At 72.4% G+C, this 57,671-nt stretch carries 44 protein-coding genes and 1 pseudogene (1 of these 45 running past the window's edge); 29 read left to right on the top strand and 16 right to left on the bottom strand.

Annotated elements, in window-relative coordinates:
• From ACWGE1_RS05870 to ACWGE1_RS05885, 4 genes are all read left to right on the top strand, one after another.
• On the top strand, positions 1 to 1,107 hold a 1,107-nt coding region (locus tag ACWGE1_RS05870), incomplete at its 5' end, for a S8 family peptidase (RefSeq protein WP_453419310.1).
• 217 nt (positions 1,108 to 1,324) lie between these two features.
• Positions 1,325 to 2,620, top strand: coding sequence for a hypothetical protein (locus ACWGE1_RS05875; protein ID WP_453419311.1), 1,296 nt, complete (start codon positions 1,325 to 1,327; stop codon positions 2,618 to 2,620).
• Positions 2,621 to 2,705: 85 nt separating this feature from the next.
• Positions 2,706 to 3,767, top strand: coding sequence for a WxL protein peptidoglycan domain-containing protein (locus ACWGE1_RS05880; protein ID WP_453419312.1), 1,062 nt, complete (start codon positions 2,706 to 2,708; stop codon positions 3,765 to 3,767).
• A 60-nt stretch (positions 3,768 to 3,827) separates the two neighbouring features.
• The gene (locus ACWGE1_RS05885) at positions 3,828 to 4,994 is read left to right on the top strand and encodes a hypothetical protein (protein ID WP_453419313.1); all 1,167 of its coding nucleotides are present in this window, start codon (positions 3,828 to 3,830) and stop codon (positions 4,992 to 4,994) included.
• A 78-nt stretch (positions 4,995 to 5,072) separates the two neighbouring features.
• On the opposite strand, the gene ACWGE1_RS05890 is transcribed toward ACWGE1_RS05885, so the two are convergent.
• Genes ACWGE1_RS05890 through iolC form a run of 4 tightly spaced genes read right to left on the bottom strand, consistent with a single transcriptional unit; the run spans position 5,073 to position 10,454 of the window.
• Positions 5,073 to 6,572 (bottom strand): CoA-acylating methylmalonate-semialdehyde dehydrogenase, encoded by a 1,500-nt coding sequence (locus tag ACWGE1_RS05890; protein ID WP_453419314.1) that lies wholly within the window; start codon positions 6,570 to 6,572, stop codon positions 5,073 to 5,075.
• Between the two features lie 12 nt (positions 6,573 to 6,584).
• On the bottom strand, positions 6,585 to 8,459 hold the full coding sequence (gene iolD, locus ACWGE1_RS05895; protein WP_453419315.1) for a 3D-(3,5/4)-trihydroxycyclohexane-1,2-dione acylhydrolase (decyclizing): 1,875 nt from the start codon (positions 8,457 to 8,459) through the stop codon (positions 6,585 to 6,587).
• The gene (gene iolB / locus ACWGE1_RS05900; RefSeq protein WP_453419368.1) at positions 8,456 to 9,466 is read right to left on the bottom strand and encodes a 5-deoxy-glucuronate isomerase; all 1,011 of its coding nucleotides are present in this window, start codon (positions 9,464 to 9,466) and stop codon (positions 8,456 to 8,458) included. The genes iolD and iolB overlap by 4 nt, the downstream gene beginning before the upstream one ends.
• Before the next feature lie 7 nt (positions 9,467 to 9,473).
• Positions 9,474 to 10,454, bottom strand: a complete 981-nt coding sequence (gene iolC / locus ACWGE1_RS05905; protein ID WP_453419316.1) for a 5-dehydro-2-deoxygluconokinase — start codon at positions 10,452 to 10,454, stop codon at positions 9,474 to 9,476.
• Between the two features lie 26 nt (positions 10,455 to 10,480).
• On the opposite strand from iolC, the gene ACWGE1_RS05910 reads away from it, so the two are divergent.
• The 3 genes from ACWGE1_RS05910 to ACWGE1_RS05920 all read left to right on the top strand — a co-directional run bounded on the left by ACWGE1_RS05910 (position 10,481) and on the right by ACWGE1_RS05920 (position 12,865).
• Entirely contained in the window at positions 10,481 to 11,395 is a 915-nt protein-coding gene (locus ACWGE1_RS05910) for a sugar phosphate isomerase/epimerase family protein (protein ID WP_453419317.1), read from the top strand.
• Positions 11,396 to 11,421: 26 nt separating this feature from the next.
• Complete coding sequence (locus tag ACWGE1_RS05915) at positions 11,422 to 12,432, top strand: Gfo/Idh/MocA family protein (protein WP_453419318.1); 1,011 nt, start codon at positions 11,422 to 11,424, stop codon at positions 12,430 to 12,432.
• 232 nt (positions 12,433 to 12,664) lie between these two features.
• Positions 12,665 to 12,865 carry a helix-turn-helix transcriptional regulator gene (locus ACWGE1_RS05920; protein ID WP_030716013.1) on the top strand — a complete coding sequence of 67 codons (201 nt, stop codon included), beginning with the start codon at positions 12,665 to 12,667 and terminating at the stop codon, positions 12,863 to 12,865.
• A gap of 84 nt (positions 12,866 to 12,949) precedes the next feature.
• Here ACWGE1_RS05920 and ACWGE1_RS05925 read toward each other — a convergent pair whose 3' ends face one another.
• Positions 12,950 to 15,184, bottom strand: coding sequence for an MMPL family transporter (locus ACWGE1_RS05925; protein ID WP_453419319.1), 2,235 nt, complete (start codon positions 15,182 to 15,184; stop codon positions 12,950 to 12,952).
• 146 nt (positions 15,185 to 15,330) lie between these two features.
• Here ACWGE1_RS05925 and ACWGE1_RS05930 point away from each other — a divergent pair, with 146 nt between their 5' ends.
• From ACWGE1_RS05930 to ACWGE1_RS05940, 3 genes are all read left to right on the top strand, one after another.
• On the top strand, positions 15,331 to 16,032 hold the full coding sequence (locus ACWGE1_RS05930) for a TetR/AcrR family transcriptional regulator (RefSeq protein WP_453419320.1): 702 nt from the start codon (positions 15,331 to 15,333) through the stop codon (positions 16,030 to 16,032).
• A gap of 268 nt (positions 16,033 to 16,300) precedes the next feature.
• Positions 16,301 to 16,534 (top strand): heavy-metal-associated domain-containing protein, encoded by a 234-nt coding sequence (locus tag ACWGE1_RS05935; RefSeq protein ID WP_030384770.1) that lies wholly within the window; start codon positions 16,301 to 16,303, stop codon positions 16,532 to 16,534.
• A 114-nt stretch (positions 16,535 to 16,648) separates the two neighbouring features.
• On the top strand, positions 16,649 to 18,931 hold the full coding sequence (locus tag ACWGE1_RS05940; RefSeq protein WP_453419321.1) for a heavy metal translocating P-type ATPase: 2,283 nt from the start codon (positions 16,649 to 16,651) through the stop codon (positions 18,929 to 18,931).
• A 393-nt stretch (positions 18,932 to 19,324) separates the two neighbouring features.
• Here the strand turns inward: ACWGE1_RS05940 and ACWGE1_RS05945 are convergent, their stop codons facing one another.
• Both ACWGE1_RS05945 and recD2 read right to left on the bottom strand, forming a co-directional pair.
• Positions 19,325 to 20,614, bottom strand: a complete 1,290-nt coding sequence (locus ACWGE1_RS05945) for a citrate synthase (protein ID WP_366479131.1) — start codon at positions 20,612 to 20,614, stop codon at positions 19,325 to 19,327.
• Positions 20,615 to 20,796: 182 nt separating this feature from the next.
• Entirely contained in the window at positions 20,797 to 23,052 is a 2,256-nt protein-coding gene (gene recD2, locus ACWGE1_RS05950; protein WP_453419322.1) for an SF1B family DNA helicase RecD2, read from the bottom strand.
• Positions 23,053 to 23,317: 265 nt separating this feature from the next.
• On the opposite strand from recD2, the gene ACWGE1_RS05955 reads away from it, so the two are divergent.
• Positions 23,318 to 23,860 carry a DUF937 domain-containing protein gene (locus ACWGE1_RS05955; protein WP_453419323.1) on the top strand — a complete coding sequence of 181 codons (543 nt, stop codon included), beginning with the start codon at positions 23,318 to 23,320 and terminating at the stop codon, positions 23,858 to 23,860.
• A 52-nt stretch (positions 23,861 to 23,912) separates the two neighbouring features.
• A pseudogene (locus ACWGE1_RS05960) lies at positions 23,913 to 24,416 on the top strand (GNAT family N-acetyltransferase); the annotation flags it as partial.
• Here ACWGE1_RS05960 and ACWGE1_RS05965 read toward each other — a convergent pair.
• Complete coding sequence (locus ACWGE1_RS05965) at positions 24,322 to 25,314, bottom strand: EamA family transporter (protein ID WP_453419324.1); 993 nt, start codon at positions 25,312 to 25,314, stop codon at positions 24,322 to 24,324. The pseudogene ACWGE1_RS05960 and the gene ACWGE1_RS05965 sit on opposite strands and share 95 nt — an antisense overlap.
• A 100-nt stretch (positions 25,315 to 25,414) precedes the next feature.
• Here ACWGE1_RS05965 and ACWGE1_RS05970 point away from each other — a divergent pair, with 100 nt between their 5' ends.
• Positions 25,415 to 26,347, top strand: coding sequence for a LysR substrate-binding domain-containing protein (locus ACWGE1_RS05970; RefSeq protein ID WP_453419325.1), 933 nt, complete (start codon positions 25,415 to 25,417; stop codon positions 26,345 to 26,347).
• Between the two features lie 277 nt (positions 26,348 to 26,624).
• On the top strand, positions 26,625 to 28,421 hold the full coding sequence (locus ACWGE1_RS05975) for a glycoside hydrolase family 3 N-terminal domain-containing protein (protein WP_453419326.1): 1,797 nt from the start codon (positions 26,625 to 26,627) through the stop codon (positions 28,419 to 28,421).
• Positions 28,422 to 28,522: 101 nt separating this feature from the next.
• Here ACWGE1_RS05975 and ACWGE1_RS05980 read toward each other — a convergent pair whose 3' ends face one another.
• Together ACWGE1_RS05980 and ACWGE1_RS05985 are read right to left on the bottom strand one after the other, a co-directional pair.
• Positions 28,523 to 29,956, bottom strand: a complete 1,434-nt coding sequence (locus tag ACWGE1_RS05980; protein ID WP_453419327.1) for an aminopeptidase — start codon at positions 29,954 to 29,956, stop codon at positions 28,523 to 28,525.
• A gap of 84 nt (positions 29,957 to 30,040) precedes the next feature.
• On the bottom strand, positions 30,041 to 30,394 hold the full coding sequence (locus tag ACWGE1_RS05985; protein ID WP_453419328.1) for a hypothetical protein: 354 nt from the start codon (positions 30,392 to 30,394) through the stop codon (positions 30,041 to 30,043).
• A 284-nt stretch (positions 30,395 to 30,678) separates the two neighbouring features.
• Here ACWGE1_RS05985 and ACWGE1_RS05990 point away from each other — a divergent pair, with 284 nt between their 5' ends.
• A complete protein-coding gene (locus ACWGE1_RS05990) occupies positions 30,679 to 31,233 on the top strand; it encodes an EF-hand domain-containing protein (RefSeq protein ID WP_453419329.1) in 555 nt (184 codons plus the stop codon).
• Between the two features lie 25 nt (positions 31,234 to 31,258).
• On the opposite strand, the gene ACWGE1_RS05995 is transcribed toward ACWGE1_RS05990, so the two are convergent.
• Positions 31,259 to 35,134, bottom strand: coding sequence for an ABC transporter ATP-binding protein (locus ACWGE1_RS05995; protein ID WP_453419330.1), 3,876 nt, complete (start codon positions 35,132 to 35,134; stop codon positions 31,259 to 31,261).
• A gap of 248 nt (positions 35,135 to 35,382) precedes the next feature.
• Between ACWGE1_RS05995 and ACWGE1_RS06000 the strand changes: the two genes are divergently transcribed.
• Entirely contained in the window at positions 35,383 to 35,625 is a 243-nt protein-coding gene (locus ACWGE1_RS06000) for a hypothetical protein (RefSeq protein ID WP_453419331.1), read from the top strand.
• Positions 35,626 to 35,640: 15 nt separating this feature from the next.
• On the opposite strand, the gene ACWGE1_RS06005 is transcribed toward ACWGE1_RS06000, so the two are convergent.
• Together ACWGE1_RS06005 and speB are read right to left on the bottom strand one after the other, a co-directional pair.
• On the bottom strand, positions 35,641 to 37,308 hold the full coding sequence (locus ACWGE1_RS06005) for a thiamine pyrophosphate-binding protein (RefSeq protein ID WP_453419332.1): 1,668 nt from the start codon (positions 37,306 to 37,308) through the stop codon (positions 35,641 to 35,643).
• 5 nt (positions 37,309 to 37,313) lie between these two features.
• The gene (gene speB / locus ACWGE1_RS06010) at positions 37,314 to 38,276 is read right to left on the bottom strand and encodes an agmatinase (protein ID WP_327262591.1); all 963 of its coding nucleotides are present in this window, start codon (positions 38,274 to 38,276) and stop codon (positions 37,314 to 37,316) included.
• Between the two features lie 116 nt (positions 38,277 to 38,392).
• Here speB and ACWGE1_RS06015 point away from each other — a divergent pair, with 116 nt between their 5' ends.
• The 3 genes from ACWGE1_RS06015 to tesB all read left to right on the top strand — a co-directional run bounded on the left by ACWGE1_RS06015 (position 38,393) and on the right by tesB (position 42,201).
• The gene (locus ACWGE1_RS06015; protein WP_453419333.1) at positions 38,393 to 39,865 is read left to right on the top strand and encodes a helix-turn-helix domain-containing protein; all 1,473 of its coding nucleotides are present in this window, start codon (positions 38,393 to 38,395) and stop codon (positions 39,863 to 39,865) included.
• Positions 39,866 to 40,138: 273 nt separating this feature from the next.
• A complete protein-coding gene (locus ACWGE1_RS06020; RefSeq protein ID WP_453419334.1) occupies positions 40,139 to 41,296 on the top strand; it encodes an acyl-CoA dehydrogenase family protein in 1,158 nt (385 codons plus the stop codon).
• Between the two features lie 26 nt (positions 41,297 to 41,322).
• Positions 41,323 to 42,201: an acyl-CoA thioesterase II gene (gene tesB, locus ACWGE1_RS06025; protein ID WP_453419335.1), complete on the top strand. Its 879-nt coding sequence runs from the start codon at positions 41,323 to 41,325 to the stop codon at positions 42,199 to 42,201.
• A gap of 40 nt (positions 42,202 to 42,241) precedes the next feature.
• Here tesB and ACWGE1_RS06030 read toward each other — a convergent pair whose 3' ends face one another.
• The 3 genes from ACWGE1_RS06030 to ACWGE1_RS06040 are packed head-to-tail and all read right to left on the bottom strand — an operon-like array spanning position 42,242 to position 44,585.
• Complete coding sequence (locus ACWGE1_RS06030) at positions 42,242 to 43,102, bottom strand: DUF4253 domain-containing protein (protein WP_453419336.1); 861 nt, start codon at positions 43,100 to 43,102, stop codon at positions 42,242 to 42,244.
• Between the two features lie 35 nt (positions 43,103 to 43,137).
• Complete coding sequence (locus tag ACWGE1_RS06035) at positions 43,138 to 43,950, bottom strand: phosphatase (protein ID WP_453419337.1); 813 nt, start codon at positions 43,948 to 43,950, stop codon at positions 43,138 to 43,140.
• Between the two features lie 56 nt (positions 43,951 to 44,006).
• The gene (locus ACWGE1_RS06040) at positions 44,007 to 44,585 is read right to left on the bottom strand and encodes an SACE_7040 family transcriptional regulator (RefSeq protein WP_453419338.1); all 579 of its coding nucleotides are present in this window, start codon (positions 44,583 to 44,585) and stop codon (positions 44,007 to 44,009) included.
• A gap of 112 nt (positions 44,586 to 44,697) precedes the next feature.
• Between ACWGE1_RS06040 and ACWGE1_RS06045 the strand changes: the two genes are divergently transcribed.
• The 10 genes from ACWGE1_RS06045 to ACWGE1_RS06090 form a co-directional block, all read left to right on the top strand.
• A complete protein-coding gene (locus ACWGE1_RS06045; protein WP_453419339.1) occupies positions 44,698 to 46,314 on the top strand; it encodes a carboxyl transferase domain-containing protein in 1,617 nt (538 codons plus the stop codon).
• Between the two features lie 16 nt (positions 46,315 to 46,330).
• Positions 46,331 to 48,358, top strand: coding sequence for an acetyl-CoA carboxylase biotin carboxylase subunit (locus ACWGE1_RS06050; protein WP_453419340.1), 2,028 nt, complete (start codon positions 46,331 to 46,333; stop codon positions 48,356 to 48,358).
• Positions 48,359 to 48,369: 11 nt separating this feature from the next.
• Positions 48,370 to 49,287, top strand: a complete 918-nt coding sequence (locus ACWGE1_RS06055; protein WP_453419369.1) for a hydroxymethylglutaryl-CoA lyase — start codon at positions 48,370 to 48,372, stop codon at positions 49,285 to 49,287.
• Positions 49,288 to 49,294: 7 nt separating this feature from the next.
• On the top strand, positions 49,295 to 50,455 hold the full coding sequence (locus ACWGE1_RS06060) for an acyl-CoA dehydrogenase family protein (RefSeq protein WP_453419341.1): 1,161 nt from the start codon (positions 49,295 to 49,297) through the stop codon (positions 50,453 to 50,455).
• Between the two features lie 362 nt (positions 50,456 to 50,817).
• Positions 50,818 to 51,855 (top strand): ABC transporter substrate-binding protein, encoded by a 1,038-nt coding sequence (locus ACWGE1_RS06065; protein ID WP_453419342.1) that lies wholly within the window; start codon positions 50,818 to 50,820, stop codon positions 51,853 to 51,855.
• 65 nt (positions 51,856 to 51,920) lie between these two features.
• Positions 51,921 to 52,826: a siderophore-interacting protein gene (locus tag ACWGE1_RS06070; protein WP_453419343.1), complete on the top strand. Its 906-nt coding sequence runs from the start codon at positions 51,921 to 51,923 to the stop codon at positions 52,824 to 52,826.
• Positions 52,827 to 52,977: 151 nt separating this feature from the next.
• On the top strand, positions 52,978 to 54,468 hold the full coding sequence (locus ACWGE1_RS06075; protein WP_453419344.1) for a pyridoxal phosphate-dependent decarboxylase family protein: 1,491 nt from the start codon (positions 52,978 to 52,980) through the stop codon (positions 54,466 to 54,468).
• Complete coding sequence (locus ACWGE1_RS06080) at positions 54,425 to 55,750, top strand: lysine N(6)-hydroxylase/L-ornithine N(5)-oxygenase family protein (protein WP_453419345.1); 1,326 nt, start codon at positions 54,425 to 54,427, stop codon at positions 55,748 to 55,750. Before ACWGE1_RS06075 ends, ACWGE1_RS06080 begins: the two co-directional genes overlap by 44 nt.
• Positions 55,750 to 56,334: a GNAT family N-acetyltransferase gene (locus ACWGE1_RS06085; RefSeq protein ID WP_453419346.1), complete on the top strand. Its 585-nt coding sequence runs from the start codon at positions 55,750 to 55,752 to the stop codon at positions 56,332 to 56,334. Before ACWGE1_RS06080 ends, ACWGE1_RS06085 begins: the two co-directional genes overlap by 1 nt.
• Positions 56,331 to 57,671, top strand: the 5' portion of a protein-coding gene (locus ACWGE1_RS06090; protein ID WP_453419347.1) for an IucA/IucC family protein. It continues 441 nt past the right edge of the window; only the first 1,341 of its 1,782 coding nucleotides appear in the window; it begins with the start codon at positions 56,331 to 56,333; its stop codon lies beyond the right edge, outside the window. Before ACWGE1_RS06085 ends, ACWGE1_RS06090 begins: the two co-directional genes overlap by 4 nt.

Here is a 57,671-nt window from a genome sequence, read left to right on the forward strand (position 1 = left end):
CTCCACCCCGACACCGCCCCCTACGTCGTCGTCCTCAAGGACACCACCTCCCGCGCCCCGACCCGCGCCCTGGCCGCCGAGGCCACGGACGCCGGTGACGAGGTCGGGCCCGTCTACGACGCCGCCCTGAACGGCTTCGCCGTCCGCACCACGGCAGCCCGGGCCGCCGCTCTGGCGGCCGACCCCCGGGTGGCCTCCGTGGAGCCGGACACGGTGTTCCACACCGGCGACACCCCGGGTACGCAGCCGCAGGCTCCCGCGCCCTGGTCCCTGGACCGGCTCGACCAGCGCGAACTCCCGCTCGACGGCTCGTACACGTACCCCGGCAGGGCCGAGGGCGTCACCGTCTACGTCGTCGACACCGGCATCAACACCGGCCACCTGGAATTCGGCGGCCGCGCCCGCGCCGGCTACAACGCGGTGTTCCTCGGCAGCTCCCGCGACTGCAACGGCCACGGCACGCACGTCGCGGCGACGGTCGGCGGGGAGACGTACGGGGTCGCCAAGGGGGTCTCGCTCGTCGGCGTGAAGGTGGCCGACTGCCAGGGTGCCGGGACCCTGTCGGCCATCCTCAAGGGTCTCGACTGGGTGGTGAAGGACGCCGCCAGGGCTCCGGCCACCCCCGCGGTCGCCAACATGAGCATGGGCGGCAGCCGCAGCCACGCACTCGACGCGGCGGTGATCCGGGCCGTGGCCTCCGGGATCACCTTCACCGCGGCCGCGGGCAACGACGGCAAGGACGCCTGCTCCGGGTCCCCGGCCTCCGTCCCCGAGGCCATCACGGTCGGCGCGACCGACGCCGAGGACCGGCGCGCACCGTTCTCCAACCACGGCTCCTGCGTGGACCTCTCGGCCCCGGGCGTGGGCATCACCTCGGCCTGGAAGGACTCCGCCACCGCCACGGCCCGCGCCTCCGGGACCTCGATGGCCGCCCCGCACGTGGCCGGGGTCGCCGCGCTGATCCTGGCACGCGGTACGGCGCGCACCCCGGAGCAGGTGTCCGAGGAACTGCTGCACAGCGCCGTGCCCGACAAGATCACCGGCCTCCCGGCCGGCACCCCGAACCGGCTGCTCCACACCCCCACCGGACGCCGGGTCGTGTCCTAGGTCGTATCCGCAAAGTCCCGCCCGCCCCGACCGGTCGGTATCCGATGGGCCATCAGACCTTCCCTGATGGCCCATCAATTTCTGTGTGCTTCGGGGCAAAGCAAGTCATTGACTTCTCATCACGGCGACGCGTCAATATCGGCCACCGCACCGGCTCGGCCTCCCCCACACAGCGGGTGGGGGGAGGGGTTCGTCATGACGAAGGAGTCGCGACCCAGTGAGTACGAGAACGCATCGACGAAGAGTGCTGGCCGGGACGGCTGCCCTGTCCCTGGCCCTGACGGGCACGGTGGTGGGTCTGGCGGGCTCCGCGCAGGCCGCGACCAGGACCACGGCCGTCTTCGAGAACTGCGACGCCCCGGCGCCGCAGCCGGACGGCTCGGGCAACCAGAACTGGACGGTCACCCTGCCCGACGGCGCCAAGGCCGGTGACGTCGTTCCGATCACGATCGACCCGGGCGCGAGCCCGCTGATCCCCGGGTTCTCCGTCACCACGGTGAACACCTCCAAGATCACTCTCAAGGTCGGCACCACCACCCAGGTGGTCACCAGCCCGCCGGAGACCGTCTCGGTCATCGCCGGACAGCCGCTCGACCCCAAGGCGTTCTCCGGAACGATCAGGATCCCGGACGGCACCGAGGGCACCACGGTCAACCTCGCCCTCGACCTGGCGGTGACCGACGCGGACCTGTCCGGTTCGGTCTTCACCACCACCTGCACCCCGGCGCCGCGCCCGAGCGCCTCGCTCGGCTCGGTCGCGGTCGAGGCCCTGCCCAAGGACCCGGTCACCACGAAGCTGACGCCCAACAGCGGCCCGGCGGGCACCGCCGTCACCGTGACCGGCGCCAACTTCCCGGCCGGTCCCGTCACCTGCTCCGCCCTGCTCGCGGGCGTGGCGACCGGTGACACCGGCGCGGGCACGGCGGACGCGTCCGGCGCGGCCACCTGCAACGTCACGGTCACCAAGAAGGCCGACGCGATCAGGATCGACGGTTCGATCACCCCGTACAAGGCCTTCGTCTTCCTGGAGGAACAGGCCGGCGTGAAGAACCCGGTCGACGTCGAGGTCCTGCCCGGACCGCTGGCCCTCGGCCCGAAGGACGGCCAGCCGGCCGTCAGCTTCGGCGCGGTCACCATCAACGGCAAGCCCCAGTCGGTGGTCGGCGTCTTCAACGCCGCGACCGTCCAGGACTTCCGCGGCGGCTCGCTCGGCTGGGACGTGACGGCGACCCGTACGCCGTTCCTGAACCAGGCCACCGGCCACTCGATGGCGAAGGCGCAGATCGGTATCCAGCCGTCCTGCACCGTGACCAACCCGGACAGCCCGAGCACCTGCACCGCGGGCACCCCCGGCGCGATCTCCGACGTCCCGATGAAGGTGGCCTCCCAGGCCGCCGGCGGGGACGAGCTGACCGGTGGTGAGTTCGCCGTCGGCGGCGCCGGAATGATCCAGCTCCCGCCCTTCATGTTCGCGGACACCTACCAGACGGTCGTGACCTTCTCGATCGCCTGACCCGTACGGCCGCTCGACCCAGGGTGGTGCGGCGCTCCGGCGCCGCGCCACCCCTTCCCCGTTCCGCGCCGACTGGAGACCGCCCATGCGCATCCGCAGCCGCACCCGTAGCCGTAGCCGTAGCCGCACCCGCACCTTCCTGTACGGCCTGCTCCTCGGCCTGCTGCTCGGCACGGGCCTGCTGCCGGCCACCGCGGCGACGGCCGCGGACAACGGCACGTGGGGGGTGTTCCCGACGCCCTCGGCCGGTGCGGCGATGACCGACCGCGCGTACTTCTTCCACCAGGCCGCGGCCGGGAGCACGATCGGCGACAGCGTGACCGTCCTGAACTCCTCCGACAAGGAGCTGACGTTCCAGGTCTTCGCCACCGATGCCGTGAACACCCCGGCGGGCGGCGCCTTCGCGCTGCTGCCGGTGGAGACGAAACCGAAGGACGTCGGCGCGTGGATCACGCTGGCGCCGGAGACCGCGAGCACCGTCACCGTGCCCGCGAAGAGCCGCAAGGACATCCCGTTCACCGTGAAGGTCCCGGCGGACGCGACACCCGGGGACCACGTCGGCGGGATCGTCGCCCTGGGCACCGCCGTGGAGGGCGTGCAGCAGGACGGCAAGGTCCAGGTCGGGGTGAAGCGCTCGGTGGGGGCCCGGCTGTACTTCCGTGTGCCGGGGCCGATCACGGCGGGACTGAGCGTGGAGGACGTGCGGGTCAACCGGTCGGCGCCGCTGCTGCCCTGGATCGGGAACGCCCGCGCCACGGTCTCGTACGCACTGGTCAACCGCGGCAACGTGGTCGTCGAGCCCAGGGTGGCGGTCTCCGCCGAGGGGCTGTTCGGGCGCCAGGTGCTGAATCGTCCGGCCCGCGAGCTGAAGCTGTCCCTGCTGCCGGGCCAGCGGATCGAACTGACCGAACCGTGGCCGGACGCCCCCCAGTCGGACTGGGTGACCGTCACGATCACCGCGGGCGCGGCGGCCCACCCCGATCTGGTTTCGGAGGCCGCGGCGGACTTCATCGCCGTGCCCTGGCCGGCCGTCGGCCTGCTCCTGCTGCTGGCCGGCGCGGGCGCCACCGTGTGGGCGCTGCGCCGCCGGCGTCACGCGCAGGGCGAACAGCTGGAACCGGTACCGGACTTGGCTGGGACGCGCTGACCGGCGAGGGTGTCCCCGGGTGACGGTATTCGGCCATCACCGGCGGGCGGGGAGGCACCTATGGAACGACTGCACGGCGACGCGGCCAAGGGCACGGGGCTGTTGACCCGCATCGAGCGGGCGCTGGGCACCGGCACCGCCGCCTACCTGCCCGGCGACGGCTGGATACGCCTCACCCTCCCTCTGGAGGACGGCGGCCCGGCCCCCGTGACGGTGGACGTGATCGCGGACACGACGCGGGCGCCCGGGGGGATCGTGTACCTGCTGCCCGGCGGTGGCCTGAACTTCGCGGCGGACTTCTTCACCCCGGGCGGCCCGGGCGACCACAACCTCGCCCACGAACTGCGCCGCCGGGGCCTGCTCGTCGTCGGGGTCACCCCGCGCGAGGACGCCGCCGCGGCCGCCGACATCACCGCCGAGTGGGGGCTCGCGGCGCACCGCCGGGACCTGGCCGGGGTGGTGGAGGCGCTGGACGCCGTACTGGGCCTGCCGTACCAGTACGCGGGGCACTCCGCCGGGGCCGCCCTCGCCCTGGACGCGGCCTCGCACGACCCCTCGCCGCGGCTGCGCCGGGTGGTGGCCCTGGACACGACCGGGCCGTACACGGGCGAGCTGGCCCTGCGGGCGGCCGCGACGCGCGACGCGTACGCCACCCAGCTGGCGCAGGGCGTCACCACCGTCGATCCGGGGCTCGCGGCCGTGGTCGCGAAGGCGGTGGCCGATCCGGACGGCGTCTCCCCCGTGCCGTGGCCGCCGGACCCGTCGCGGCGCTTCACCCACGCGGGACTCGCCCACTTCGCGCTGGTCCGCACGGCGGCCGTCCCCGGCCCGGCGAACTGGATCTACGTCCAGGGGCACAGCGCCGGCAGCCATGCCTTCGGTGCCACTCCCGCCGAGGACCGCTTCACGCTGACCCACACCCCGCCGGCCGTCTGGCACGCGGCCACCTCCGCCCTGGGCAGCGGGCTCGTCCCGACCGCCCTGATGCGGGACCTCGCCGCGGTCTGGGCGGGCGACGGGGAGATGTACGGGATCGCCTGGGAGCGGATCCGCGCCGAGGTTCTCTGGGTGAACACCGCCCTGGGCCGCGGCGACCACCCCCGGGGCGCGGAGCTGATCCGTGCGGGTGGCAACGAGCGGGTCTCCTTCACCGTGGTCCCCGGGTACGGCCACGGTGACGCGGTCTGGGGCACCGGTGCCGCGGCGGACGTCTGGTCGAGGTTCTGACGGCCGCCGGGAAACGGAGCTCGCCCCCCGCGGTGAGGGTTGCGGGGGGCGAGTCGGATCTGCGGGGCGTGCGCGCGGTCAGTGGTTGCGCGGGAAGCCCAGGTCCACGCCGAGGTGGCCCTCGGAGGGGTCCGGCCAGCGGGTCGTGACGACCTTGCCGCGGGTGTAGAAGTGGATGCCGTCGTTGCCGTAGATGTGGTGGTCGCCGAAGAGCGAGTCCTTCCAGCCACCGAAGGAGTGGTAGCCGACCGGCACCGGGATCGGGACGTTCACGCCGACCATGCCGGCCTCGATCTCCAGCTGGAAGCGGCGGGCGGCGCCGCCGTCGCGGGTGAAGATCGCGGTGCCGTTGCCGAACGGCGAGGCGTTGATGAGGGCCACGCCCTCCTCGTAGGTCTCGGCGCGCAGCACGCACAGCACCGGGCCGAAGATCTCGTCGCGGTAGGCGTCGGAGTCGGTCTTCACGTGGTCCAGCAGGGACAGGCCGATCCAGTGGCCCTTCTCGTTGCCCTCGACCGTGAAGCCGGTGCCGTCGAGGACGACCTCCGCGCCCTGGTCGGCCGCGCCCTTGACGTACGAGGCGACCTTGTCGCGGTGGGCGGCGGTGATCAGCGGGCCCATCTCGGAGGTCGGGTCGTTGCCGGGGCCGATCTTGATCTTCTCGGCGCGCTCGCGGATCTTCTCGACGAGCTCGTCGCCGATCGCGCCGACGGCCACCACCGCGGAGATCGCCATGCAGCGCTCACCGGCCGAACCGTAGGCGGCGGAGACGGCCGCGTCGGCGGCGGCGTCCAGGTCGGCGTCGGGCAGGACCAGCATGTGGTTCTTGGCGCCGCCCAGGGCCTGGACGCGCTTGCCGTTGGCCGAGGCGGTGGTGTGGATGTGGCGGGCGATCGGGGTCGAGCCGACGAAGGAGACGGCCGCGATGCCGGGGTGGGCGAGCAGCGCGTCGACGGCCACCTTGTCGCCGTGGACCACGTTCAGCACGCCCGCCGGGAGACCGGCCTCGCTCGCCAGCTCGGCGAGCTTGTTGGCGGCCGACGGGTCCTTCTCGCTCGGCTTGAGGATGAAGGTGTTTCCGCAGGCCACGGCCAGCGGGAACATCCACATCGGGACCATCGCCGGGAAGTTGAAGGGAGTGATGCCCGCGACGACGCCCAGCGGCTGGCGGATCGAGGAGACGTCCACCCGGTTGGAGACCGACGTGGACAGCTCGCCCTTGAGCTGGGTGGTGATGCCGCAGGCCAGCTCGACGATCTCCAGGCCGCGGGCCACCTCGCCCAGCGCGTCCGAGTGGACCTTGCCGTGCTCGGCGGTGATCAGCGCGGCGATGGCGTCACGGTTGGCGTCCAGCAGGGCACGGTAGGCGAACAGCACCTTGGTGCGGGCGGCCAGCGAGGACTGGCCCCAGCTGAGGAAGGCCTCCCGGGCGACCTGTACCGCCGCGTCGACCTCGGCGGCCGAGGCGAGCGCGACCTGCGTGGTGACCTCGCCGGTGGCCGGGTCGGTGACCGGGCCGTAGTTGCCCGACGCGCCCTCGACGGTCTTGCCACCGATCCAGTGGTTGACGGTCTTCATTGCCTTGCTCCTTCACAGATGGCGACGTCGCTGCGCGGCTTGCCGGTCGTACTCTTCACGGGCCGTGGCCGCAGCCTTGCGGGTCGCGGTCTCGGCCACAGGAACATCCCACCACGCCTGTGCCGGGGGTGGGCCCGACACAGTGTCGGGCGTTCGGGTCTGTACGTAGACACATGTGGGGCGGGTCGCCGAGCGGGCCTCGGCGAGGGCTTCGCGCAGGTCACGCGTGGTGCGGGCGCGGATCACGGCCATCCCGAGGGAGCCCGCGTTGGCCGCGAGGTCCACCGGAAGGGGGTCCCCCGTATACCCGGAGCCGGCCGCCCGGAAGCGGTAGGCGGTGCCGAAGCCCTCGCCGCCCACGGCCCCCGACAGGCCGCCGATGGATGCGTAGCCGTGGTTGTCGAGGATCACCACTTTGATCGGGACGCCCTCCTGGACGGCCGTGACGATCTCGGTCGGATTCATCAGGTACGTCCCGTCGCCGACCAGTGCCCACACCGGGCGGCCGGGCGCGGCCAGCGCCACCCCGATGGCCGCGGGGATCTCGTAGCCCATGCAGGAGTAGCCGTACTCCACGTGGTACTGGTCCGGCGACCGGGTCCGCCACAGCTTGTGCAGGTCGCCGGGGAGGGATCCGGCCGCGTTGATCAGGATGTCGGTGTCGTCGACCAGGGCGTCGAGCAGCCCGAGCACCTGGGCCTGGGTGGGCGCAGCGTCCTCGTCCGCCTCCGGTACGGCGTAGGCCCGGTCGACGCGGCTCTCCCAGCGCGCCCGCTCCGCCGCGTAACGGGCCCCGTGGCCCGGGTCCGGCCGGTGCCCCGCGACCGCGCCGCGGAGCTCGTCGAGTGCCTCGCGGGCGTCGGCGACCAGGGGCAGGGCGGCCAGTTTGTGGGCGTCGTACGGGTCGAGGTTGAGGCCGATGAACCGGACGGCCGGGTTCTGGAAGAGGGTCGCAGAGGCGGTGGTGAAGTCGGTCAGCCGGGTCCCGGCGGCGATGACGAGGTCGGCCTCCCGGGCGAGCGCCGCGGCGGTGGAGGTACCGGTGTGGCCGATACCACCGACGTCGGCGGGGTGCCCGTACGGCAGGGCGCCCTTGCCCGCCTGGGTGAAGGCGACCGGGATCCCCGTGGCCTCCGCGAAGGCGGCGAGGGCCGCGCCGGCCCCGCTGTGCCGGATCCCGCCGCCGGCGACGATCAGCGGGCGCGCGGAGCCCCGTACGGCCTCGGCGGCGCGGGCCAGCTCGTGCCGGTCGGGGCGGGGCCGGCGCACGCCCCACACCCGTTCGGCGAAGAACTCCTCGGGCCAGTCGTACGCCTGCGCCTGCACGTCCTGCGGCAGCGCGAGGGTGACGGCGCCGGCCTGCACGGGGTCGGTGAGCACCCGCACCGCCTGGAGCGCTGCCGGGATCAGCGCCTCGGGGCGGGTGATCCGGTCGAAGTGGCGGGAGACGGGCCGCAGGGTGTCATTGACGGAGATGTCCCCGGCGTACGGGACCTCCAGCTGCTGGAGCACCGGATCGGCGGGCCGGGTGGCGAAGGTGTCCCCGGGCAGCAGGAGCACCGGGATCCGGTTGATCGTGGCGAGGGCGGCACCGGTGACGAGGTTGGTGGCGCCGGGACCGATGGAAGTGGTGACGGCGTGCGCGGAGAGCCGGCCGCACTGGCGGGCGTAGCCGACGGCGGCGTGCACCATGGCCTGCTCGTTGCGGCCCTGGAGGAAGGGCATGTCGTCCGGCCCGGTCTCCAGGAGGGCCTGGCCCATGCCCGCCACGTTCCCGTGCCCGAAGATCCCCCAGGTGGCGGCGATCAGCCGGTGCCGGTGCCCGTCGCGCTCGGTGTACTGGCGGGACAGGAAGCGGACGAGCGCCTGCGCGACGGTGAGCCTCACCGGTGGTCCTCCGCTCGGCGGTGGGTCGGGAAGGGCAGCCGGGGGTCGATCTCCTGCCCGTCCCAGCTGCCGCGGATCCAGCCGTGGTCGGGGTGGTCCCGGATCAGCCACTCCCGGGTCGCGCCCGGCCCGGCCATCACGTTCAGGTAGTACATGTCGTGCCCGGGGGCGGCGATGGACGGCCCGTGCCAGCCGTCGGGGATCAGCACCGCGTCCCCGGTGCGCACCTCGGCGAGGATGTCGGTCTTCCCTGCCGGGGAGGGGCTGACGCGCTGGTAGCCGAGCCCGGGGGTGTCCCCGTGCGGGGCGATCTCGAACCAGTAGATCTCCTCCAGGCGGGACTCCTCGCCCGGGTGGTCCTCGTCGTGCTTGTGGGGCGGGTAGGAGGACCAGTTCCCGCCGGGGGTGAGCACCTCGACGGCGATGAGGCGATCGCAGTCGAAGCCGTCCGGGCCGGCGGCGGCGAAGTTGTTGACCTGCCGCGAGCACCGGCCGGCGCCGCGGAGCTCCACGGGGACGCCGGCGGCGGGGCCGTACCGCGCGGGGAGCCGCCGCTCGCACCGGGCCCCGGCGAGGGCGAACCGGCCGCCTTTCTCGGAGGTGACCTCCGCGTGCGCGTCCCGGGGCAGGTACGCGAAGTCACTGGCCCCGTCGAACACCCCTGCCCGACCGTGCAGTTGGAACACCTCCGGCCCGTTCCCGGAGCTCTGCCCCGGACCCCGCGCCTCAAACGCCGGCGAGGCTGGATTCGGCCCGCCCTGTCCGCCCTCCGGTCCCGCCGGAGGACGGGGGACAGGGTTCGGGGCAGAGCCCCGCTCTTTCAGCCCCGCCGGCGTTTGAGCAGGGGGCACCTCCCAGCGGTAGCTGGGGGAGGGTCCGGGCAGAGCCCGGCAGCGGACCTCGCACCCGCCCGACAACGGGAGCACGATCCACTCCGAATCCCCGCACGCGTGCGCGTACACCTCCCCCGGAGCCAGGTCGAGGATCATCAGCCTCGTCCACTCCATCCCCCACTCAGACACCACCGGCACGCCCCATCACCTCCTCCACCTCGTGGGAGAACGGCATCGCCGCCGCGCACGCCAGCCGCGAGGCGACGATCGCCCCGGCCGCGTTCGCGTACCGCATCACCGTCTCCAGCTCCCACCCGGCGAGCAGCCCGTGGCACAGGGCCCCGCCGAACGCGTCGCCCGCACCCAGCCCGTTGACCACCTCGACCGGCACCGGCGCGACCTCCGCCACCGTCCCGTCCCGGTGGACCGCCAGCACGCCCTCCGGGCCCCGCTTGACGACCGCCAGTTCCACACCCGCGGCGAGCAGGGCGCGCGCCGCTGCGTGCGGCTGCGACTCGCCCGTGGCGATCTCGCACTCCTCCACGTTGCCCACGGCCACCGTCGCCGACCGCAGCGCCCGCTCGTAGTACGGCCCGGGTTTCTCCCGCCACAGCATCGGCCGCCAGTCCAGGTCGAAGACCGTCGTCCCCGTCCGCGCCCGGGCCTCCAGCGCCGCCAGCGTCGCCGCCCGTGAGGGCTCCTCGCTCAGGCCCGTACCCGTCATCCAGAACACGCGGGCGGCCCGTACCGCCGCCAGGTCCACCTCGTCCGCCGCGATCTCCAGGTCCGGGGCCTTCGGCAGCCGGTAGAAGTACAGCGGGAAATGGTCCGGCGGGAAGATCTCGCAGAAGGTGACGGGGGTCGGCAGTCCGGCGACCTCGGCCACCCACCGCTCGTCCACCCCGAACCCCCGCAGTTCGGAGCGCAGATACCCGCCGAAGGGGTCCGCGCCGGTCCGGGTGATCACCGCAACCCGGCGCCCCAGCCGGGCCGCCGCGACGGCCACGTTGGCCGGGGAGCCGCCCAGGAACTTGCCGAAGGTCTCGGCCTCGGCCAGTGGTATGCCGGTCGTCAACGGGTAGAGATCCACCCCGATCCGGCCCATCGTGATCAGGTCGAAGGCGAGCGGATCGCCGGTGCCGGTCACAGTCAGTCCTCCCATTGGTCCTCCACCCTAAGGTGGCCGTTATGACGTCCTCCCCGCCCGCGTTGACCCGTATCCGCATCGGTTCGGCTCCGGACTCCTGGGGTGTCTGGTTTCCCGACGACCCCCGGCAGACCCCCTGGGAACGCTTCCTCGACGAGGTCGCCGACGCCGGGTACGAGTGGATCGAGCTCGGCCCCTACGGCTATCTGCCCACCGATCCCGCCCGACTCGCCGAGGAAACGGCCAAGCGCGGGCTGCGCGTCTCGGCCGGAACCGTCTTCACCGGACTCCATCACGGGCCCGCCGTGTGGGAGGACACCTGGGAGCACGTGTCGCGGATCGCGGCGCTCACCCGGGCCATGGGCGCGGCCCATCTCGTCGTCATCCCCTCCTTCTGGCGGGACGACAAGACCGGGAAGGTGCTGGAGGACCGCACCCTGAGCCCCGACGGATGGCGTGAACTGACCTCCCAGACCGAGCGCCTCGGCCGGGAGGTCCAGGACCGGTACGGGCTGCGGATCGTCGTCCATCCGCACGCCGACACCCACATCGACACCCCTTCGAACGTGGCCCGCTTCCTGGACGGCACCGACCCCGGGCTCGTCTCCCTCTGTCTGGACACGGGGCACTACGCGTACTGCGGCGGGGACAGCCTGCAGGCCGTCGAGACCTTCGGCGAGCGGATCGGCTACCTCCACCTCAAGCAGGTGGATCCGCGGATCCTCGCCGCGGTCGTCGCCGAGGAGCTGCCCTTCGGGCCGGCCGTGGGCCGCGGGGTGATGTGCGAACCTCCCTCGGGGGTGCCCGCGCTGGAGCCGGTGCTCGCCGCGGCCCAGCGCCTCGGCGTGGACCTCTTCGCCATCGTGGAGCAGGACATGTACCCCTGTCCGCCCGACCGGCCGCTGCCGATCGCCCGGCGCACCCGCGCCTACCTCCGCTCCTGCGGCGCCCGCTGACCCTTCGGAAGGAAGAGGAGTACGACATGAGCGCGCTCGGCATCGCCGTCATCGGCACCGGGAAGATGGGCGCCGACCACGTGCGCCGGATCGGGGGGACCGTCGGCGGGGCCCGCGTGGTGGCCGTGGCCGACCCGGACGGGGACCGGGTCAAGGAGGTCGCGGGCGGCCTCGACGGGGCAACGGCCCACACCGACCCGGCGGCCGCGATAGCCGCGCCCGGGGTCCAGGCCGTACTGATCGCCTCGCCCGGTCCCGCCCACGAGGAAGCGATCCTGCAGGCCCTGGAGCGGGAGCTGCCGGTGCTGTGCGAGAAGCCGCTGACCCCGGACCCGGCAGGTGCACTGCGCATCATGGAGGCCGAACAGCGGCTTCGGCGGCGCCTGGTGCAGGTGGGGTTCATGCGGCGGTACGACGCCGAGTACGAACGACTGAAGGAGCTGCTGGACGCGGGCGGCATCGGGCGTCCGCTCTTCCTGCACTGCCGGCACCGCAATGCCTCCTCACCGTCGTTCTTCACCAGCGACATGCTGATCAGCGACTCGGTGGTGCACGAGGTGGACGCGGCCCGCTGGCTGCTGGGCCAGGAGATCACCGCTGTCACCGTGCTCTCCCCCCGGCCCACGGCGGCCGCTCCCGAGGGGCTGAGCGATCCCCGGCTGGTGCTGCTGGAGACCTCCGGCGGGGCCGTCGTCGACGTGGAGATCTTCGTCAACTGCGGTTTCGGCTACCAGGTGCAGTGCGAGGCCGTCGGCGAGGCGGGCAGCGCCCGGATCGGCGACGGTCACGCGATGGTGGTGCAGTCGGCGGGGCGGTGGGGCGGCGAGATCGCCCAGGACTTCACGGTGCGCTTCGCCGATGCCTATGACCGGCAGCTGCGGAGCTGGGTGGCCGCGGCCGCGCGCGGCCGGGTGGCGGGGCCCGACGCGTGGGACGGCTACGCGGCGGCCGCCGTCTCCGAAGCGGGCCTCGCGGCCGCGCGCAGCGGCGTACGAACCCTCGTGGACCTGGCGGAACGCCCGGCGCTCTACCGCTGACGCCCGCCCGTTCCCCACCCGGCCCCTGTGGCTCTCGTGTCACAGGGGTCTGCCTTCTGTCACACATGTCCGCATTACGCGGGTCTTCCGTCACAGCCGGTCGACAGCCCCTCCCCCGCCCTTACTCCGCGTCGTTTCCCGGGCACAACCCGAGTGATCGTCAGCGTCCACGCGCCGGCTCCCCCGACGGCCACCCGGCCGGCCCCGCAGCGTGGACCAGGAGGTGTCCCGCATGAGCGACCGACAGCTGTGGTCGTACAAGGAGATCGCTGCTCACATCCGGGTCCAGCCGGACACCGTGCGCTCCTACCGCAAGCACGGACTCCTCCCCACACCCGACCATGTGGAGGGGGGAAAGCCCTACTGGTACGCCGACACGGTGCGTGCCTGGGTCGCCCGCCGGCCCGGGAACCGGGGCCGCCGCGAGGACTGACCCGTACGGCGCCGGGTGCGGGGACCCGCCCCGTACCCGGGTCCCCGCACCGGCCTCGATACCCCCCAGGGGGCGAGGCACCCCCTATTTGGCGGCACCGACAGGTATCCGCTCCGGCTCCGGGACCGGGGGCACGGATTCGCCCTCGCTCAGGCCGAATCTCGCGTGCAGCCGGCGCAGCGGGGCGGGGGCCCACCACGTGGCCCGGCCGGTCAGCTTCATCACCGCCGGGACCAGGAGGCTGCGGACGACCATGGCGTCCATCAGGACCGCCAGCGCGATCCCGAGCCCGAGCATCTTGGTGTTGGTCACCCGCGAGGTGCCGATGGCCACCATCACCACCGCCAGGATCACGGCGGCCGCGGTGATCAGCCCGCCGGTGCGGGCCAGCCCCGTCCGGACGGCGCTCTCGTGGTCCCCCGTGCGGTCGTACTCCTCCTTGATGCGGGATATGAGGAACACCCCGTAGTCCATGGAGAGCCCGAAGGCGATGCAGAACATCAGCACCGGCAGGGTGGTCTCTATGTCACCGGTGGCGGTGAAGGAGAGCAGCCCGGAGAGGTGGCCCTCCTGGAACACCCACACCACCGCCCCGAACATCGCCGTCAGGCTGAGGGCGTTGAGCAGCACCGCCTGCAGTGGTATCAGCAGGCTTCCGGTGAGCAGGAACACCAGCAGCAGTGTGGCCAGAACCACCAGGGCAGCCGCCGCGGGCAGGGCGCCCGCGATGGCCTTCTGCGCGTCGACGAGGACGGCCGCCTGTCCGGTCACCGAGGTCCTGAACCCGGCGTCCACGGCGCGGACCTCGTCGACGAGGTCCCGGGCCCTGTGCCCCACGGCCTCGCCCTCGACGGCGACCGAGAAGGAGGCGTACTCGCTTCCCGTCGCGGAGGCGATCGGCCCGTCGACCCGGATCACCCCGGGCAGGGCGGCCAGCCGGTCCCGGTAGGCCGCGAGCCGGTCGGGGCCGGGCGACCCCTCGGCGAGCACGGTCAGACCGCCGCCGGGACTGTTCGGGAAGCCGTCCCGTATCTGCTGCTGCACCACGTGGGACGGGGCGTCCTTCGGGAGCTGCCGGTCGTCCACCGTGCCGAACTCGACGCCGATGAAGGGCAGTCCGAGGAGCAGCAGGCCGACCGTGGTGGCCACGGCGAACACCGGGGCGCGTCGCATCACGAGGGCGGCCGTCCGCCCCCAGCCCCGTCCGGTCTCCGCGGGCCCGGCGGCGGCCTCCGGCCGGCCCCGCCGCCACATGCGGCGCAGGTCGAAGGCGTTGACGCGCTCGCCGAGGAGCACGAGGGCGGCCGGCAGCAGGATCAGCGCGGCCGCCGCCGCGAGCAGGACGACCGCGACCCCGGCGTAGGCGAAGGAGCGCAGGAAGTACATGGGGAAGAAGAGCATCGCCGAGAGCGAGACGGCGACGGTGAGCGCCGAGAACAGCACGGTGCGCCCGGCGGTGCGCAGGGTGGCCCCGACGGCGGCCACCGGATCGCGCCCGGCGGCCAGTTCCTCGCGGAACCGGCGAACGATGAACAGCGCGTAGTCGATGGCGAGGCCGAGGCCGAGCGCGGTGGTCAGGTTCTGGGCGAAGACGGAGACGTCGGTGAACTCGGTGAGTCCGCGCAGTACGGCATTGGTGCCGAGGATGGCCACGATGCCGACGGCCAGCGGGAGCAGGGCGGCGACCGCGCTGCCGAAGACGAGGACGAGCAGGACGAGGGTGACCGGCAGCGCGATCAGCTCGGCGCGCAGCAGGTCCTCCTGGATGGTCTCGGTGACCTCGCGCTGGACCGCCGCGGGGCCGCCGAGCGAGACCCGCACCGGGCCGTGCTCGCCCTCGTAGCGCGGGGCCATGCGCTCCAGCGCCGCGGTGGCCGTCTTCTCGTCGCCCTGGACGCGGGCGACGATGAGTGCCTGCCGGCCGTTCTCGGAGCGCAGCGCGGGCAGTTGGGTGCCCCAGTACGAGCCGACGCCGACGACCCCCCGTTCGGCGGCGAGTGCGGTGGCGAGCCGTCCGGCCTCGGCGGCGACGGCGGGATCGTCCACCCCACCGGTGCCCGCCGCGGCATCGACGAGCAGGAGCAGATTGGGCTCGGAGTGCGGGAACTCGCGCTCCAGGGCCCGCGTGGCGTAGGTGGACTGGGCGCCCGGGTCCTCCCAGCCGCCACTTCCCAGCCGGTCGGCGACGCCGCCGCCCGCGACCACGGCCAGGGCCGTGACCAGCAGGGCGAGCAGCAGCGTGAGCCGCGGCCGTGCCGTGACGAACCGGGTCCACCCCCCGTCCGCCCCGAAGGACGGCGGATTCTTGACTTCGGACATGACTCGGTGTCCCCTTCACCGTGATTGCCAGGCCGCATAGACTGGCAAACACGAGCGTTCGCTCGCGTTTTTCAAGAATGCGAGCGATCTCTCGCGTTTGTCAATCACCCACGGGAAGCAGGGGATTGGACATGCCGGGGACACCCATGGGCAAAAGCACCGAAAAGGGGACCGAGGGCTCCAGCGCCAAGACCAGCGCCGCGACCAGCGCCAAGACCACCACCGGCGGCGCCACCGCCACCCCGCGCCGCCGCCAGGCCCGCGGCGAACGCCGGATCTCCCAGCTGCTGGCCGCCGCCGCCGGGGTGTTCTGCCGCACCGGCTACGCCGCGGCCAGCACCAACGCCATCGCCCGCGAGGCGGGCGTGTCGCCGGGCACCCTCTACCAGTACTTCCCGAACAAGGAGGCCATCGCGATCGAGCTCGGCGGCCAGCTGCTCCAGCGCGCGAACCAGGCGCACGGCCGGGCCTTCCTCCCGGAGAACCTCCAGCGCCCCCTGCCGGAGCTCCTCGACGCCGTCCTCGACCCGGTCATCGCCTTCAACTGCGAGAACCCCGCCTTCTGGGCGCTCATGCACGGCACCGGCATCCCCGGCATCGCCCAGGAGCACGAGGAGCTGCACGCCGGCCTGCTCACGCGGATCGAGGCCGTCCTGCGCGACTTCTGCCCCCGGGCCACACCCCTCGAGCTCGCCCACACCTCGAACATGATCCTGGGCATCTTCAAGTCGTCCCTCGACCTGATCCTGGCCCATGAGGGCGACGAACGCGCCGCCTACACCGCGGAGCTCAAGACCGTCCTGCTGCGCTACCTGGAGCCGATGATCACCAAGGCTCCCCCTCACTGAGCCGACCCGGGCCGCCCGCCCGCCGGCCCGCCCGGCCCACCCGCCGGCCGACCCGCCCGCCCGGCACGAGGCTTCCCGAGTGATCCATATCGGCCATTCGCCGACAGTTCGCCCATTCCTGCCAGTTTTGAGACCAGGATCGGAAGACTGGGAGCCGACGCTCGCTTTCATACCCCCCAGGGGTATAGTCTCGAAGTGTCGGGAGGACGGTGGAGCCATCGGCCGCCCCTTCCGGTGACCGGCACACGCCCCCGAAGAGGAGAACGACATGACCGCCGAGACGGACACCCAGACCACCACCGTCTACCGGGTGACCGGCATGACCTGCGGACACTGCGAGGGCGCGGTGACCACCGAGATCTCCGCCCTGCCGGGTGTCAGCACGGTCAAGGCCGTCGCCGCGACCGGCGAGGTCACCGTGGTCTCCGCCGCCCCGCTCGCGGACGAGGACGTCCGCGCCGCCGTCGACGAGGCCGGCTACGAGTTCGCCGGACAGGTCTGAGCGGCCCCGCCCCTCCCGCACGGCACCCGCGGCAGCCCCGCGGCACCCTGCCGGGCCGTGCCGGCCAGCTCATACTGGTCCCGTACGGCCCGGCCCTCCCCCTGGAGCCGGAACATGAGCAGCAGCACAGTGCACGACGGACCGATAACGGCGGTCGAGCTCTCGATCGGCGGGATGACCTGCGCCTCCTGCGCGGCCCGCATCGAGAAGAAGCTCAACCGGATGGACGGCGTCGAGGCCACGGTGAACTACGCCACCGAGAAGGCCCGCGTCTCCTACACCGGTGACGTCCGCGTCGCCGACCTGATCGCGACCGTCGTCAAGACCGGCTACACCGCCGAGGAGCCCCCGCCGCCCGCCCCGGAGGCCGCCGAAGAGGCACGGACCGGCGAGGTACCGACCGACGAGGTACGGACCGGGGCCGCCGACCCGGCGCTCGCCGCGCTGCGGCAGCGGCTGCTGGTCTCCGTCGCCCTCGCCCTGCCGGTCGTGCTGCTCGCGATGATCCCGGCCCTCCAGTTCGACAACTGGCAGTGGCTCTCCCTGACCCTCGCGGCCCCCGTCGTCATCTGGGGTGGGTTCCCCTTCCACAAGGCCGCCTGGACCAATGCCCGGCACGGCGCCGCCACCATGGACACCCTGGTCTCGGTCGGCACGCTGGCCGCCTTCGGCTGGTCGCTGTGGGCCCTGTTCTTCGGCCACGCGGGCATGCCCGGCATGCGCCACGGCTTCGACCTCACGGTCTCCCGGACCGACGGCTCCTCCGCCATCTACCTGGAGGTCGCGGCCGGCGTCGTCTCCTTCATCCTGCTGGGCCGCTACCTGGAGGCCCGCTCCAAGCGGAAGGCGGGCGCGGCCCTGCGGGCCCTGCTGGAACTGGGGGCCAAGGACGTCGTCGTCCTGCGCGCCGGACAGGAGGTCCGGATCCCGGTGGGCGCACTCGCGGTCGGCGACCGGTTCGTCGTCCGCCCCGGCGAGAAGATCGCCACCGACGGCACGGTCGTCGAGGGCAGCTCCGCCGTGGACGCCTCCATGCTGACCGGCGAGTCCGTCCCGGTCGAGGTCTCCGTGGGCGACTTTGTCACCGGAGCCACCGTCAACGCCTCGGGACGCCTGGTGGTCGAGGCCACCCGGATCGGCGCCGACACCCAGCTGGCCCGGATGGCCCGGATGGTGGAGGACGCACAGAACGGCAAGGCCGAGGTGCAGCGCCTCGCGGACCGGATCTCCGGCATCTTCGTCCCCGTCGTCCTGGCGATCGCACTCGGCACCTGGATCATCTGGCTGCTCATCACCGACGACCCCACCGCCGCCTTCACCGCCGCCGTGGCCGTCCTGATCATCGCCTGCCCGTGCGCCCTGGGCCTGGCCACCCCGACCGCCCTGATGGTCGGCACCGGACGGGGCGCGCAGCTCGGCATCCTGATCAAGGGGCCCGAGGTGCTGGAGTCCACCCGCCGCGTGGACACCGTCGTCCTGGACAAGACCGGCACCGTCACCACCGGCCGGATGACCCTCGAGGGCGTCCACACCGCCGCGGGCGTCGACGAGAGCGAACTCCTGCGCCTCGCCGGGTCCCTGGAGCACGCCTCCGAGCATCCGATCGCCCGGGCCGTGGCCACCGGGGCGGCGGAGCGGGCGGGCGCCCTGCCGGTCCCGGAGTCCTTCGAGAACGTCGCCGGGCTCGGCGTCCAGGGCGTGGTCGACGGGCACGCCGTCCTGGTGGGCCGCGAGCAGCTGCTGGCCGACTGGTCGATCGCCCTGCCGGCCGCACTGGCCGGGGCCAAGGCGGCCGCCGAGGCCGCGGGCAGCACCGCCGTCCTGGTGGCCTGGGACGGCGCGGCGCGCGGGGTCCTGACCGTGGCCGACGCGGTCAAGGAGACCAGCGCCGAAGCGGTCGCCCGGCTGCGCGCGCTCGGCCTCACCCCGGTCCTGCTGACCGGCGACAACAGGGCCGTCGCCGAGACGGTGGCCCGCGAGGTGGGCATCGACGAGGTGATCGCCGAGGTGCTCCCGCAGGACAAGGTGGACGTCGTACGCCGCCTGCAGGCGCAGGGCCGTACGGTCGCGATGGTCGGCGACGGGGTCAATGACGCGGCCGCGCTGGCCCAGGCGGACCTGGGGCTGGCCATGGGCACCGGCACGGACGCGGCCATCGAGGCGGGCGACCTGACCCTCGTACGGGGCGACCTGCGGGTCGCGGCGGACGCGATCCGGCTCTCCCGCCGGACCCTGGCCACCATCAAGGGCAATCTGTTCTGGGCCTTCGGCTACAACGTGGCGGCCCTGCCCCTGGCGGCCGCCGGCCTGCTCAATCCGATGATCGCGGGGGCCGCGATGGCCTTCTCCTCGGTCTTCGTGGTGACCAACAGCCTGCGGTTGCGCTCGTTCCGGTAGTGGATCGCCTCCTCACGGTCCGCACACTTCCTTCACGGGAGACGCAGATCACAGTGACCACAACGTAACCATCCGGGGTCGTCATGGGTCTAATGGGGCGATGCCAAGAACGTCTTGGGGGACGTTTCACGGAGACCTGGGGGGTTTCCGTGGGTATCCGCCGGCCGGGACACGTACCCGCGGGAGGCTTTGAGCGGCCCTCCCGAATCGAACGGGTCCCGGCACACCGACGCCCCGACTCGGGTCCCGTGGGGGGAATCCGTTTCGGGGAAAAGGGAAGCGCCCCGACCGTCGACCCGTGGGGGGATCGATGGCGGGGCGCTTCTCGTAAGCCTGGGGCTACCTGCGGTGCCGTCCGCGCGGCCGCACGCCGCGCGGTTGGAGAGCCTCGGGTCAGCGGGCCTCTACGGGCACGAAGTCGCGCAGGACCTCGCCCGTGTAGATCTGGCGCGGGCGACCGATGCGGGAACCCGGCTCCTTGATCATCTCGTGCCACTGGGCGATCCAGCCGGGCAGGCGGCCGAGCGCGAAGAGCACGGTGAACATCTCGGTGGGGAAGCCCATCGCCCGGTAGATCAGACCGGTGTAGAAGTCCACGTTGGGGTAGAGGTTGCGCTCGACGAAGTACTCGTCGGCCAGCGCGTGCTCCTCCAGCTTGAGCGCGATGTCGAGCAGCTCGTCGCTCTTGCCGAGCGCCGAGAGGACGTCGTGCGCCGCCGCCTTGATGATCTTCGCCCGGGGGTCGAAGCTCTTGTAGACGCGGTGTCCGAAGCCCATGAGGCGGACGCCGTCCTCCTTGTTCTTCACCTTGCGGATGAAGGCGTCGACGTCGCCGCCGTCGTTCTTGATGCCTTCCAGCATCTCGAGGACGGACTGGTTGGCGCCACCGTGCAGCGGGCCCCACAGGGCCGAGATGCCGGCGGAGATCGAGGCGAACATGTTCGCCTGCGAGGAGCCGACCAGACGCACGGTGGAGGTGGAGCAGTTCTGCTCGTGGTCCGCGTGCAGGATGAGCAGCTTGTCGAGCGCGTTGACCACGACCGGGTCCAGGTCGTACTCCTGGGCCGGCACGGAGAAGGTCATGCGCAGGAAGTTCTCGACGTAGCCGAGGTCGTTGCGCGGGTAGACCACCGGGTGGCCGACCGACTTCTTGTACGCGTAGGCCGCGATCGTCGGGAGCTTGGCCAGCAGCCGGATCGTCGAGAGGTGGCGCTGCTTCTCGTCGAAGGGGTTGTGGCTGTCCTGGTAGAACGTCGACAGCGCGCTGACCACGGAGGACAGCATCGCCATCGGGTGCGCGTCCCGCGGGAAGCCGTCGTAGAAGCGCTTCACGTCCTCGTGCAGCAGCGTGTGCTGGGTGATCTCGTTGCGGAACGACGCGAGCTGGTCGACGGTCGGCAGCTCGCCGTTGATCAGCAGGTACGCGACCTCGATGAAGGTCGAGCGCTCGGCGAGCTGCTCGATCGGGTAACCGCGGTAGCGCAGGATGCCCTGCTCACCGTCGAGGTAGGTGATCGCGGACTTGTAGGCCGCGGTGTTGCCGTAGCCGCTGTCCAAGGTGACGAGCCCGGTCTGGGCCCGCAGCTTCGAGATGTCGAAGCCCTGGTCACCGACGGTGCTCTCGACCACCGGGTAGGTGTATTCACCGTCCGCGTACCGGAGTACTACAGAGTTGTCGCTCACGTCATCCCTCACCGACGTAGTGCCTCTTCTTCGAGGTGCCCTGACTGCCTCTACCTTCCCCCATTTGGCGCAGGAGAGTGCACTCGGGGTCGGCCTTTGGTGCTTCTGACGGCACTGAGTGCCGCCAACCTCCTCATCCTGCCCCTCCGGGCCGGTTGCCGGAACCCCAAATGATCGATCATCTAGGTGATGTTTCCCACCGGTATCCGGCCGGACAGCCTCGCCGCGACCGCCGTGTACCTCCTGCCTGCGGAAACGGTACGCACCGCCTGGCCGAGCGCCTTGCGGGACCCGACGAGGACGACCAGTTTCTTCGCCCTGGTCACCGCCGTGTAGAGCAGGTTGCGCTGGAGCATCATCCAGGCCCCGGTGGTGACGGGGATCACGACCGCCGGATATTCACTCCCCTGTGAACGGTGAATGGTGACGGCGTACGCGTGGGCCAGCTCGTCGAGCTCCCCGAACTCGTACCCGATCTCCTCGTCCTCCTCCGTCCGGACCGTCAGGCGCTGCTCGTCCAGGTCCAGACCGGTGACCACACCGACCGTGCCGTTGAAGACGCCGTTGGCGCCCTTCTCGTAGTTGTTCCGGATCTGGGTCACCTTGTCGCCCACCCGGAAGACCCGGCCGCCGAACCTCTTCTCCGGCAGGTTCGGCCGGGCGGGCGTCATCGCCTGCTGGAGCAGCCCGTTGAGGTTTCCGGCGCCGGCCGGGCCGCGGTGCATCGGCGCGAGCACCTGGACGTCCCGGCGCGGGTCCAGCCCGAATCTGGCCGGAATCCTGCGGGCGGCCACGTCCACGGCCAGCACTCCGGCCGCCTCCGTGTCCTCCTCCGGGAAGAGGAAGAAGTCCGGCAGGCCGTCCGTGATCGGCGGCAACCCGGTGTTGATCCGGTGGGCGTTGGTGACCACGCCGGACTGCTGCGCCTGCCGGAAGATCCGGGTCAGGCGCACCGCGGGCACCGGGCCGCCCTCGGCCAGCAGGTCCCTCAGCACCTCGCCGGCGCCGACCGACGGCAGCTGGTCCACGTCGCCGACGAGCAGCAGGTGCGCCCCCGGCGCGACCGCCTTGACCAGTTTGTTGGCCAGCAGCAGGTCCAGCATCGAGGCCTCGTCCACGACGACCAGGTCCGCGTCAAGCGGCCGCTCCCGGTCGTACGCCGCGTCCCCGCCGGGCTTGAGCTCCAGCAGTCGGTGCACCGTGGAGGCCTCGGCCCCCGTGAGCTCGGCCAGCCGCTTGGCCGCCCGGCCGGTGGGTGCGGCCAGCACGACCTTGGCCTTCTTGGCCCGGGCCAGCTCGACGATCGAGCGCACGGTGAAGGACTTTCCGCAGCCCGGCCCGCCCGTGAGGACGGCGACCCGGCGGGTCAGCGCCAGCTTGACCGCGTCCCGCTGCTCGGGGGCGAGCGTGGCCCCCGTCCGCCCGGCGAGCCAGCCCAGGGCCTTCTCCCAGTCCACATCCTGGAAGCCCGGCATCCGGTCGTCCTCGGCGTGCAGGAGCCGGCGCACCTGCCCGACCAGCGACAGCTCGGCCCGGTGGAAGGGCACCAGGTACACGGCGGTCAGCGGGTCCGGCCCGCCCTGCGGATCGGGTACGGACTCCCGTACGACCCCTTCCGGGTCGGCGGCGAGCTCGGCCAGGCAGTCGATCACCAGCCCCGTGTCCACCTGGAGCAGCTTGACCCCGTCGGCGATGAGCCGGTCCTCGGGCAGGAAGCAGTGCCCCTGGTCGGTGGACTGGGACAGGGCGTACTGGAGGCCGGCCTTGACCCGCTCGGGACTGTCGTGCGGGATGCCGACGGCCTGGGCGATGCGGTCGGCGGTCAGGAAGCCGATGCCCCACACGTCGGCGGCGAGCCGGTAGGGCTGGTTCTTCACCACGGAGATGGAGGCGTCCGCGTACTTCTTGTAGATGCGCACGGCGATGGAGGTGGAGACGCCGACGCCCTGGAGGAAGACCATGACCTCCTTGATGGCCTTCTGCTCCTCCCAGGCGGCGCCGATCAGCTTCGTCCGCTTGGGGCCGAGCCCCGGCACCTCGATCAGCCGCTTCGGCTCGCCCTCGATGACGTCGAGGGTGTCGGTGCCGAAGTGCTCCACGATCCGCTCGGCGATCTTCGGACCGATGCCCTTGATCAGGCCGGAGCCCAGGTAGCGGCGGATGCCCTGGATGGTCGCCGGGAGGACGGTCCGGTAGTTCTCCACGGTGAACTGCTTGCCGTACTGCGGGTGGGAGCCCCAGCGGCCCTCCATGCGCAGGGACTCTCCGGGCTGGGCGCCCAGCAGCGAGCCGACCACCGTGAGCAGGTCGCCGCTGCCGCGGCCGGTGTCCACGCGGGCGACCGTGTACCCGCTCTCCTCGTTGGCGTAGGTGATGCGCTCGAGCACGCCGTCGACCACCGCCAGTTGCACCGCGCGCGGCGCCCCGTCTGCTGCCATGACCCGAAACTACCGGGCGGCGCCGACAGCGCGTCATGCCTGTGGACAACGCAAAGGGGGTCCCGCCTCGCGGCCGGACCCCCTCACGGTTACCCCTCCCGTGTCGGACTTCCCGATCCCCCCAGATCCCTCCCCGGAAGCACCGACGCAACATACGACCCGCGATGCGCCCGGAGGGTTGCACCCGGAGGTACAGCTTTACGTTTCCGTTACCCAACGCCTACTCAAGGTGCCGGTGAATCGCCACAGAAGTAGCGTTTCCGGCATGAGTGAATCTTCATTCCAGGACGACGTGCTGGGCGAACTCGGCGACGACAAGCTGACCGAGATCGCCGGCCTGCTCGGCACGGACACCGCCGGTGCCAAGGAGACCGTCACCGAGACCGTCGGCGCCATGACCGGCGACCTGCGGCAGAAGGCGGACGCGGACGACGCCGACGGCGCGGAGGTGCGGCGCGCCCTCGCCGAGGTGACCGAGCCCCCGCTGGAGGGCGTGGCCACGCTCGGCGGCCTCGGCGGCCTGCTCAGCGGCGGAATGATGGCCGGGGTGCTGGCCAAGGTGAGCAAGCCCGTGGCCAACGCCGTCTCGAAGAGGACCGGCATCCCCGCGGCCGCCATCAGCCGGGTCATCGAGATGCTGATCCCGGTCGTGCTGGCGGTCCTCGCCCGGCGCGCCTCCGGCAAGGCCGCGGGCACCGGCAAGCCCGGGGCGGCCGGCGCGGCCCCCGGCGGCGGCGGCGCGACCCCCGCGGCGGGCGGCGGCCTCGGCGACCTGCTGGGCGACATCCTCGGCGGCGGCAAGAAGTGACCCCTGCGGGGGGCCTGTTGCCACCCGCTCCGCCTAGAGTTGGGCCATGGCTGAGACCGTGCGGCTACGCGACCCGGAACCGGGGGACCTGGGGTGGATCGTGCAGCGCCACGGCGCGCTGTACGCCGCCGAGTACGGCTGGAACAGCGACTTCGAGGGCCTGGTCGCCCGGATCGTCGCGGACTTCGCCCAGGACCACGACCCCTACCTCGAACGGGTGTGGATCGCGGAGCTGGACGGCCGGCCCGTCGGCTCGGTGATGTGCGTACGGGAGGAGGGCGCGCCCGGCACCGCCCGGCTGCGGCTGCTCCTCGTCGACCCGCAGGGCCGCGGCCGCGGCGTCGGCAGTCTGCTGGTCGACACCGTCGTGGCCTTCGCCCGTTCGGTCGGCTACCGCGAGCTGGTGCTGTGGACCAACGACGTGCTGACGGATGCCCGCGAGCTCTACCTGCGGGCCGGGTTCACCCTGATCGCGGAGCGGCCGCACCGCTCGTACGGGGTGAGCCTGACGGGACAGGACTGGCGGCTCCCGCTCCAGGAGGACCGCCCGCACTGAGCCCGGCCGGCGCCGGGACCGGTGCCGGAGGCCGGGACGCAGCCCGGGACGGGGCCAGCGAGGTCAGTGCCACCCCTCCCACCAGGAGTACGGCCGCCAGCCAGCGCAGTCCCGAGACGGACTCCCCGAGGACCAGGGCCGCGGAGGACATCCCGAACACCGGGACCAGCAGCGAGAACGGGGCCACCGAGGAGGCCGGGTAGCGGCGCAGCAGGTATCCCCAGGCGCCGAAGCCGAAAACGGTGGACACCCAGGCGACGTAGCCGATGACGGCCGCCCCGGACCAGTCCAGGGCCCGCAGTGCCGCCAGGTCGCGCTCGGGTCCCTCCAGCAGCAGCGAGAGCGCGAGCAGCGGCAGCACCGGAACCGTGCACACCCACACCATGAAGTTCAGGGCGTCGGGCGGGGAGGCCCTGCGGGTCAGGACGTTGGACACGCCCCAGCAGGCGGCGGCCGCCACGACCAGGGTGAAGCCGAGCACCGGGCCGGAGGTCCCGCCGTCGACCGCGGCGACGGCGATCCCGGCGAGCGCCACGCCCATGCCGAGCACCCGCACCCGGCCCGGCCGCTCGCGCAGCACGACGGCTGCGAGGACGGCGGTGAAGACGGCCTGGATCTGGAGGACGAGGGAGGACAGCCCGGCCGGCATCCCGGCGTCCATGCCGGTGAAGAGCAGGCCGAACTTGGCGATGCCGAGGGCGACCCCGACCCCGGCGATCCACTTCCAGGCGACCTTGGGCGGCCCGACGAAGAACACGGCGGGCAGGGCGGCGACGAGGAAGCGCAGGGCGGACAGGAGCAGCGGCGGGAAGTGGTCGAGGCCGATCTCGATGACGACGAAGTTGAAGCCCCAGACGGCGGCGACGAGTACGGCGAGTGCGGTGTGTACGGGACGCATGCTTCGAGCATCGACCGCCCGACCATGTAGCACCAGCGCGGATCTCTTCCGCGATGGATGAAGCGTTGCTTACGGATACTCCTGGTGCCACGATGGAGGCATGCTCGATCTCGCCCGGCTGCGCGCCCTGCACGCCGTCTCCGTCCACGGCTCGGTCGCCGGCGCTGCGGCCGCCCTCGGCTACACCCCCTCGGCGGTCTCGCAGCAGATCTCCAAGCTGGAGCGGGAGACCCGCACCACCCTGCTGGAGCGCCGCGGGCGCGGGGTCGCGCTCACCGAGGAGGCCCGCCATCTGGCCGATACGGCCCAGGAGTTGCTGGCGATCGTGGAGCGCGCCGAGACCACCCTGGAGGAGCGGCGCGGACAGCCGAGCGGACTGCTGACGGTGGCCGCCTTCGCCTCGGCGGCGCGCGGGCTGCTGCCGCAGGTGCTGGCCGATCTGGCCCGTCGGCATCCGGCGCTGGACGTACGGCTGACCGAGGTGGACCCGCACCTGTCGGTGGAACTGGTGGCCCGGGGGGTCACCGATCTGGCGGTGGCGCACGACTGGGACATCGCCCCGCTGCCCGCGCCCGAGGGGATCGAGCAGGCGGTGATCGGGGATGACCTCTGCGACCTGGTGGTGCCGGCCGGACACCCCTTCACCACGCGCAACGTCATCCGGCGCGCCGACCTCGGCGGCGAGCGCTGGGTCTGCCAGCCGCCCGGCCGGGTCTGCCACGACTGGCTGGTGCGGACCCTGCGCACCGCCGGCTTCGAGCCCGACATCGCGCACGTCGCGGAGGAGAACCACACCATCGTCGCCCTGGTCGCGGCCGGGCTCGGGGTGGCCGTCGTACCCCGGCTGGGCACCGGCGCGCTGCCGCCGGGGGCGGTGACCGTACCGCTGGAGCCGGGCCCCGTACGCCGGCTGTACGCCCTGTGGCGGACCGGCGCCGCCCGGCGCCCCGCGATCACCGAGGCCGTCCGCACCCTCCAGGAGCACTGGGCCCAGGGGGCCTCTTGTCAATCAGGCCGGGCTCGCGGGGCCTGATCGGCAAGACCCGAAAGAGACGGCCCAGCCCCGACGGGGTCGGTTGTGCCGGGGTGTCCCCGCAGGGCGTCGAACGCAACCGCCCCGCACGGCGCGCCACCCCGCCACGTTCGGCGCCCGAGGAGACACCCCGGCACGCGGCCGGCCCCGTCGGCCCCGGCCCGTCGGCCCCGGCCCCCCGCCCCCCGGCCGACAGGCCCCGCCCGCCCCGCCCCGGAGGGGCGACACGCAGCGACACGCCCGGCCCCGCCCGAACGGCACCGGTAGGGTCCGGCGCGTGCCGAACCACGCCTCGCGCCGGAACCTGCTCGCCGCAGCCGCCCTGGTCGCCGTCACGGCCGCCGGGGGCGTGTCCGTCGCGACCGGTCCCCACGGCGCCCCCGACGACTCACGACCCCCCGGCGGCCGCCCGGGCCGGGCACGGCTGCGCGCCCTCGTGGACCGGATGAGCCTCGACGAGAAGATCGGGCAGCTCTTCGTCTCACGGGCCTACGGACACTCGGCGACCGATCCCGACCCGGCGGACGCCGAGAAGAACATGGAGATGTTCGGGGTGCGCACCGCCGCCGAGCTGGTCTCCCGCTACCACCTCGGCGGGATCATCTACTTCGCCTGGGCCCACAACACCCGCGGCCCGCAGCAGATCGCCTCGCTCTCGGTCGGCCTCCAGCAGGCCGCGCTCACCACCGGCGCCCGGATCCCCCTGCTGCTCTCCACCGACCAGGAGCACGGCGCCGTCGCCCGGATCGGCAAGCCGGCGACCCTGCTGCCGGGGGCGATGGCGCTCGGCGCGGCCGGCTCCACCGCCCACGCCCGGCGGGCCGCCCGCATCGCGGGCTCCGAGCTGGCCGCCATGGGCATCCGGCAGGACTACGCGCCGGTGGCCGACGTCAACGTCAATCCGGCCAATCCGGTGATCGGCGTACGGTCCTTCGGTTCCGACCCGCACGCCGTGGCCGAGCTGGTCGCCGCCCAGGTCCGCGGCTACCAGGGCGCCGGGGTGGCCGCCACCGCCAAGCACTTCCCCGGTCACGGGGACACCGAGACCGACAGCCACGTCGGCCTGCCGGTGATGCGGCACACCCGGGCCGCCTGGGAGGAGCTGGACGAGCCGCCCTTCCGGGCCGCCGTGGAGGCGGGAGTGGACGCCATCATGACGGCGCACATCGTCTTCCCGGCGCTCGATCCCTCGGGGGACCCGGCGACCCTCTCCCGGCCGATCGTCACCGGTCTGCTGCGCGAACGCCTCGGCTTCGAGGGGGTGGTGATCACCGACGCCCTCGACATGGCCGGGGTCCGCCAGAAGTACGGGGACGACCGCGTCCCCGTACTGGCCCTGCTCGCGGGCTGCGACCAGCTGCTGAACCCCCCGGACCTGGGGCTCGCCCACCGCAGCGTGCGGGCGGCCGTCGAGTCGGGCGAGCTGACGCAGGCCCGCATCGAGCAGTCGGTGCTGCGGATCCTGGAACTGAAGTCACGCCGGGGCCTGTTCGACGAGGCGTACACCACCGGCCGGGAGGTGGACGGCGCCGTGGGAATCCAGGAGCACCTGGACGCCGCCGACGCGATCGCGGCCGCGACGACGACCCTGCTGGCCGATCCCCTCGGGCTGGTGCCGTTCGATGCGAAGGCCGGGCCACGGCTGCTGGTCACCGGGACGGACCCGGTCTCCCCCACGGGTACCACCGGACCCCCTACGGCCGTACTGGCCCGGGAGCTGACCGCGCTGGGCTGCCGGGCCACGGCGGTTCCGCCCGCCCGCGCCGTGGCCGCCGCGGCCGGTCACGCGGCGGTGCTGGTGTGCACGTACAACGTCCCGGAGGGCGAGAGCCCGCAGCGCACGCTGGTGGCGGACCTGATCGCCACCGGGGTCCCGGTCGTCTCGCTGGCGGTCCGCAACCCGTACGACCCGGCCCGGCTGCCGGCCTGCGCGGCGGAGCTGGCGACGTACTCCTGGACGGACGTGGAGATGCGGGCGGCGGCCCGGGTGCTCACGGGGGCGCTGCGGCCCGCCGGGCGCCTGCCCGTCCCGGTCCCGGGCCGCTACCCGCTGGGCCACGGGCTGACGCGCTGATTGCTCAGGGCGCCGGCCCGCGGCCCGTGTGTCCCGGCTCCCCGGTACCGGCTCCCCGGTCAGGGGTGTCCGGTACCGGCTCCCCGGTCAGGGCCGTCCGGTCACGGCCGCAGCTGCGGCTCGCGCTCCGGGTCGTGCCGGTCGAGCTGCGCGTCCGGCGCCGCCAGCGGCGCCGCCTTCCCCGCGTCGGCGAGCGCGGCGGCCGGGGCCACCCCGGCCCACTGCAGGATCTTCGCGGTGGCGAGGGCCTTCTCGCCGTCCATGAGCTTGGAGACGTTCGCCCCGTGGTTGGCGCCCGGCGCGATCATCACGTAGCTGTCGCGCACCCCGTAGCCGAGGCGGAACGGCTCGGCGCCCCACGGGTCGTTCTGCCCGTACACGAAGAGCATCCGGTCGGCGTTGGTGCGCACCCACTTGTCGACGTCCGCCATCACCCCCGGCTGGAAGGTCATGGGGATGTCGCGGGGCACGAAGTTGCGCGGCGGCTGGTAGCCGTAGCGGCTCAGGCCCTTGAGGTGCGCCTGCTTGATGTCCGGGGACCCGAGCTGCGTACCCGCCTGGTAGTAGTACGGCGTGTACGTCTCCAGGCCCTGGTCGGCGTAGGCCGAGAAGCCGGAGATCGCGTCGATCGTGTCCCAGATCTCCTGGTCGCTCGCGGTGGCGGCGGCCGGGATCGAGGCGCAGTCGGCGAGCAGGCTGTACTGCCAGAAGGCCCACACGTAGTCGAGCACGACGGCCTCGTACGCCTTGTCGAGGTTGCCGATGGTGGTGAAGGTCCAGCCGTTCTCGGCCGCGGCGACGGCGTACTTGGCCTCCAGCGGCTCGCGGCGGACGAGCGCCTCGCGCTGGACCGCGTTCAGCCTGTCGCGGCACTCCTTGGTGCCGACCTTGGCGAAGAACCGGTCGTAGGCCGAGTCCTCGTTGTTGACGACGTCGTTGGGCGCGACGTAGGCGACCACACCGTCCATGTCGCGCGGGTAGAAGCGCTCGTAGTACGTCGCCGTCATCCCGCCCTTGCTGGCGCCCGTGGACAGCCAGTTCTTCTTGTAGATCTTCTTCAGCGCGGTGAAGATGCGGTGCTGGTCACTGGCGGCCTGCCAGATGTCCAGGTTCGACCAGTTGGCCGGGTCGGGCCGGGAGGGCGTGAAGAATCGATACTCCATGGACACCTGGTTGCCGTCGATGATGGTCGTCGGCTCACTGCGGCGCGGGCTGGTGTTGACGTTGTAGCCGGAGGTGAAGAACACCGACGGCCGCGAGACGTCCTTGTGCAACAGGGTCAGGCGCTGCTTGAAGGTGCCCTTCCACGGCTGCCGGTGGTCCACCGGCTGCTCGTAGTTCAGTACGAAGAAGCGGTAGCCGGGGTACGGCTTCTCCTCGATCAGGCTCATCCCGGGAATGCCGAGGATCTGGTCCTTGATGTCCGTGGCGGCCGCGGGCTCCGCGGCTGTGGCCGCTTGCGCCGTGGAGCCGGCCGCGCCCATGGTGCCGATGAGCACCACGAGCGACAGCAGCCATCCGAGCGTCTTGCGCATTCACCCTCCCCTTGAGTTCACTTCGGTCGCCGTGAACCTAGCCGGGTCAACGCATCACTGACCAGACCCAGTTGGGCCTGTCCCTCAGCACAGGATCCAGCCGGAATCGACCGATCCGGCCCCCACGCTCCCCTTTACATACACGCAGCGGCTGATCGCGCCGACGGTGACAGGCCCGGCATATCGGGTGAATCCCCCGGCCTCGCGCACCGGAGCCCCACCGCGCGGCTGGATGCTCACCGCCATCCGCCGCCGCTCACCGGTGACCGTGGCCACGGTCACCGCGCAGGCCTGGTTGCGGCTCTTGTAGACGCGCACCTCGCCCGTCTCGAACGCCACCGTCCTCGCCAGCCGGCCCGCGCACCGCTCGGTCGCGGCCTGCGCCGCCGGCGGCGCGAACAGCCCGCCCGCACAGAGCCACAGCACCGCCGCGAACACCCCCAGGGACGCGACTCTGCGGCCGCGTCTCCTCAACCCCTGCAACACCCTGTCCCCCGATCGGTCGCACGTACAGCACACGCACGCACGTACGACGCCCGAACTTCCCGGATGGTTGCCGCGCGCAAGGGTCCGGCCGGCCCGTGCCGGGCGCCCCTCCCCCGTACGAGTGCATCCACGACCTCCCGGCAGGACAGCGGGAGTTGACCCCCGGAAGGGCGATTACGCTAGGTGATCGCCAACCCGCTCGCCGTGACCCCGACCTGGCCGTGAAAGGCACTGAGATGACGAACGACCTGCTCGACCGCAAGCTGGAACGCGCCTTCACGCACCTGGACGCCGACGGGAGCGGCGTCATCGACGCCGACGACATCATCGCGCTCGGCTCCCGGCTGCTGACGGCCCTCGCGGAGCCGGACACCTCGCCCAAGGCGGACCTGGTGATGGGCGGCCTGGCCGACTTCTGGCAGGACCTCTTCACCGAGCTGGACATCGACCGGGACGGCCAGGTCACGCCCGAGGAGTACAAGGTGGGCATGACCCGCCTGTACGCGCAGGGCGGGCCCGCCTACGACCGCTCGTTCCGCCCGATGATGCGGGCGATCCTCACGATCGTCGACACCGACGACGACGGGCGCATCAGCCCGCAGGAGTTCCACCGGGCGCAGGAGGTCTTCGACACGCAGCTGAGCCCCGCCGACACCGAGGCGCTCTTCCGGCGGATCGACGCGGACGGGGACGGCTCCCTGACGGTCGACGAACTGCTCGACGCGGTACGCGAGTACTACACCGGCACCGACGAGGACGCCCCGGGGAACCTGCTGTTCGGCGAGTTCTGATCCCGGGGCCCCGCACGACGGGCCCTCAGGCCGCCGCGCGCTCGTCCTCGCCGACGAAGGTGCGCCACAGCTCGGCGTACCGGCCGCCGCGCGCGAGGAGTTCGGCGTGGGTGCCGTCCTCCACGACCCGGCCGCGGTCCATGACCACGACCCGGTCGGCGCGCGCCGCGGTGGTCAGCCGGTGGGCGACCACCAGGGTGGTGCGCTTGCCGGCGAGCCGGTCCGTCGCCCGGTTGACCTGGGCCTCGGTGGCGAGGTCGAGGGCGGCGGTGGCCTCGTCGAGCAGCAGCACGTCCGGGTCGACGAGCTCGGCCCGGGCCAGTGCGATCAGCTGGCGCTGGCCCGCGGAGAGGTTGCGGCCCCGCTCGGCGACGGTGTGCAGGTAGCCGCCGTCGAGGGTGGCGATCATGTCGTGGGCGCCGACCGCCCGGGCGGCGGCCTCCACCTCGGCGTCGCTCGCCCCGGGGCGCCCGTAGGCGATGGCGTCGCGGACGGTCCCCGGGAAGAGGTAGGCCTCCTGGGGGACGACGCCCAGGCGGTGGCGGTACGCCGTCAGGTCCAGCTCCCGCAGGTCGACGCCGTCGGCGGTGACCCGGCCGGAGGTCGGATCGTAGAACCGGGCCACCATCTTGACCAGGGTGGACTTGCCGGCTCCGGTCTCGCCGACGAAGGCCACGGTCTGCCCGGCGGGTATCCGCAGGCTGATGCCGGCCAGGGCCTCCCCCTGCTCGCCCCGCTCCTCGGCCGTCCCGTACTGGAAGCGGACGTCCTCGAAGGCGATCTCGCCGCCGAGCGACTCCAGTGCGCGGGGCCGGCCGGGCAGCGGGGTGGTGGTGGGCTCGCGCAGCAGCCCCTGGATCCGGCCGAGGGCGACCGTGGCCTGCTGGTAGCCGTCGAAGACCTGGGAGAGCTGCTGGACGGGCGCGAAGAACAGGTCGATGTAGAGCAGGTACGCGACCAGCGCACCGGTGGTGAGCGTCCCGGCCTCCACCCGGCCCGCGCCGACGATCAGCACGGCGGCCGCGGCGCCCGAGGACAGCAGCTGCACGAAGGGGAAGTAGACGGATATCAGCCACTGGCCGCGGACCCGGGCCTCCCGGTACGAGTGGCTGCGCTCGGCGAAGCGCTTGGCGCCCGAGCCCTCGCGGCGGAAGGCCTGGACGATGCGCAGGCCCGAGACGGACTCCTGCAGGTCGGCGTTGACCAGGCTGACCCGGTCGCGGGCGAGCTCGTAGGCGGCGACGGACCTGCGGCGGAACACGATCGTGCCGACGACCAGGACGGGCAGGGTCGCGAAGACGATCAGCGCCAGCTCGACGTCCAGGACGAGCAGGGCGATCAGGATGCCGAAGAAGGTGAAGACGGAGACGACGGCGGTGACGAGCCCGGTCTGGAGGAACGAGCTCAGCGAGTCCACGTCGGTGGTCATCCGCGTCATGATCTTGCCGGTCAGCTCGCGCTCGTAGTAGTCGAGGCCGAGGCGCTGGAGCTGGGCGAAGATCTTGACGCGCAGGGAGTACAGCACGCGTTCGCCGGTACGGCCCGTCATCCGGGTCTCGGCGAACTGCGCGGCCCACTGCGCGACGACGACGGCCAGGGCGAGCCCGGCGGCCACCCAGACGGCGCCGAGCACGGCCTGCTCCACGCCCTGGTCGATGCCGTGCCGGATCAGGATCGGCAGCAGGAGTCCGGCCCCCGCGTCCGCGGCGACGAGGCCGAGGCTGATGGCGAGCGGCGCCCAGAAGCCGTGGAGCAGGCGGCGCAGGCCGTAGCTCTCCTCGGCGGCCGCGGCGCGGGTCTCGTCCACCTCGGGCCGGTCGTCGGCGGGCGGCAGCGCGGCCACCTGAGCCAGCAGTTCGGGCGTGGCGGGCATCCCGGCGGCGGCTCCGGCCATGGAGTGCCCGGCTCCGGGCCCGCCGCTCCCGGCGGCGGGGACAGCGGCTGCGGGCGCGGCTCCGGACGCGGCGGCCGCGGTGTCGAGGTCCTCCTGGCGGCGCCAGAGCTCGGGGGTGACACCGCCGGCGACCCTGCGCTTGGCGTTGACGGGCTCGGAGTCGATCTCGGCCTCGAGCTCGATGCCGCGTTCGACGTCCCGGTCGAGCTCGCGCTCGAACTCGGTCATCACCCGGGCGTCCGGGGTCCGCGGCGAGGCGGCGCCGAGCGCGTCGGGGTCGGTGAGCAGCCTGCGGAAGAGCGCCGACCGGCTCTCCAGCTGCTCGTGCGTCCCGATGTCGGCGAGCCGCCCGCGGTCGAGCACGGCGATCCGGTCGGCCAGCGCGAGCGTGGAGCGGCGGTGGGCGATCAGCAGGGTGGTCCGGCCGGCCATGACGGAGCGCAGGGCCTCGTGGATCTCGTGCTCGACGCGGGCGTCCACGGCGGAGGTGGCGTCGTCGAGGAGCAGCAGCCGGGGGTCGGTGAGGATGGCCCGGGCGAGGGCGATGCGCTGGCGCTGGCCGCCCGAGAGGGTGAGCCCCTGCTCGCCGACCTTGGTGTCGTACCCGGCGGGCAGGGCCTGGATGAACCCCTCGGCCTGGGCGGCGCGGGCGGCGGCCTCGATCTGCTCCTCGGTGGCGCCGGGATGCCCGTATGCGATGTTGGCGCGGATCGTGTCGGAGAAGAGGAAGGAGTCCTCGGGGACCAGTCCGATCGCGCCGCGCAAGGACGCGTACGTCAGGTCGCGGACGTCCTGGCCGCCGACGCGGACGGTGCCGCCGTCGGCGTCGTAGAACCGGGGCAGCAGGAGTGCGACGGTGGACTTGCCGCTGCCGGAGGCCCCGACGACGGCGACGGTCTCCCCCTCCGCCACCGTGAGCGAGAACCCGTCGAGGACGGGCCGCTCGGGGTCGTAGCCGAAGCGGACGTCGTCGAACTCGACGGTGGCGGGTGCGTCGGCGGGCAGCTCGTGGGTGCCCTCGTGGATCTCGGGCTCGGTGTCGATCAGCTCGAACACGCGCTCCACGCCGGCGCGGGCCTGCTGTCCGACGGTGAGGACCATGGCGAGCATGCGGACGGGCCCGACGAGCTGGGCGAGGTAGGTGGAGAAGGCGACGAACGTACCGAGGGTGACCTGGCCCTTGGTGGCCATCCAGCCGCCGAGGGCCAGCATGGCGACCTGCGCGAGCGCGGGGACGGCCTGGAGGGCGGGGGTGTAGCGCGAGTTGAGGCGGATGGTCCGCATCCGCCCGGCGAAGAGCCGGCGGCCCGCGTCGCGCAGCTTGCCGGTCTCCTGCTCCTCCTGGCCGAAGCCCTTGACGACACGGACGCCGGTCACGGCGCCGTCGACGACGGTCGCGACGGCGGCGGCCTGGCCCTGGGCCCACCAGGTGGCGGGGAAGAGCTTCTTGCGGCTGCGCTTGGCTATGAACCACAGGGCGGGGGCCATGAGCAGGGCGACGAGGGTCAGCAGCGGCGAGAGCCAGAGCATGATCCCGAGGGATATCCCGAAGAGCAGGAAGTTCCCGATCGTCATGGGCAGCATGAAGAGCAGGCCCTGGATCAGCTGGAGGTCGCTGGTGGCACGGCCGACGACCTGACCGGTGTTCAGCTCGTCCTGCCGCCGCCCGTCGAGGCGGGCGATCGTGGCGTACATGTCCGTGCGCAGGTCGTGCTGCACGTCGAGGGCGAGCCGCCCGCCGTAGAACCGGCGTATGTAGGTCAGCACGTACACGAGCAGGGCGGCGGCTATGAGCATCGCGGCCCAGGGCGCCATGGGCTTGCTCTGGTCCCCGATGACGTCGTCGATGATCACCTTGGTGACCAGCGGCACGATCGCCATGAGCGCCATGCCGGCCAGCGAGGAGCCGAGCGCGAGCAGCACATTGGTCCTGTAACGCCAGGTGTAGGCCGCCAGCCGCTTGCCCCAGCCCTGTTTCTCCCCAGCCGCTGTCTCTGCCGCCGCCACGTGAGGCCTCCCCGTTCGTCCTGTCCTGCCGGAAGCGCCAACGCTCCGACCGGGGGATTTCATCCCGCCGCAACAATCGCACTGCCGTACGGCGGGGGCGCGCGGGCCGCGTCCGACCGGGGCGAGGGGAGGGGTCCGGCCCTGTCAAGTCACGACTTTCCGGATCTGGGCCCGGCCGGGTGCGCCGCCGATTCTGGAAGCACAGCCGGCCGCCGACCGCGGCGGCGGGACCGAAGGGATCCAGGACCATGTCCACTCACGAACACCGGACCGGCAGCACGAGCGGCAGCGCCCACGGCGGCTTCATCCAGCGGACCGCCCGCGCCGTCGTCCCCTTCGTCACCGCTTTCCTCATCGCGCTGTTCGCGGCGAAGATCGTGGCGCTGCTGACGGACAGCACGTGGGTACGGCTGGCGACAGCAATGGGCGTGGCCGTGGTCAGCCTCCTCGCGTACCCGTACGAGGAGCAGGAAGGGCGGTCCGGCGGCTGACGCGGCTGCGTCCCCTCAGAGGTGCGTCGGGGCGAACATCCTCAGGGTGGCCGGGAGGACCAGGACCGAGGGGCCCGGGGCCGCCAGGGCCTTCCTCAGGTCGGCGGCCAGGGACTCCGGGGTGGTGGTGGCGGCCGGGACGCCGAAGGACTCCGCCAGGGCGACGAAGTCGGGGCCGGTCAGCCGGGTACCGGTCTCGCAGCCGTACTCGCGCAGGATGCCGTAGCCGCCGTCGTCCACGATCAGCCAGGTGACGTCGAGGTCGTGCTGCTTCGCCGTGGCCAGCTCCGCGACGGAGTACATCGCGCCGCCGTCGCCGGAGACCGCCAGGACCGGGGTGCCCGGTTCCGCGACGCACGCGCCGAGGGCCGCCGGGAAGGCGTAGCCGAGGCCGCCGGCGCCCTGGGCCGAGTGCATGGTGTTGGGGTGCTTCGGGTCGAAGGCGGACCAGGCCCAGTAGGACAGGACCGTCATGTCCCAGAAGGACGGGGAGCGGGCGGGAAGGGCGGCCCGGACGGAGGTGAGGAGCTGCTGCTCCAGGGCCAGGTCCTGGCCGGCCAGGCGGGCCGCGATGTCCGCGAGGACCAGGCGCACGCGCTCCGGGGCCGACGGGTCCTCGCGCTCGGACACTGTCTCCAGCAGGGCCTGGAGGCCGAGGCGGGCGTCCGCGTGGATGCCGAGGCCGGCGTGGTTCGACTCCAGCTTGCCGAGGTCCGCCTCGATCTGGACGACCCGGCCCGTCGGGAAGAAGGTGTGGTAGTTCGACGACAGCTCACCGAGGCCCGAGCCGACGACCAGCAGGACGTCCGCGTCCTCCAGGAAGTCCGTCATGTGACGGTCCTCCAGCCAGGACTGGAGCGAGAGCGGGTGGGTCCACGGGAAGGCGCCCTTGCCGCCGAAGGTGGTGACGACGGGTGCGTTCAGCCGCTCGGCCAGCTGCCTGAGCTTGCCCGCGGCGTCCGAGCGGACGACCCCGCCGCCCGCGATGATCACCGGGCGGGTGGCGTTCTCCAGCCAGTGGGCGGCGAGCGCCGTGAGCTCGGGCCGCGGGGCGAGCTCGTGCGGGGTCGCGTCCACGCCCGTGACCTGCGGGATGACGGTCTCGGCCCGCAGCACGTCCTCCGGGATCTCGACGAACACCGGGCCGTGCGGGGCCGTCAGGGCCGACTCCCAGGCCTCCGCGATCACGGAGGGGATCTGGGAGGGGGTGCGGACCGTGTGGACGGACTTCACCACGTCCCGGAAGGACGCCGACTGCTCCCGCAGCTCGTGCAGGTGTCCGCGCCGCCCGCCGCCGAGGCCCGCCACCGGGACCTGGGAGGAGATCGCGAGGACCGGGGCCGAGGCGGCCGCCGCCTCCGCCAGGGCGGGCAGCGCCATCAGCGCGCCCGGGCCGGTGGAGAGCAGCAGCGGCACCGCCTCGCCCGTGATCCGGCCGTAGGCGTCGGCGGCGAAGCCCGCGTTGTTCTCCGTACGCAGCCCCACGAGGCGCAGGTCGGAGCGGCCGACCGCGTCGAAGAGGGCGAGCGCGTGCTGGCCGGGCAGGCCGAAGACGGTGTTCGCGCCGAGCGAGCGCAGCGTCTCCACGACCAGGTCCCCGCCCGTCCGCCCCGGCGGCGGCGCGAGCGCGGCCGCCTTCTGGGCTTCGGTGGGGCGGAGTACCAGGTCGTGGTCGTGCGTCACTTCGCTTACTTGCCCTTCGCCTGCGCGATCTGTCGCGACATGATCGTGGTGAGCTCGTACGCGGTGTGCGAGGCCGCGACCGAGGTGATCTCGGCGTGATCGTACGCCGGGGCGACCTCGACGACGTCGGCGGAAACGAGGTTGCAGGAGGACAGGCCGCGGATGATCTCCAGGAGCTCGCGGGAGGTCATGCCGCCCGCCTCCGGGGTGCCGGTGCCGGGCGCGTGCGCCGGGTCGAGCACGTCGATGTCGATGGAGATGTACAGCGGGCGGTCGCCGATGCGCTGGCGCAGCTGGTCGGCCACCTCGTCGGCGCCGCGGCGGTAGACGTCCGCCGAGGTGACGATGCCGAAGCCCATCTTGGCGTCGTCGTCCAGGTCCTGCTTGCCGTAGAGCGGCCCGCGGGTACCGACGTGGGAGAGCGCCTCGGTGTCGAGGATGCCCTCCTCGACGGCGCGGCGGAACGGGGTGCCGTGGGTGTACTCGGCGCCGAAGTAGGTGTCCCAGGTGTCCAGGTGGGCGTCGAAGTGGAGCAGCGCGACCGGGCCGTGCTTCTTCGCGACGGAGCGCAGCAGCGGCAGGGCGATGGTGTGGTCGCCGCCCAGGGTCATCAGGCGGGAGCCGGCGGAGAGCAGCTCGTCGGCGGCGGCCTCGACCGTCTCGACGGCCTCGTTGATGTTGAACGGGTTCACCGCGATGTCACCGGCGTCGGCGACCTGGGCGAGCGCGAAGGGGGAGGCGTCCTGGGCCGGGTTGTACGGGCGCAGCAGGCGCGAGGCCTCGCGGATGGCGTTGCCGCCGAAGCGGGCGCCGGGGCGGTAGGACACGCCGGAGTCGAAGGGCACGCCGACGACGGCGACGTCGGCGGAGCCGACCTCGTCGAGGCGGGGCAGACGGGCGAAGGTCGCCGGGCCCGCGTAGCGCGGGATGCGGGAGGAGTCGACGGGGCCGCGCGGCTGCGTGCTCATGGCTGTGCCTCTTTCTCTGGCCTGACGTGTGCGGTACTTCGAGCGTAAGCGGGCCGACCGGGGGTGGGGAGTGTACGTTTCATCCATCTGGCGCGGCTGAAATAGATGGAGTATCCATGCCCGGCCTTCCTTCTGATCCGGAGCGCGGCAGCGAGTCCCCCTGCGGCACGGGCCCCGCGGACCCGGCGGGAGAGCCCCTCACCCCGCCCGTGCTCCTCGGCGGGCTCCTCGCCGAGCGCGCGCTCGGCCTGCGCCACCTCGCCGGCCCCCGGGCGGCGGAGGTGCACGGGGTGCACGCCTCCGAGATGGCGGACCCCTCCCCGTACCTGCTGGGCGGCGAGCTGCTGCTGACGGCGGGCGCCGCGCTGACGGAGGCCGGCGCCGCCGCCTACGTCGGCCGGCTCGCCCGCGCCGGGGCCGCCGCGCTCGGCTTCGGCGTGACCCCGGTGCACGAGGTGGTCCCGCCCGGCCTGGCCGAGGCCTGTGAGCAGTACGGCCTCCCGCTCGTCGAGGTCCCGCCGGGGACCCCCTTCACGGCGGTCGCCCGTACCGTCGGGCGGCTGATGGCGGAGGCCCGTACGCGGGAGCTGCGCCGGGTCGCCGAGGCCCAGCAGGCCCTGGCGGCGGCCGCGGCCCGCCCGGATCCGGTCCCGGCCGTGCTGTCCCGGCTGGCGGCGAGCCTCGGCGGCTGGGCCGCGCTCCTCGCCCCGCCCGCCGCGTCCCCCCGGGGCGGCGGGCCGGGCGAGGGCCCGCTGCGGGCCGCCGGACCCCCTCCCGGCGCGGACGTGCTCGGCGCCGTGGACGCCCTGGCCCGCCGCGTGGCCCCCGGCTCCGCGGCCACCGCCACCGACGCCCTGGGTGCCACGCGTCTGGCCGCGTACGCCGTGGGCGGGGGCCGGGTACTGGCCCTGGCCACCCCGGTCCGGACCCCGGGCGACCACACCATCGCCTCCATCGCCGCCGTCCTGCTGACGCTGCTCACCGCCCCCCGCCCGGCCGGGGACGAGGCCGCGGCCCTGACCCGGCTGCTGCTCGGCGGGGATCCCGCGGGGGCGCTGGCGGCCGGGCCCTGGTACGTCGTCCACGCCCGCGGGTCCGGGGATCCGCAGGCCCTCGCGGCCGCGCTGGGCACCGTACTGCTCGATCCGGGCGAGGCCGTCGTACGGCTGCTCACCGACCGGGAGCCCGCCGCGCAGCCCGGCTGGCGGCTGGGGGTCGGCGCGCCCGCACCGCCCGGGGCCCTGGCCACCGCCGACGCCCAGGCCGGGCGGGCCCTGCAGCGCGCGGAGGCGGCCCGCACCCCACTGGCCCGCCACACCGACCCCGGCCTCGCCGGCCTGGTCGGGGAGGCCGAGGCCCGCGCCCACGCCGAGGCCCTGCTCGGACCGCTCTCCCCCGCCCTGCGGGGCACCCTGCGCGGCTGGCTGGCCCACCACGGCAACTGGGACCGCACGGCCGCCGCCCTCGGCGTCCACCGCAACACCGTCCGCCAGCGCGTCGCGCGCGCCGCCGAACTGCTGGACCGGGACCTGGACGACCCGGACGTGCGGATGGAGCTGTGGTTCGCGCTGCGCGTCGCCGCCGGATGAGGGCGGGCCCGCGGGTCCTCGCCCGGGCTGTTCACCCGCGGGTCCTCGCCCGGGGGGTCGTCCGGCGAGCGAAAGCCGGAGAGCATCACATTCCGACCACCGCGGGCCGGGCGGAATCCCTCCGCGGAGGCCGCTCCCGCAGGCCCGGGGTGAGCCACCCCACCCTTTCATCGTCGCTCCGGCTCTGGACAGCCAGATTGACCGACCGGTAACTTAGCCTGAGCAAGCGCTTAGCCATAGGCGGCGGACCGCCGCGACCGAAGGGAGCCGGCCGTGCGCCGTACCGTTTTCAACGAGGACCACGAGGCATTCCGCGAGACCATCCGCGCCTTCATCGAGGCCGAGGTCGTCCCCGTCTACGACGAGTGGTTCGCTGCCGGTCAGGCGCCGCGCGACTTCTACTACAAGCTCGGCGAGCTGGGCGTCTTCGGCATCAACGTGCCCGAGGAGTTCGGCGGCGCGGGCCTGGACACCCACAAGTTCGAGGCCGTCCTCTACGAAGAGACCTCCCGCGCGGGCGTCAACTTCGGCGGCTCCGGCGTGCACGTGCTGCTCGCCCTCCCCTACATCAAGATGCTGGCCGACGACGAGCAGAAGAAGCGCTTCCTGCCGAAGTTCGTCTCCGGCGAGGAGATGTGGGCCCTCGCGATGACCGAGCCGGGCACCGGCTCCGACGTCGCGGGCATGAAGACCACCGCCAAGCTCTCCGAGGACGGCACGCACTACGTCCTCAACGGCTCCAAGACCTTCATCACCGGTGGCGTCCACGCCGACCGCGTGATCGTCTGCGCCCGCACCTCCGCCCCGAGCGAGGACGACCGCCGCTTCGGCATCTCCCTCTTCGCCGTGGACACCAAGTCCGAGGGCTACTCCATCGGCCGCAAGCTCGACAAGCTGGGCCTGAAGACCTCCGACACCGCCGAGCTGGCGTTCGTCGACGTGAAGGTCCCGGTCGAGGACCTGCTCGGCGAGGAGGGCAAGGGCTTCTACTACCTCGGCCACAACCTGGCCTCCGAGCGCTGGGGCATCGCCTTCGGCGCGTACGCCCAGGCCGCCGCGGCCGTCCGGTTCGCCCAGCAGTACGTCACGGAGCGCACCGTCTTCGGCAAGCCCGTCGCGCACTTCCAGAACACCAAGTTCGAGCTGGCCTCCTGCCAGGCCGAGGTGGACGCCGCGCAGGCCGTCGCCGACCGCGCCCTGGAGGCCCTGGACGCCGGCGAGCTGACCCCGGCCGAGGCCGCCTCCGCCAAGCTGTTCTGCACCGAGGTGGCGCACCGCGTCATCGACCGCTGCCTCCAGCTGCACGGCGGCTACGGCTACATGAACGAGTACCCGATCGCCCGCCTGTACGCCGACAACCGCGTGAACCGCATCTACGGCGGCACCAGCGAGATCATGAAGTCCATCATCGCCAAGTCCATGGGCCTGTAAGGGATTCGGGCACCTACCCTTCCCCCATGAACGACGCACTGACGACGCTCCTCGATCTGCTCGACCTCGAGCAGATCGAGGAGAACATCTTCCGCGGTACCAGCCGGCCTTCGCTGGTGCCGCGCGTCTTCGGCGGCCAGGTCGCGGCCCAGGCACTGGTCGCGGCCGGGCGGACCGTCCCCGCGGACCGCACCGCGCACTCCCTGCACTCGTACTTCCTGCGCACCGGGGACACCGGCGCGCCCATCGTGTACTCGGTGGACCGGATCCGCGACGGGCGCTCCTTCACCACGCGCCGGGTCGTCGCCGTCCAGCACGGCCAGCCGATCTTCCACCTCTCCGCGTCGTTCCAGAAGTACGAGGACGGCCTCGACCACCAGGTCACGATGCCGGCGGCCCCGGACCCGGAGACCCTGCCCACCGCGGCCGAGTCACTGCCCGCGTACCGCGAGATCTTCCGCGACCCCGGCACGGTGGAGCGGCTGATCGAGACCCGGGAGGCCGTGGACCTGCGCTACGCCACGACCCCGCCCTGGGGCAGCGTCGGCGAGCCCGTGGAGCCGCGCTCGCAGGTGTGGTTCCGTACGGCCGGCAAGCTGGACAGTGCCGACCCACTGCTGCACACCTGCCTGGCCACCTACGTCTCCGACATGACCCTGCTGGACTCGGTGCTGCTCGCGCACGGCCGGGGCGGCTGGGCGGTGGGCGACGTGGTCGGCGCCTCGCTGGACCACGCGATGTGGTTCCACCGGCCCTTCCGTGCGGACGAGTGGCTGCTGTACGACCAGGAGTCGCCCTCGGCGGCCGCGGGCCGGGGCCTCGGTCAGGCCCGCATCTGGACCCAGGACGGCCGGCTGGCCGTGACCGTCATCCAGGAGGGTGTCGTCCGCGTACCGCGCGCGTGACGCCCCCCGGCGGACACTCCGACGGACACCCCGGCGGGCCTCAGTCCCACCAGAAACCCCAGTGGTTGCTGCCGACGACCGCCTCGTCCGCATAGGCACGGACGCTGCCGGAGCCCTGCCAGATGTTGTCGGGGCAGAAGGCGAAGTGCTCCGCGGCCACGGGGAGCGCCCGGGCGGCCGTGTGCGGCGGGGCCGCCACGGACACCTGGAGTTCGGCGAAGCCGAGGGCGACGACCCGGGCGCCGAATCGGTCCTCCCACGAGCGCAGGACCGTGCTCATGAGGGCGGTGTCGTTCTCGTGGTTGGTCGGTCCGGTCCAGCCCATCGCGGTGGGCACGTCGGCCGCGCGGCCCGCGGGGACCAGTGCGATCCGGGGGCCCGGCAGGAATCCGCTCGCGATCAGCCCGTCCGCGAGCTCGCAGGCCACGGCCTCCGGATCCGCCGCGCCCGGCCCGCCCTCCGGCCCCGGCTGCGCGAGCCCCGGCCAGTTCCTGCCGAAGGGGGCGATGATCTCCTCGCCCTCCTCCCCTTCCCCGGGATCGGGGACCACCCGGTTCCAGAACTCGCGCAGCACCGGCTCGACACGGTGGTGGTCGGGGTCGGACATGCGCTGCGGCAGGAACTCCCTGTCCCGCCACCACCGCTCCAGTCCCCGGCTGCCCTGGAGCAGCACCGCCTGCAGCCCGGCGGCCGCGAGCTCCGGGCTCCGGTACGCGGCGAGCGCCCCCACCCCCACGGCCCCGTCGGACACCCACACCAGCGGCTCGGGAGCCCTGCGCCATCTGCGCCGCCCCGGCCTGCCGATGACCGCCCCCGACGGCAACTCAAGGCCCAGCGACCGCCCTTGGGGGTCGTCGGCCAGGACGGACAGCGGGTTGCGCGTGCGCGGCGGCTTCGGCATGCGGCGACCGTAACGGCCGCCACCGACAACGGGCGCTACGAACCCAGCAGTCCCGCCGCGTCCAGCAGGTACGCCACCATCGGGTCGTAGTGGCGCGGGTCGCGGACGTGGTCGTCCAGCGGGATCGTGACCTGGAGGGTGCCCTCGGCCTCGCCGATGAAGAGCGCCGGGTCGTTGCAGTCGGCGTAGCCCACCGCGTCCAGCCCCCGCCGGCCCGCGCAGCCCGCCCAGCCGTGGTCGGCGACGACGAGGTCCGGCTGCGGACGGTTCGCCGCCATCAGCCCGTCCAGGATCGCGGCCATCGGCTCCGGCGAGTGGGTGTGCCACAGGGTCGCGCCCCGCTCCAGCACGGCGACGTCCGCGAACTGCCACACCGAGCCCTCGTCCGCCGTCAGGCCGGAGGGGATGACGACGATCTCGCACCCGGCCGCGCGCAGCGCCGCGGCCGTGGCCCGGTGCACGTCCAGCAGGCCGCCCGGGTGCCCGGTGGCGAACAGCACGCTCTGCCGGTCCAGCGCGGCCTTGCGCAGCCGCGCCGCCAGCCGGTCCAGGCCCGCCACGGTCAGCTCCGGGTCGATGGTGTCCTGGCCGAACCGGAATTCGGGGTCGTCCACGACCCCGCACCGCTCCGCCATGACCGCGAGCACGTCCTGCTCGTCCGTCCAGCGGTCGCCCAGCTCCAGGCCGAGCCAGTAGTGCCGGTCGCCGTTGGCGAGCTTGCGGTAGTGGCTCAGGTTGTTCTCGCGCGGGGTGGCGACCTGTCCCGCGATCCGGGTGCGGACCAGATGGTCGATGAGCTCGGCGCGGGTGGGTACGGGCGTCTCTATCGGCTTCGGCATACGGGCCATTCTGCCGCCGCCCGGCCGGAGGCGGCGCGTCCATTCCGATCGGCGGACGCCCCGGGTCATGCCGACAGTGCCCCGAAAGCACCGTGCGCGAGGCGCCGCAGCAGCGACTCCGTGGCCTCGCGCCCCAGGGCGGCCAGGTGCGGGGTGGAGTTGAGCAGGCCGAAGACCGCGTGCACGGCGACCCGCACCTCCGCCTCGCCGACCTGCGGGTGCAGCACCCGTACGACGTCCACCCACAGCTCCACGTACTGGCGCTGCAGCTGCCGTACGAGCTTGCGGTCCGCCTCCCGGAGCCGGTCCAGCTCCCGGTCGTGCAGGGTGATCAGCGCCCGGTCGTCGAGCGCGAAGTCGATGTGGCCGTCGATGAGCGAGGACAGCACCCGGGCCGGTTCGCCCGCCGCCTCCGCCACCCGGTGGCGGCCGCCGGTCAGCAGCCGTTCACTGATGCCGACGAGCAGTTCGGCGAGCATGGCGTCCTTGCCCGCGAAGTGCCGGTACAGGCCGGGGCCGCTGATGCCCACCGCGGCCCCTATCTCGTCGACGCCGACGCCGTGGAATCCACGCGCGGCGAAGAGACGAGCGGCCTCACTGAGGATCTGCTCGCGACGGGTGGGGGCGGCCGCTCTGGTGCTCATGGGAAACCATTCTAGACAGGGCCGTTAGCGCTCGTTAACCTAGGCCCCACACACGTTAACGCTCACTAACAGCGTGCACCGAGCAAGTGGAACGAGCAAGGGAGCTCGACCGATGCAGCAGGCACCAGTGCTGACGAGCGCCGCGGACCCGGCGTCCGAGGCCTGGCGGACCAACGAGGCCGCCCACCGCGAGCTGACCGAGGGCCTGCGGGCCCGGCTCGACGCGGCCCGGCTCGGCGGCGGCGAGAAGGCCCGCGCCCGCCACACCGCCCGCGGGAAGCTCCTCCCGCGCGACCGGGTGGACACCCTCCTGGACCCCGGATCGCCCTTCCTGGAGCTGGCCCCGCTGGCCGCCGAGGGCATGTACGGGGGCGCCGCCCCCGCTGCCGGGGTGATCGCGGGCATCGGCCGGGTCAGCGGCCGCGAGTGCGTGATCGTCGCGAACGACGCCACCGTCAAGGGCGGCACGTACTACCCGATGACCGTCAAGAAGCACCTGCGCGCCCAGGAGGTGGCCCTGGAGAACCGTCTCCCCTGCCTCTACCTGGTCGACTCGGGCGGCGCGTTCCTCCCGATGCAGGACGAGGTCTTCCCCGACCGGGAGCACTTCGGCCGCATCTTCTACAACCAGGCCCGCATGTCCGGGGCCGGCATCCCGCAGATCGCCGCCGTCCTCGGCTCCTGCACCGCGGGCGGCGCGTACGTACCGGCCATGAGCGACGAGGCCGTCATCGTCCGCAACCAGGGCACGATCTTCCTCGGCGGCCCGCCGCTGGTGAAGGCCGCCACCGGCGAGGTGGTCACGGCCGAGGAGCTCGGCGGCGGCGAGGTCCACTCCCGGATCTCCGGCGTGACCGACCACCTCGCGGAGGACGACGCGCACGCGCTGCGGATCGTACGGAACATCGTGGCGACCCTGCCCGCGCGCGGGGCCCTGCCCTGGTCGGTCGAGGCTCCGGAAGAGCCCAAGGTGGACCCGTACGGGCTGTACGGCGCGGTCCCCGTCGACTCGCGCACCCCCTACGACGCCCGCGAGATCATCGCGCGGATCGTGGACGGCTCCCGCTTCCAGGAGTTCAAGTCCGAGTTCGGCCAGACGCTGGTCACCGGCTTCGCGCGGATCCACGGGCACCCGGTCGGGATCATCGCCAACAACGGCATCCTGTTCGCCGAGTCCGCCCAGAAGGGCGCGCACTTCATCGAGCTGTGCGACCAGCGCGGCATCCCGCTCCTCTTCCTCCAGAACATCTCGGGCTTCATGGTCGGCCGCGACTACGAGGCCGGCGGCATCGCCAAGCACGGCGCCAAGATGGTGACCGCGGTGGCCTGCGCCCGGGTGCCGAAGCTGACGGTGGTCGTCGGCGGCTCGTACGGCGCCGGCAACTACTCGATGTGCGGCCGGGCGTACTCCCCCCGGTTCCTGTGGATGTGGCCCAACGCCAAGATCTCCGTCATGGGCGGGGAGCAGGCGGCCTCCGTGCTCGCCACCGTCAAGCGCGACCAGATCGAGGGCGCGGGCCAGGAATGGCCCGCCGAGGACGAGGAGGCCTTCAAGGCCCCGGTCCGCGCGCAGTACGAGGAACAGGGCAGCGCCTACTACGCCACCGCGCGGCTGTGGGACGACGGGGTCATCGACCCGATGGAAACCCGGCAGGTGCTGGGACTGGCCCTGACCGCGTGCGCGAACGCCCCGCTGGGCGACTCGGGCTTCGGCATCTTCCGTATGTGACGTGAGGACCTCACTGATGTTCAGCACTGTTCTGGTGGCGAACCGGGGCGAGATCGCGGTCCGGGTCATCCGCACCCTGCGGCAGCTCGGCATCCGCTCCGTGGCCGTCTTCAGCGACGCCGACGCGGACGCCCGCCACGTCCGGGAGGCCGACACGGCCGTCCGCATCGGCCCGGCCGCGGCCGCCGAGAGCTACCTGTCGGTGGAGCGGCTGCTGGATGCCGCGAAGCGGACCGGCGCCGAGGCCGTCCACCCCGGGTACGGCTTCCTCGCCGAGAACGCGGCCTTCGCGCAGGCCTGCGCCGACGCCGGGCTCGCCTTCATCGGGCCGCCCGCCTCGGCGATCTCCCTGATGGGCGACAAGATCCGCGCCAAGGAGACCGTGAAGGCGGCGGGCGTGCCCGTGGTGCCCGGCTCCTCGGGCAGCGGCCTGACCGACGCCCAACTGGTGGCGGCAGCCGCGGAGATCGGCATGCCGGTACTGCTCAAGCCCTCGGCGGGCGGCGGCGGCAAGGGCATGCGTCTGGTGCGCGACGAGGCGGTGCTGGCCGAGGAGATCGCGGCGGCCCGCCGCGAGGCACGGTCCTCCTTCGGCGACGACACCCTGCTGGTCGAGCGGTGGGTGGACCGGCCCCGGCACATCGAGATCCAGGTACTGGCGGACGCCCACGGGAACGTGGTGCACCTCGGCGAGCGCGAGTGCTCGCTGCAGCGCCGGCACCAGAAGGTGATCGAGGAGGCCCCGTCGGTCCTGCTCGACGAGAAGATCCGTGCGGCGATGGGCGCGGCGGCGGTCGACGCGGCCCGCTCCTGCGGGTACGTCGGCGCGGGCACGGTGGAGTTCATCGTCCCGGGCGGCGACCCCTCCTCCTACTACTTCATGGAGATGAACACCCGCCTCCAGGTCGAGCACCCGGTGACGGAGCTGATCACCGGGCTGGACCTGGTGGAGCAGCAGCTCCGGGTGGCGGCCGGCGCCCCGCTGGGCTTCGACCAGTCCGGGGTGACGCTGACCGGGCACGCCATCGAGGCCCGCGTCTGCGCCGAGGACCCGGCGCGCGGGTTCCTGCCGTCCGGCGGCACCGTCCTGGCCCTCTCCGAGCCGTCGGGCGGTGCGGTGCGCACCGATTCCGGCCTGACGGCGGGCGTGCCGGTGGGCTCCACGTACGACCCGATGCTGTCCAAGGTCATCGTGCACGGCCCCGACCGCCCGACGGCCCTGCGCATGCTGCGGGCGGCCCTGGCCGACACGGTGATCCTGGGCGTCCAGACCAACACCGGTTTCCTGCGGAGGCTGCTGGCCCACCCGGACGTGGTGTCCGGCGACCTGGACACGGGCCTGGTCGAGCGCGACCTCGCCGAGCTCCTCCCGGAGGGGGTCCCGGACGAGGTGTACGCCGCTGCGGCCCTGCTGGCGCAGCCCCCGGCGAAGCCGCAGCAGGAGGGATGGGTCGACCCCTTCGACGACGCCGGCGGCTGGCGCCTGGGCGGTACGCCCGCCTGGACCGTGCACCACTTCCGCCTGCCGGGCCAGGACCCCGTAACCATCGAAACGCGGCTCAGCGGGGCAGGTTCAGCCTCGCCGGCGATCGAGGCGCGGGGTCCGGGGCAGAGCCCCGGCGCACCGGCGCGAGCCCGGATCATCACCCGCACCCCCGACACCGTCACCATCGAACTCGACGGCGTCACGCACCGCTTCAGCCACGCCGCCTCCCCGGAGGGGATCTGGCTCGGCCGCGACGGCGACTCCTGGCACGTCCAGACGTACGACCCCGTCGTGGCCAACCTCGGCGGGGCCGGACGCGGCGGCGCGAACACACTGGCCGCCCCCATGCCCGGCACCGTCACCGTGGTCAAGGTGGCCGTCGGCGACAAGGTCACGGCCGGGCAGAGCCTCCTCGTCGTCGAGGCGATGAAGATGGAGCACGTCATCTCCGCCCCGCACGCCGGCACGGTCACCGAGCTGGACGTGACCCCCGGCACCACGGTCGCCATGGACCAGATCCTGGCCGTCGTCACCCCGGACGAGGAGGAGGCCGCGTGAACAGGCTGCCCATGAACGTCCCGGCCCCCGGCCTCCCGGCCCGGGTCCGCATCCACGAGGTCGGCGCCCGCGACGGGCTGCAGAACGAGAAGGGCGCCGTGCCCACGGCCGTCAAGGCGGAGTTCATCCACCGCCTCGCGGCCGCCGGGCTGGGCACCATCGAGGCCACCAGCTTCGTCCACCCCAAGTGGGTGCCCCAACTGGCCGACGCGGAGGAGCTGTTCCCGCAGCTCGCCGATGTCCGGGCGGACCTGCCCGTCCTCGTCCCCAACGAGCGCGGCCTCGACCGCGCGCTCGCCCTCGGGGCCCGGCGCATCGCGGTCTTCGGCTCGGCCACCGAGACCTTCGCCTCCCGCAACCTCAACCGCACCGTCGCCGAGTCCCTCGCCATGTTCGAGCCCGTCGTGGCCCGGGCCAAGGAGGGCGACGCGCACGTGCGCGGCTATCTCTCGATGTGCTTCGGCGACCCCTGGGAGGGCCCGGTCCCGGTCCACCAGGTGGTCTCCGTCGCCAAGGCCCTGCTGGACCTCGGCTGTGACGAGCTGAGCCTCGGCGACACGATCGGCGTGGCCACCCCGGGCCACGTCCAGGCCCTGCTCGCCGCGCTGAACGAGGCCGGCGTCACGACCGACCGCATCGGTGTGCACTTCCACGACACCTACGGCCAGGCCCTGTCCAACACCCTCGCCGCGCTCCAGCACGGCGTGACCACCGTCGACGCCTCCGCAGGCGGCCTCGGCGGATGCCCGTACGCGAAGAGCGCCACCGGCAACCTCGCGACCGAGGACCTGGTGTGGATGCTCGACGGCCTCGGCATCGAAACCGGGGTCGACCTGGCCGCCCTCACCGCCACGAGCGTGTGGATGGCCGAACGGCTGGGACGCCCCAGCCCCTCCCGAACCGTCCGCGCCCTCTCCCACAAGGAGTAGTCACACCATGTCCCTCGACCACCGGCTCACCCCTGAGCACGAGGAACTCCGCCGTACCGTGGAGGCGTTCGCGCACGACGTCGTCGCCCCGAAGATCGGCGACCTGTACGAGCGGCACGAGTTCCCCTACGAGATCGTCGCCGAGATGGGCCGCATGGGCCTGTTCGGCCTGCCCTTCCCCGAGGAGTACGGCGGCATGGGCGGCGACTACCTCGCCCTCGGCATCGCCCTGGAGGAGCTGGCCCGTGTCGACTCCTCGGTCGCCATCACCCTGGAGGCCGGGGTCTCCCTCGGCGCCATGCCGCTCTACCTCTTCGGCTCCGAGGAGCAGAAGCGGGAGTGGCTGCCGAGGATGTGCTCGGGCGAGATCCTGGGCGCCTTCGGCCTGACCGAGCCGGGTGCGGGCTCCGACGCGGGCGGCACCCGCACCACCGCCGTCCGTGAGGGCGACGAGTGGGTGATCAACGGCTCGAAGTGCTTCATCACCAACTCCGGTACGGACATCACCGGTCTGGTCACCGTCACGGCCGTGACGGGCCGCAAGGCGGACGGCCGCCCGGAGATCTCCTCGATCATCGTCCCGTCCGGCACCCCGGGCTTCACGGTGGCCGCCCCGTACTCGAAGGTGGGCTGGAACTCCTCGGACACCCGTGAGCTGTCCTTCGACAACGTCCGGGTCCCCCTGGCCAACCTGGTGGGCGACGAGGGCCGCGGCTACGCGCAGTTCCTGCGGATCCTCGACGAGGGCCGGATCGCCATCTCCGCGCTCGCGACGGGTCTGGCCCAGGGCTGTGTGGACGAGTCGGTGAAGTACGCCAGGGAGCGCCACGCCTTCGGCAAGGCGATCGGCGACAACCAGGCCATCCAGTTCAAGCTGGCCGACATGGAGATGCGCGCGCACATGGCCCGCATCGGCTGGCGCGACGCGGCCTCCCGGCTGGTGGCCGGCGAGCCGTTCAAGAAGGAGGCGGCGATCGCGAAGCTGTACTCCTCCACGGTGGCGGTGGACAACGCCCGTGACGCCACGCAGATCCACGGCGGCTACGGCTTCATGAACGAGTACCCGGTGGCGCGCATGTGGCGCGACTCGAAGATCCTGGAGATCGGCGAGGGCACCAGCGAGGTCCAGCGCATGCTGATCGCCCGGGAGCTGGGCTTCACCGCCTGAGGCACCACATGACGACGTCCGGCGCGGGCAGGGGTCCGCGCCGGACGTCCGTGTTTCGGCGGGTGGTCACGCAGCGATCATGAGCGTGCGCGAGGGCACGAGGGTCACCGGCTGCCCGCCATTGCCGGTGCATCCGCCCGGCAGCCCTGTCTGTCGGAGCCAGTGACGGACCGTCGCGCAGGGCCTTTTGACCGGCCGTCACGACGGGAGCGCCGGGCCGGACCGGTGTCTGTGGCAGGGGCGCAGGAGCGGGTTTGTGAGGCACCTCACTCGCCCTCGATCGTTTCGGTGATGAGGTTAGGCTACCCTTCCTCTCGAACGGCCCAGTGGTCGCCCCAGCACGCATGAAAGCGGACATCGACATGCCCAAGTCCCGAACCTCCTCCTTCACCCGCCGCGGTTTCGTCGCGGCCGGTGGCGCCCTCGGCCTCGTCGCGGTCCTCGCCGCCTGCGGTGGCAGCGACTCGGCGAAGGGCGACGGCGGCAAGGACAACGGCGCCGCTGCCTCCGGCCCCTGGACCTTCAAGGACGACCTCGGCAAGGACGTCAGCACCAAGGCCAAGCCGAAGAACATCGTCGCCTTCACCGGCACGGCCGCTGCGCTGTACGACTACGGCGTCCCGGTCAAGGGCGTGTTCGGCCCGACCAAGACCGCCGACGGCAAGCCCGACGTCCAGGCCGGCTCGCTGGACATCTCCAAGGTCGAGATCATCGGCAACGTCTACGACGAGTTCAACGTCGAGAAGTACGCGGCCCTCCAGCCCGACCTCCTCGTCACCAACACCTGGGACGGCAGCTACTGGTACGTCCCCGAGGCCTCCAAGGACAAGATCCTGCAGCTGGCCCCGGCCGCCGCGATCAAGGTGGGCGGCGACGTCACCCTCGACAAGGCCCTGGAGCGCACCGCCGACCTCGCCAAGTCCCTGGGCGCCGACATGAACGCCAAGGCCACCGTCGACGCGAAGGCCCGCTTCGAGGCCGCCGCCGCGAAGGTGCGCGAGGCCACCAAGGCCAACCCGGGCATCAAGGTGCTCGTGGGCTCCGGCTCCGCCGACCTGTTCTACGTCTCCACCGCGGAGACCTCGGCCGACCTGAAGTACTTCAAGCAGCTCGGCGTCGAGTTCGTCACCCCGGAGAAGCTGGACGAGGGCGGCTTCTTCGAGAGCCTCAGCTGGGAGAACGCCGGCAAGTACAAGGCCGACGTCGTCTTCCTCGACAACCGCACCGGCACCCTGCAGCCGGAGGAGCTGAAGGCGAAGGCCACCTGGGCCGAGCTGCCCGCCGTCAAGGCCGGCCAGATCACCCCGCGCGTGACCGAGCCGATCTTCTCCTACGACAAGTGCGCGGTGATCCTGGAAGACCTCGCGAAGGCCATCCAGAACGCCAAGAAGGTCAGCTGAACCCCGGCGCCCGGTGACCCCGGGCGCCGAACCGGCCGCACCGACTTCCCAGGGGGATCCTCCGCATGACCGTCACCGCATCCGACGACGCCGCCCCGGCCGTCGCTCACTTCCGGTTCTTCGAGCTCGAAGTGGTCCGCACGCGCCGTCTCGGCCACTCGTTCCTGCGGGTCACGTTCGGCGGGGAATCCCTCGCGGGCTTCCGCTCGGGCGGCTTCGACCAGAGCCTGTCGCTCTTCCTGCCCCCGTCCGGCCGGGAGCACACCGTGCTCCCGTCCACCGACGAGGACACCTGGTTCGCCGCCTGGCGCGCCATGCCGGACGAGGAGCGGCCGGTGATGCGCTCCTACACCGTGCGCGAGCAGCGCCGCACGGCCGAGGGCGCGGACGAGGTCGACATCGACTTCGTCCTTCACGGGGACTCCTCCCCGGCCTCCCACTGGGCCGGGCGCGCGGTCACCGGCCGCCGGATCCTGGCCATCGGGCCGGCCGTCGCGGAGAACAAGTCCGTACGCTTCCAGCCTCCGGCCGACACCGATGCGATCTGGATGTACGCGGACGAGACCGCCCTGCCTGCCGCGGCCGCGATCCTGGACCGACTGCCCGCCGGGACCGCGGTCAGGGCCTGGTTCGAGGTCCCGCACGAGGACGACCGGCTCGCACTGACGACGCCCGCCGACGCGGACATCACCTGGATCGTGCGCGAGAGCCACGGCCGGGAGCGGACCGAGCAGGTACTGAGCGCCCTGCGCTCGGACGGGCCCGCGGCAGCCGAAGCCCCGTACGCCTGGCTGGCGGGCGAGGCCGGCACGATTCGCGCGGTGCGCCGCCACTTCGTGCAGGAACGATCCGTCGACCGCCGCGCCGTGCGTTTCACCGGCTACTGGCGGCTCGGTGCGAGCGAGGAGCAGCTCCTCGCCGAGGCGTATGCGGGCAAGGCGCCGAGCGAGGACCCGGGGTCCGAGCTGTAGTCAGCTCCACCACCCCGCAGAGCAGTTGAGAGGGCCCTGGCTTTTCAGCCAGGGCCCTTCTGCATTTGGCGAAATACTAAGGTTAGGCTAACCTAATCGACGCACGCCACGCCCCACACACCCCCTCTCTCCCCTGCCCGGAGGAAAGTTGATGCGCTCGCATCTGCTGAACGAGACGACCGCGGACCTCTACCGGCGCTCCGTCACCGAGGGCGTCGACCGCGTCGCCGCCAAACTCGCGGCCACGCAGCGACCCCACACCGGTATATCCGTCGACGAACTCGCCCCGGTCATCAACGGGATCGACCTGGACAAGCCGCTCGCGGACGCGGGCGCGGTCCTGGACGAGCTGGAGGACGTCTACCTGCGCGACGCGGTGTACTTCCACCACCCGCGCTACCTGGGCCACCTCAACTGCCCGGTCGTCATCCCCGCCGTGCTCGGCGAGGCGATCCTCTCGGCCGTCAACTCCTCCCTCGACACCTGGGACCAGTCCATCGGCGGCACGCTGATCGAGCGCCGCCTCATCGACTGGACCACCCGGCGCATCGGCCTCGGCCCCGGCGCGGACGGCATCTTCACCTCCGGCGGCAGCCAGTCCAACTTCCACGCGCTGCTCCTCGCCCGTGACGAGGCCTGCCGCCTCGTCATGAAGAAGGCGCTCGACGAGGGCCGCGAGCTCACCAAGGCCGAACTCCTGCCGAAGCTGCGCATCTTCACCTCCGAGGCCAGCCACTTCAGCGTGCAGAAGTCGGCCGCCATGCTCGGACTCGGCTACGAGGCCGTCATCTCCGTCCCGGTCGACCGCAACCGCCGGATGGACACCGCGGTGCTCGCCCTGGAACTGGAGGAGTGCGCCTCCGAGGGCCTCTTCCCGATGGCCGTCGTCGCCACCGCCGGCACCACCGACTTCGGGTCCATCGACCCGCTCCCCGAGATCGCCCGGCTGGCCGACGAGCACTCCGCGTGGATGCACGTGGACGCCGCCTACGGCTGCGGGCTGCTGGCCTCCCCCACCCGCCGCCACCTCCTCGACGGCATCGAGCGCGCCGACTCGGTCACGGTCGACTATCACAAGTCGTTCTTCCAGCCGGTCAGCTCAAGCGCCATGCTGGTGCGCGACCGCGACACCCTCAAGCACGCCACGTACCACGCGGACTACCTCAACCCGCGCCGCATGGCCGAGGAGCGCATCCCCAACCAGGTCGACAAGTCCATCCAGACCACGCGCCGGTTCGACGCGCTCAAGCTCTGGGTGACCCTGCGCGTCATGGGCGCCGACGGCGTCGGCTCGCTCTTCGACGAGGTCATCGACCTGGCGGCGGCCGGCTGGGACATCATCGACGCCGACCCGCGCTTCGAGGTCGTCGTCAAGCCGCAGATCTCCACCCTCGTCTTCCGCTACGTCCCCGAGGGCGAGTTCCGTGCGGATCTGGTCGACGAGGCCAATCTGCACGCCCGCAAGGCCCTGTTCGCCTCCGGTGAGGCCGTCGTCGCCGGCACCAAGGTGGACGGGAAGCAGTACCTGAAGTTCACCCTCCTCAACCCGCAGACCACGACGGCCGACATCACCGCCGTCCTCGACCTTCTCGCCGCACATGCCGAGCAGTTCCTGGGAGAATCCCTTGCCCTCCACCGCTAAGACCCACGACTTCATCGGCATCGGCGTCGGTCCGTTCAATCTGGGACTCGCCTGCCTGACCGCCCCGCTCGACGAGATCGACGGTCTCTTCATCGAGTCGAAGCCGCACTTCGAGTGGCACGCCGGGATGTTCCTCGACGGCGCCCACCTGCAGACGCCCTTCATGTCGGACCTGGTCACGCTCGCCGACCCGACCTCGCCCTTCTCCTTCCTGAACTACCTGAAGGACAAGGACCGGCTGTACTCCTTCTACATCCGGGAGAACTTCTACCCGCTGCGGGCCGAGTACAACGACTACTGCCGCTGGGCCGCCGACCGGCTCGACAACGTCCAGTGGTCCACCTCGGTCACCGAGGTCACCTACGACGAGCAGGCCGGCCTGTACGAGGTCCACACCGACAAGGGCGAGACCCACCGGGCCCCGCGCCTGGTCCTGGGCACCGGCACCCCGCCGCACGTCCCGCAGTCCTGCGAGGGCCTGGGCGGCGACTTCCTGCACAACTCCGCCTACATGCAGAACAAGGCGGAGCTGCAGAAGAAGAAGTCCATCACCCTGATCGGCTCCGGCCAGAGCGCGGCCGAGATCTACTACGACCTCCTCGCCGAGATCGACGTCCACGGCTACCAGCTCAACTGGGTGACCCGCTCGCCGCGGTTCTTCCCGCTCGAGTACACCAAGCTGACCCTGGAGATGACCTCCCCCGAGTACGTGGACTACTTCCACGCGCTCCCCGAGGACACCCGGTACCGGCTGGAGACCCAGCAGAAGAACCTCTTCAAGGGCATCGACGGCGACCTGATCAACGCCATCTTCGACCTGCTCTACCAGAAGAAGATCAGCATGCCGGGCCAGGTCCCGACCACCCTGCTGACCAACACCTCCCTGAACAGCACCGCGTACGACACCACCACGGGCACGTACACGCTGGGGCTGCGCCAGGAGGAGCAGGAGCGGGACTTCACCCTCGCCTCCGAGGGTCTGGTGCTGGCCACCGGCTACAAGTACACCTTCCCGGAGTTCCTGAACCCGGTGCGGGACCGTCTGAACTTCGACGGGCACGGCCGGCTCGACGCCGCCCGCAACTACAGCATCGACACCACGGGACGCGGGGTCTACCTGCAGAACGGCACCACCCACAACCACTCCCTCACCTCGCCCGACCTGGGCATGGCGGCGTACCGGAACGCGTACATCGTCGGTGAGCTCCTCGGCCGCGAGCACTACAAGGTCGAGAAGTCCATCGCGTTCCAGCAGTTCGCCGCCCCGGAAGGCACCCTGTGATGAGCACCACCGAACTCCTCTTCTCCCGCACCGACAAAGAACTCGGGTCCTTCGCCGTGCGCCCCCTGGACCCCTTCGCCGACGCGGAGCTGCTCCACGGCTGGGTCACCCACCCGAAGGCCTCGTTCTGGATGATGCAGGACGCCTCGCTGCCGGACGTCGAGCGCGAGTACATGAGGATCGCCGCCCACGAGCACCACCAGGCCTACATCGGCCTGCACGAGGGCCGCCCCGCCTTCCTGATGGAGACCTACGACCCGTCCGAGCTGGAGCTGGTCGGCCTCTACGACGCCCTGCCGGGCGATGTCGGCATGCACTTCCTCGTCGCCCCGAGCGACACCCCGCTGCACGGCTTCACCCGCGCCGTCATCACCACCGTGATGGCCGCGATCTTCGCCGACCCGGCCACCGAGCGCGTCGTGGTCGAGCCGGACGTCGCCAACACCGCCGTGCACGCCCTGAACGAGGTCGTCGGCTTCGTCCCGGAGCGCCGGGTCACCAAGCCGGAGAAGGAAGCCCTGCTGAGCTTCTGCACCCGCGCCCGGTTCGAGGCCGCCACGGCCGCCCAGGGGGTCTCCATATGAGCCTCGCCGACGCCGTCGCCCACCTCTCCCCCGAGCTGTGGGCCCGCGCCAACCGCGCCCTGGTCCGCAAGGGCCTCGCCGAGTTCTCCCACGAGCGCCTGCTGACCCCGAAGCCCCTGGGCGAAGACCTCTACTCGGTCCTCAGCGACGACTCCACCGTGGAGTACCGCTTCAAGGCCGTCCTGCACGCCCTCGACCACTGGTCGGTCGACGAGGCCTCCATCACCCGCCACCGGGACGGCGCCGAGCTGGAGCTGGACGCCCTCGACTTCCACATCGAGCTGCGCGAGACCCTGGGCCTGAGCGCGCAGGTGCTGCCCGTCTACCTGGAGGAGATCTCCTCCACCCTGGCCGGCACCGGCTACAAGTACACGAAGCCGCAGGTCTCCTCCGACGTCCTCGCGAAGTCCTCCTTCCAGGACATCGAGACCGGCATGACCGAGGGCCACCCCTGCTTCGTCGCGAACAACGGCCGGCTCGGCTTCGGCGTGCACGAGTACCTCTCGTACGCCCCGGAGACCGCCAGCCCCGTCCACCTCGTGTGGGTCGCCGCCCGCAAGGACGTCTCCACCTTCACGGCGGGCGCGGGCCTGGACCACGACTCCTTCATGCGCGAGGAGCTCGGCGACGAGACCATCGGCGTCTTCGCGGAGCGGATGACCGCGCTGGGCCTGGACCTGGCCGACTTCCACCTCTTCCCCGTGCACCCCTGGCAGTGGTGGAACAAGACCACGGTCACCTTCGCGGCCGAGATCGCGAACCGCCGCCTGGTGCTGCTGGGCGAGGGGCCGGACTCGTACCTCGCGCAGCAGTCGATCCGCACGTTCTTCAACCAGAGCGCGCCGCGCAAGCACTACGTCAAGACCGCCATCTCGGTCCTGAACATGGGCTTCATGCGGGGCCTGTCGGCCGCGTACATGGAGGCCACCCCGGCCATCAACGACTGGCTGCACCAGCTGATCGAGGGCGACGAGGTCCTCAGGTCGGTGGACTTCTCGATCATCCGCGAGCGCGCGGCGATCGGCTATCACCACCGCCAGTACGAGCGCGCCACCGACCGGTACTCCCCGTACCGCAAGATGCTGGCCGCGCTGTGGCGCGAGTCCCCGGTCAACCGGATCGAGGGCGACGAGCGCCTCGCCACGATGGCCTCGCTCCTGCACGTGGACGCCGAGGGCAAGTCCTTCGTCGGCGCGCTGATCGCCGAGTCGGGCCTGACCCCGGCCGAGTGGCTGCGCCACTACCTGCGCGCCTACCTGGTGCCGCTGCTGCACTGCTTCTACCAGTACGACCTCGCGTACATGCCGCACGGCGAGAACACCATCCTCGTCATCGAA

This window comes from Streptomyces sp. NPDC054932, from assembly GCF_053610205.1.

What these genes read in the sequence shown, in the direction of transcription:
- ACWGE1_RS05880 (WP_453419312.1), top strand. Translation starts at nt 2,706, where the DNA reads ATGCGCATCCGCAGCCGCACCCGTAGCCGTAGCCGTAGCCGCACCCGC.
- ACWGE1_RS05885 (WP_453419313.1), top strand. Translation starts at nt 3,828, where the DNA reads ATGGAACGACTGCACGGCGACGCGGCCAAGGGCACGGGGCTGTTGACC.
- ACWGE1_RS05890 (WP_453419314.1), bottom strand. Translation starts at nt 6,572, where the DNA reads ATGAAGACCGTCAACCACTGGATCGGTGGCAAGACCGTCGAGGGCGCG.
- iolB (WP_453419368.1), bottom strand. Translation starts at nt 9,466, where the DNA reads ATGGAGTGGACGAGGCTGATGATCCTCGACCTGGCTCCGGGGGAGGTG.
- iolC (WP_453419316.1), bottom strand. Translation starts at nt 10,454, where the DNA reads ATGGGAGGACTGACTGTGACCGGCACCGGCGATCCGCTCGCCTTCGAC.
- ACWGE1_RS05910 (WP_453419317.1), top strand. Translation starts at nt 10,481, where the DNA reads ATGACGTCCTCCCCGCCCGCGTTGACCCGTATCCGCATCGGTTCGGCT.
- ACWGE1_RS05915 (WP_453419318.1), top strand. Translation starts at nt 11,422, where the DNA reads ATGAGCGCGCTCGGCATCGCCGTCATCGGCACCGGGAAGATGGGCGCC.
- ACWGE1_RS05920 (WP_030716013.1), top strand. Translation starts at nt 12,665, where the DNA reads ATGAGCGACCGACAGCTGTGGTCGTACAAGGAGATCGCTGCTCACATC.
- ACWGE1_RS05925 (WP_453419319.1), bottom strand. Translation starts at nt 15,184, where the DNA reads ATGTCCGAAGTCAAGAATCCGCCGTCCTTCGGGGCGGACGGGGGGTGG.
- ACWGE1_RS05930 (WP_453419320.1), top strand. Translation starts at nt 15,331, where the DNA reads ATGGGCAAAAGCACCGAAAAGGGGACCGAGGGCTCCAGCGCCAAGACC.
- ACWGE1_RS05935 (WP_030384770.1), top strand. Translation starts at nt 16,301, where the DNA reads ATGACCGCCGAGACGGACACCCAGACCACCACCGTCTACCGGGTGACC.
- ACWGE1_RS05940 (WP_453419321.1), top strand. Translation starts at nt 16,649, where the DNA reads ATGAGCAGCAGCACAGTGCACGACGGACCGATAACGGCGGTCGAGCTC.
- recD2 (WP_453419322.1), bottom strand. Translation starts at nt 23,052, where the DNA reads ATGGCAGCAGACGGGGCGCCGCGCGCGGTGCAACTGGCGGTGGTCGAC.
- ACWGE1_RS05955 (WP_453419323.1), top strand. Translation starts at nt 23,318, where the DNA reads ATGAGTGAATCTTCATTCCAGGACGACGTGCTGGGCGAACTCGGCGAC.
- ACWGE1_RS05965 (WP_453419324.1), bottom strand. Translation starts at nt 25,314, where the DNA reads ATGCGTCCCGTACACACCGCACTCGCCGTACTCGTCGCCGCCGTCTGG.
- ACWGE1_RS05970 (WP_453419325.1), top strand. Translation starts at nt 25,415, where the DNA reads ATGCTCGATCTCGCCCGGCTGCGCGCCCTGCACGCCGTCTCCGTCCAC.
- ACWGE1_RS05980 (WP_453419327.1), bottom strand. Translation starts at nt 29,956, where the DNA reads ATGCGCAAGACGCTCGGATGGCTGCTGTCGCTCGTGGTGCTCATCGGC.
- ACWGE1_RS05990 (WP_453419329.1), top strand. Translation starts at nt 30,679, where the DNA reads ATGACGAACGACCTGCTCGACCGCAAGCTGGAACGCGCCTTCACGCAC.
- ACWGE1_RS06000 (WP_453419331.1), top strand. Translation starts at nt 35,383, where the DNA reads ATGTCCACTCACGAACACCGGACCGGCAGCACGAGCGGCAGCGCCCAC.
- speB (WP_327262591.1), bottom strand. Translation starts at nt 38,276, where the DNA reads ATGAGCACGCAGCCGCGCGGCCCCGTCGACTCCTCCCGCATCCCGCGC.
- ACWGE1_RS06015 (WP_453419333.1), top strand. Translation starts at nt 38,393, where the DNA reads ATGCCCGGCCTTCCTTCTGATCCGGAGCGCGGCAGCGAGTCCCCCTGC.
- tesB (WP_453419335.1), top strand. Translation starts at nt 41,323, where the DNA reads ATGAACGACGCACTGACGACGCTCCTCGATCTGCTCGACCTCGAGCAG.
- ACWGE1_RS06030 (WP_453419336.1), bottom strand. Translation starts at nt 43,102, where the DNA reads ATGCCGAAGCCGCCGCGCACGCGCAACCCGCTGTCCGTCCTGGCCGAC.
- ACWGE1_RS06035 (WP_453419337.1), bottom strand. Translation starts at nt 43,950, where the DNA reads ATGGCCCGTATGCCGAAGCCGATAGAGACGCCCGTACCCACCCGCGCC.
- ACWGE1_RS06040 (WP_453419338.1), bottom strand. Translation starts at nt 44,585, where the DNA reads ATGAGCACCAGAGCGGCCGCCCCCACCCGTCGCGAGCAGATCCTCAGT.
- ACWGE1_RS06045 (WP_453419339.1), top strand. Translation starts at nt 44,698, where the DNA reads ATGCAGCAGGCACCAGTGCTGACGAGCGCCGCGGACCCGGCGTCCGAG.
- ACWGE1_RS06050 (WP_453419340.1), top strand. Translation starts at nt 46,331, where the DNA reads ATGTTCAGCACTGTTCTGGTGGCGAACCGGGGCGAGATCGCGGTCCGG.
- ACWGE1_RS06055 (WP_453419369.1), top strand. Translation starts at nt 48,370, where the DNA reads ATGAACGTCCCGGCCCCCGGCCTCCCGGCCCGGGTCCGCATCCACGAG.
- ACWGE1_RS06060 (WP_453419341.1), top strand. Translation starts at nt 49,295, where the DNA reads ATGTCCCTCGACCACCGGCTCACCCCTGAGCACGAGGAACTCCGCCGT.
- ACWGE1_RS06065 (WP_453419342.1), top strand. Translation starts at nt 50,818, where the DNA reads ATGCCCAAGTCCCGAACCTCCTCCTTCACCCGCCGCGGTTTCGTCGCG.
- ACWGE1_RS06070 (WP_453419343.1), top strand. Translation starts at nt 51,921, where the DNA reads ATGACCGTCACCGCATCCGACGACGCCGCCCCGGCCGTCGCTCACTTC.
- ACWGE1_RS06075 (WP_453419344.1), top strand. Translation starts at nt 52,978, where the DNA reads ATGCGCTCGCATCTGCTGAACGAGACGACCGCGGACCTCTACCGGCGC.
- ACWGE1_RS06080 (WP_453419345.1), top strand. Translation starts at nt 54,425, where the DNA reads ATGCCGAGCAGTTCCTGGGAGAATCCCTTGCCCTCCACCGCTAAGACC.
- ACWGE1_RS06085 (WP_453419346.1), top strand. Translation starts at nt 55,750, where the DNA reads ATGAGCACCACCGAACTCCTCTTCTCCCGCACCGACAAAGAACTCGGG.